The 55,420-nt window shown below is 70.9% G+C and carries 61 protein-coding genes and 1 pseudogene (2 of these 62 running past the window's edge); 27 read left to right on the top strand and 35 right to left on the bottom strand.

Features of this window, described 5'->3' with window-relative positions; genetic code table 11:
• The 6 genes in view from DDW44_RS31115 to DDW44_RS31090 are tightly spaced (at most 37 nt apart) and all read right to left on the bottom strand, a layout consistent with a single transcriptional unit that may run on beyond the window.
• Nucleotides 1–671: the 5' portion of an acyl-CoA dehydrogenase family protein gene (locus DDW44_RS31115; protein WP_108908626.1), read on the bottom strand. 430 nt of this gene lie to the left of the window's left edge; 671 of the gene's 1,101 nt are visible here — the first part of the coding sequence; the start codon lies at nt 669–671; its stop codon lies beyond the left edge, outside the window.
• Nucleotides 668–1,729 (bottom strand): PrpF domain-containing protein, encoded by a 1,062-nt coding sequence (locus DDW44_RS31110; RefSeq protein WP_027735045.1) that lies wholly within the window; start codon nt 1,727–1,729, stop codon nt 668–670. Before DDW44_RS31110 ends, DDW44_RS31115 begins: the two co-directional genes overlap by 4 nt.
• Nucleotides 1,726–3,588, bottom strand: a complete 1,863-nt coding sequence (gene asnB, locus DDW44_RS31105) for an asparagine synthase (glutamine-hydrolyzing) (RefSeq protein ID WP_108908625.1) — start codon at nt 3,586–3,588, stop codon at nt 1,726–1,728. The genes DDW44_RS31110 and asnB overlap by 4 nt, the downstream gene beginning before the upstream one ends.
• Nucleotides 3,589–3,619: 31 nt before the next feature.
• Complete coding sequence (locus tag DDW44_RS31100; RefSeq protein WP_108908624.1) at nt 3,620–4,564, bottom strand: PLP-dependent cysteine synthase family protein; 945 nt, start codon at nt 4,562–4,564, stop codon at nt 3,620–3,622.
• A gap of 37 nt (nt 4,565–4,601) precedes the next feature.
• Complete coding sequence (locus tag DDW44_RS31095) at nt 4,602–5,402, bottom strand: HpcH/HpaI aldolase family protein (RefSeq protein WP_108908623.1); 801 nt, start codon at nt 5,400–5,402, stop codon at nt 4,602–4,604.
• Entirely contained in the window at nt 5,399–6,259 is an 861-nt protein-coding gene (locus DDW44_RS31090; protein WP_108908622.1) for a TauD/TfdA dioxygenase family protein, read from the bottom strand. Before DDW44_RS31090 ends, DDW44_RS31095 begins: the two co-directional genes overlap by 4 nt.
• Before the next feature lie 433 nt (nt 6,260–6,692).
• On the opposite strand from DDW44_RS31090, the gene DDW44_RS31085 reads away from it, so the two are divergent.
• The 4 genes from DDW44_RS31085 to DDW44_RS31070 all read left to right on the top strand — a co-directional run bounded on the left by DDW44_RS31085 (nt 6,693) and on the right by DDW44_RS31070 (nt 9,875).
• Nucleotides 6,693–6,899, top strand: coding sequence for a tautomerase family protein (locus DDW44_RS31085; RefSeq protein WP_017949515.1), 207 nt, complete (start codon nt 6,693–6,695; stop codon nt 6,897–6,899).
• A complete protein-coding gene (locus DDW44_RS31080; protein ID WP_027735039.1) occupies nt 6,896–8,158 on the top strand; it encodes an MFS transporter in 1,263 nt (420 codons plus the stop codon). The genes DDW44_RS31085 and DDW44_RS31080 overlap by 4 nt, the downstream gene beginning before the upstream one ends.
• A gap of 90 nt (nt 8,159–8,248) precedes the next feature.
• A complete protein-coding gene (gene metK, locus DDW44_RS31075; RefSeq protein WP_108908621.1) occupies nt 8,249–9,460 on the top strand; it encodes a methionine adenosyltransferase in 1,212 nt (403 codons plus the stop codon).
• 28 nt (nt 9,461–9,488) lie between these two features.
• Nucleotides 9,489–9,875: a hypothetical protein gene (locus tag DDW44_RS31070; protein WP_108908620.1), complete on the top strand. Its 387-nt coding sequence runs from the start codon at nt 9,489–9,491 to the stop codon at nt 9,873–9,875.
• Nucleotides 9,876–10,031: 156 nt separating this feature from the next.
• On the opposite strand, the gene DDW44_RS31065 is transcribed toward DDW44_RS31070, so the two are convergent.
• Genes DDW44_RS31065 through DDW44_RS31055 form a run of 3 tightly spaced genes read right to left on the bottom strand, consistent with a single transcriptional unit; the run spans nt 10,032 to nt 11,783 of the window.
• A complete protein-coding gene (locus tag DDW44_RS31065; RefSeq protein ID WP_244224168.1) occupies nt 10,032–10,232 on the bottom strand; it encodes a hypothetical protein in 201 nt (66 codons plus the stop codon).
• A gap of 5 nt (nt 10,233–10,237) precedes the next feature.
• Nucleotides 10,238–11,203 (bottom strand): oxidoreductase, encoded by a 966-nt coding sequence (locus DDW44_RS31060; protein WP_108908618.1) that lies wholly within the window; start codon nt 11,201–11,203, stop codon nt 10,238–10,240.
• A 40-nt stretch (nt 11,204–11,243) separates the two neighbouring features.
• The gene (locus tag DDW44_RS31055) at nt 11,244–11,783 is read right to left on the bottom strand and encodes a carboxymuconolactone decarboxylase family protein (protein WP_027734983.1); all 540 of its coding nucleotides are present in this window, start codon (nt 11,781–11,783) and stop codon (nt 11,244–11,246) included.
• 379 nt (nt 11,784–12,162) lie between these two features.
• On the opposite strand from DDW44_RS31055, the gene DDW44_RS31050 reads away from it, so the two are divergent.
• A complete protein-coding gene (locus tag DDW44_RS31050; RefSeq protein WP_108908617.1) occupies nt 12,163–13,488 on the top strand; it encodes an MFS transporter in 1,326 nt (441 codons plus the stop codon).
• A 91-nt stretch (nt 13,489–13,579) separates the two neighbouring features.
• Here the strand turns inward: DDW44_RS31050 and DDW44_RS31045 are convergent, their stop codons facing one another.
• The 3 genes from DDW44_RS31045 to DDW44_RS31035 all read right to left on the bottom strand — a co-directional run bounded on the left by DDW44_RS31045 (nt 13,580) and on the right by DDW44_RS31035 (nt 15,708).
• Entirely contained in the window at nt 13,580–13,867 is a 288-nt protein-coding gene (locus DDW44_RS31045) for a DUF4287 domain-containing protein (RefSeq protein WP_017950193.1), read from the bottom strand.
• Between the two features lie 231 nt (nt 13,868–14,098).
• Entirely contained in the window at nt 14,099–15,349 is a 1,251-nt protein-coding gene (locus DDW44_RS31040) for an RNA polymerase sigma factor (protein WP_108908616.1), read from the bottom strand.
• Nucleotides 15,346–15,708, bottom strand: a complete 363-nt coding sequence (locus DDW44_RS31035; protein ID WP_108908615.1) for a YciI family protein — start codon at nt 15,706–15,708, stop codon at nt 15,346–15,348. Before DDW44_RS31035 ends, DDW44_RS31040 begins: the two co-directional genes overlap by 4 nt.
• A 324-nt stretch (nt 15,709–16,032) precedes the next feature.
• Between DDW44_RS31035 and tap the strand changes: the two genes are divergently transcribed.
• Entirely contained in the window at nt 16,033–18,318 is a 2,286-nt protein-coding gene (gene tap, locus DDW44_RS31030; protein ID WP_108908614.1) for a telomere-associated protein Tap, read from the top strand.
• A 6-nt stretch (nt 18,319–18,324) separates the two neighbouring features.
• Nucleotides 18,325–18,879 carry a telomere-protecting terminal protein Tpg gene (gene tpg, locus DDW44_RS31025; protein ID WP_108908613.1) on the top strand — a complete coding sequence of 185 codons (555 nt, stop codon included), beginning with the start codon at nt 18,325–18,327 and terminating at the stop codon, nt 18,877–18,879.
• A 78-nt stretch (nt 18,880–18,957) separates the two neighbouring features.
• On the opposite strand, the gene DDW44_RS31020 is transcribed toward tpg, so the two are convergent.
• A complete protein-coding gene (locus DDW44_RS31020; protein ID WP_108908612.1) occupies nt 18,958–19,674 on the bottom strand; it encodes an NAD(P)-dependent oxidoreductase in 717 nt (238 codons plus the stop codon).
• 172 nt (nt 19,675–19,846) lie between these two features.
• Between DDW44_RS31020 and DDW44_RS31015 the strand changes: the two are divergent.
• Both DDW44_RS31015 and DDW44_RS31010 read left to right on the top strand, forming a co-directional pair.
• A pseudogene (locus tag DDW44_RS31015) lies at nt 19,847–20,437 on the top strand (TetR/AcrR family transcriptional regulator C-terminal domain-containing protein); the annotation flags it as partial.
• Between the two features lie 177 nt (nt 20,438–20,614).
• Nucleotides 20,615–23,152: a DEAD/DEAH box helicase gene (locus tag DDW44_RS31010; protein WP_108908610.1), complete on the top strand. Its 2,538-nt coding sequence runs from the start codon at nt 20,615–20,617 to the stop codon at nt 23,150–23,152.
• Between the two features lie 93 nt (nt 23,153–23,245).
• On the opposite strand, the gene DDW44_RS31005 is transcribed toward DDW44_RS31010, so the two are convergent.
• The 4 genes from DDW44_RS31005 to DDW44_RS30990 form a co-directional block, all read right to left on the bottom strand.
• Nucleotides 23,246–23,647: a DUF6009 family protein gene (locus DDW44_RS31005; RefSeq protein ID WP_017950222.1), complete on the bottom strand. Its 402-nt coding sequence runs from the start codon at nt 23,645–23,647 to the stop codon at nt 23,246–23,248.
• Complete coding sequence (locus tag DDW44_RS31000) at nt 23,644–25,167, bottom strand: DNA primase family protein (RefSeq protein WP_051437302.1); 1,524 nt, start codon at nt 25,165–25,167, stop codon at nt 23,644–23,646. Before DDW44_RS31000 ends, DDW44_RS31005 begins: the two co-directional genes overlap by 4 nt.
• Nucleotides 25,164–26,162 (bottom strand): bifunctional DNA primase/polymerase, encoded by a 999-nt coding sequence (locus DDW44_RS30995; protein WP_037757517.1) that lies wholly within the window; start codon nt 26,160–26,162, stop codon nt 25,164–25,166. Before DDW44_RS30995 ends, DDW44_RS31000 begins: the two co-directional genes overlap by 4 nt.
• Before the next feature lie 762 nt (nt 26,163–26,924).
• Nucleotides 26,925–28,331, bottom strand: a complete 1,407-nt coding sequence (locus DDW44_RS30990; RefSeq protein ID WP_108908609.1) for a cytochrome P450 — start codon at nt 28,329–28,331, stop codon at nt 26,925–26,927.
• A 792-nt stretch (nt 28,332–29,123) separates the two neighbouring features.
• Here DDW44_RS30990 and DDW44_RS30985 point away from each other — a divergent pair.
• The gene (locus DDW44_RS30985) at nt 29,124–30,458 is read left to right on the top strand and encodes a cytochrome P450 (RefSeq protein ID WP_279634824.1); all 1,335 of its coding nucleotides are present in this window, start codon (nt 29,124–29,126) and stop codon (nt 30,456–30,458) included.
• 545 nt (nt 30,459–31,003) lie between these two features.
• Nucleotides 31,004–31,297: an Rv1352/Rv1906c domain-containing protein gene (locus tag DDW44_RS30980; RefSeq protein ID WP_108908608.1), complete on the top strand. Its 294-nt coding sequence runs from the start codon at nt 31,004–31,006 to the stop codon at nt 31,295–31,297.
• A 6-nt stretch (nt 31,298–31,303) separates the two neighbouring features.
• On the opposite strand, the gene DDW44_RS30975 is transcribed toward DDW44_RS30980, so the two are convergent.
• Together DDW44_RS30975 and DDW44_RS30970 are read right to left on the bottom strand one after the other, a co-directional pair.
• Complete coding sequence (locus DDW44_RS30975; protein WP_108908607.1) at nt 31,304–31,747, bottom strand: hypothetical protein; 444 nt, start codon at nt 31,745–31,747, stop codon at nt 31,304–31,306.
• A gap of 26 nt (nt 31,748–31,773) precedes the next feature.
• The gene (locus DDW44_RS30970; protein WP_108908606.1) at nt 31,774–32,238 is read right to left on the bottom strand and encodes a hypothetical protein; all 465 of its coding nucleotides are present in this window, start codon (nt 32,236–32,238) and stop codon (nt 31,774–31,776) included.
• Nucleotides 32,239–32,484: 246 nt separating this feature from the next.
• Here DDW44_RS30970 and DDW44_RS30965 point away from each other — a divergent pair, with 246 nt between their 5' ends.
• On the top strand, nt 32,485–32,808 hold the full coding sequence (locus DDW44_RS30965) for a hypothetical protein (protein ID WP_108908605.1): 324 nt from the start codon (nt 32,485–32,487) through the stop codon (nt 32,806–32,808).
• 58 nt (nt 32,809–32,866) lie between these two features.
• Nucleotides 32,867–33,076, top strand: a complete 210-nt coding sequence (locus tag DDW44_RS30960; RefSeq protein ID WP_108908604.1) for a LexA family protein — start codon at nt 32,867–32,869, stop codon at nt 33,074–33,076.
• Here DDW44_RS30960 and ku read toward each other — a convergent pair.
• The 15 genes from ku to DDW44_RS30885 form a co-directional block, all read right to left on the bottom strand.
• Nucleotides 33,059–33,856, bottom strand: coding sequence for a non-homologous end joining protein Ku (ku, locus tag DDW44_RS30955; RefSeq protein ID WP_108908603.1), 798 nt, complete (start codon nt 33,854–33,856; stop codon nt 33,059–33,061). The two genes, DDW44_RS30960 and ku, sit on opposite strands and share 18 nt — an antisense overlap.
• 32 nt (nt 33,857–33,888) lie before the next feature.
• Nucleotides 33,889–34,176, bottom strand: coding sequence for a hypothetical protein (locus DDW44_RS30950; protein ID WP_108908602.1), 288 nt, complete (start codon nt 34,174–34,176; stop codon nt 33,889–33,891).
• Nucleotides 34,176–34,472, bottom strand: a complete 297-nt coding sequence (locus DDW44_RS30945) for a hypothetical protein (RefSeq protein ID WP_146207079.1) — start codon at nt 34,470–34,472, stop codon at nt 34,176–34,178. The genes DDW44_RS30950 and DDW44_RS30945 overlap by 1 nt, the downstream gene beginning before the upstream one ends.
• Before the next feature lie 139 nt (nt 34,473–34,611).
• The gene (locus DDW44_RS30940; protein ID WP_108908600.1) at nt 34,612–35,214 is read right to left on the bottom strand and encodes a hypothetical protein; all 603 of its coding nucleotides are present in this window, start codon (nt 35,212–35,214) and stop codon (nt 34,612–34,614) included.
• A 105-nt stretch (nt 35,215–35,319) separates the two neighbouring features.
• A complete protein-coding gene (locus DDW44_RS30935; protein WP_108908599.1) occupies nt 35,320–35,523 on the bottom strand; it encodes a hypothetical protein in 204 nt (67 codons plus the stop codon).
• Nucleotides 35,524–35,539: 16 nt separating this feature from the next.
• A complete protein-coding gene (locus DDW44_RS30930) occupies nt 35,540–36,124 on the bottom strand; it encodes a hypothetical protein (RefSeq protein ID WP_146207078.1) in 585 nt (194 codons plus the stop codon).
• A gap of 34 nt (nt 36,125–36,158) precedes the next feature.
• Nucleotides 36,159–38,117, bottom strand: coding sequence for an FtsK/SpoIIIE domain-containing protein (locus DDW44_RS30925; RefSeq protein ID WP_146207077.1), 1,959 nt, complete (start codon nt 38,115–38,117; stop codon nt 36,159–36,161).
• 200 nt (nt 38,118–38,317) lie between these two features.
• Complete coding sequence (locus tag DDW44_RS30920) at nt 38,318–38,911, bottom strand: hypothetical protein (RefSeq protein WP_108908596.1); 594 nt, start codon at nt 38,909–38,911, stop codon at nt 38,318–38,320.
• Nucleotides 38,908–39,168, bottom strand: a complete 261-nt coding sequence (locus tag DDW44_RS30915; RefSeq protein WP_146207076.1) for a hypothetical protein — start codon at nt 39,166–39,168, stop codon at nt 38,908–38,910. Before DDW44_RS30915 ends, DDW44_RS30920 begins: the two co-directional genes overlap by 4 nt.
• A gap of 170 nt (nt 39,169–39,338) precedes the next feature.
• Nucleotides 39,339–39,563, bottom strand: coding sequence for a hypothetical protein (locus DDW44_RS30910; RefSeq protein WP_108908594.1), 225 nt, complete (start codon nt 39,561–39,563; stop codon nt 39,339–39,341).
• Nucleotides 39,560–40,114 (bottom strand): RusA family crossover junction endodeoxyribonuclease, encoded by a 555-nt coding sequence (locus tag DDW44_RS30905; RefSeq protein WP_108908593.1) that lies wholly within the window; start codon nt 40,112–40,114, stop codon nt 39,560–39,562. The genes DDW44_RS30910 and DDW44_RS30905 overlap by 4 nt, the downstream gene beginning before the upstream one ends.
• A 1-nt stretch (nt 40,115) precedes the next feature.
• The gene (locus tag DDW44_RS30900; protein ID WP_108908592.1) at nt 40,116–40,388 is read right to left on the bottom strand and encodes a hypothetical protein; all 273 of its coding nucleotides are present in this window, start codon (nt 40,386–40,388) and stop codon (nt 40,116–40,118) included.
• 73 nt (nt 40,389–40,461) lie between these two features.
• A complete protein-coding gene (locus DDW44_RS30895; protein WP_108908591.1) occupies nt 40,462–40,656 on the bottom strand; it encodes a hypothetical protein in 195 nt (64 codons plus the stop codon).
• Nucleotide 40,657: 1 nt separating this feature from the next.
• Entirely contained in the window at nt 40,658–41,263 is a 606-nt protein-coding gene (locus tag DDW44_RS30890; protein WP_108908590.1) for a DUF262 domain-containing protein, read from the bottom strand.
• The gene (locus DDW44_RS30885; protein WP_108908589.1) at nt 41,260–41,712 is read right to left on the bottom strand and encodes a hypothetical protein; all 453 of its coding nucleotides are present in this window, start codon (nt 41,710–41,712) and stop codon (nt 41,260–41,262) included. Before DDW44_RS30885 ends, DDW44_RS30890 begins: the two co-directional genes overlap by 4 nt.
• A 214-nt stretch (nt 41,713–41,926) precedes the next feature.
• Between DDW44_RS30885 and DDW44_RS30880 the strand changes: the two genes are divergently transcribed.
• The 5 genes from DDW44_RS30880 (at nt 41,927) to DDW44_RS30860 (ending at nt 45,603) form a co-directional block, all read left to right on the top strand.
• On the top strand, nt 41,927–42,460 hold the full coding sequence (locus tag DDW44_RS30880; RefSeq protein ID WP_108908588.1) for an RNA polymerase sigma factor: 534 nt from the start codon (nt 41,927–41,929) through the stop codon (nt 42,458–42,460).
• Nucleotides 42,457–43,407: a hypothetical protein gene (locus DDW44_RS30875; protein ID WP_108908587.1), complete on the top strand. Its 951-nt coding sequence runs from the start codon at nt 42,457–42,459 to the stop codon at nt 43,405–43,407. Before DDW44_RS30880 ends, DDW44_RS30875 begins: the two co-directional genes overlap by 4 nt.
• 281 nt (nt 43,408–43,688) lie before the next feature.
• Complete coding sequence (locus DDW44_RS30870; RefSeq protein WP_146207074.1) at nt 43,689–43,982, top strand: hypothetical protein; 294 nt, start codon at nt 43,689–43,691, stop codon at nt 43,980–43,982.
• The gene (locus tag DDW44_RS30865) at nt 43,979–44,398 is read left to right on the top strand and encodes a hypothetical protein (RefSeq protein ID WP_108908585.1); all 420 of its coding nucleotides are present in this window, start codon (nt 43,979–43,981) and stop codon (nt 44,396–44,398) included. Before DDW44_RS30870 ends, DDW44_RS30865 begins: the two co-directional genes overlap by 4 nt.
• A gap of 35 nt (nt 44,399–44,433) precedes the next feature.
• Nucleotides 44,434–45,603, top strand: a complete 1,170-nt coding sequence (locus tag DDW44_RS30860) for a tyrosine-type recombinase/integrase (RefSeq protein WP_167455558.1) — start codon at nt 44,434–44,436, stop codon at nt 45,601–45,603.
• Nucleotides 45,604–45,724: 121 nt separating this feature from the next.
• On the opposite strand, the gene DDW44_RS30855 is transcribed toward DDW44_RS30860, so the two are convergent.
• Entirely contained in the window at nt 45,725–47,071 is a 1,347-nt protein-coding gene (locus DDW44_RS30855; RefSeq protein WP_108908583.1) for an NsdA family TPR-like regulatory protein, read from the bottom strand.
• A 143-nt stretch (nt 47,072–47,214) separates the two neighbouring features.
• Here DDW44_RS30855 and DDW44_RS30850 point away from each other — a divergent pair, with 143 nt between their 5' ends.
• The 9 genes from DDW44_RS30850 to DDW44_RS30815 all read left to right on the top strand — a co-directional run.
• Entirely contained in the window at nt 47,215–47,658 is a 444-nt protein-coding gene (locus tag DDW44_RS30850; protein ID WP_208648030.1) for a DUF6415 family natural product biosynthesis protein, read from the top strand.
• A 10-nt stretch (nt 47,659–47,668) separates the two neighbouring features.
• On the top strand, nt 47,669–48,898 hold the full coding sequence (gene fxlM / locus DDW44_RS30845; RefSeq protein ID WP_244224167.1) for a methyltransferase, FxLD system: 1,230 nt from the start codon (nt 47,669–47,671) through the stop codon (nt 48,896–48,898).
• A gap of 65 nt (nt 48,899–48,963) precedes the next feature.
• Nucleotides 48,964–49,158, top strand: a complete 195-nt coding sequence (locus DDW44_RS30840) for an FxLD family lanthipeptide (RefSeq protein WP_108908581.1) — start codon at nt 48,964–48,966, stop codon at nt 49,156–49,158.
• A 70-nt stretch (nt 49,159–49,228) separates the two neighbouring features.
• Nucleotides 49,229–52,249 (top strand): lantibiotic dehydratase, encoded by a 3,021-nt coding sequence (locus DDW44_RS30835; RefSeq protein ID WP_244224166.1) that lies wholly within the window; start codon nt 49,229–49,231, stop codon nt 52,247–52,249.
• The gene (locus tag DDW44_RS30830; protein ID WP_108908579.1) at nt 52,246–53,394 is read left to right on the top strand and encodes a lanthionine synthetase C family protein; all 1,149 of its coding nucleotides are present in this window, start codon (nt 52,246–52,248) and stop codon (nt 53,392–53,394) included. The genes DDW44_RS30835 and DDW44_RS30830 overlap by 4 nt, the downstream gene beginning before the upstream one ends.
• A gap of 13 nt (nt 53,395–53,407) precedes the next feature.
• Nucleotides 53,408–54,364, top strand: coding sequence for a thiopeptide-type bacteriocin biosynthesis protein (locus DDW44_RS30825; protein WP_108908578.1), 957 nt, complete (start codon nt 53,408–53,410; stop codon nt 54,362–54,364).
• A gap of 115 nt (nt 54,365–54,479) precedes the next feature.
• Nucleotides 54,480–54,926, top strand: a complete 447-nt coding sequence (locus DDW44_RS30820; protein WP_244224165.1) for a hypothetical protein — start codon at nt 54,480–54,482, stop codon at nt 54,924–54,926.
• Between the two features lie 9 nt (nt 54,927–54,935).
• A complete protein-coding gene (locus DDW44_RS32295; RefSeq protein WP_167455557.1) occupies nt 54,936–55,091 on the top strand; it encodes a hypothetical protein in 156 nt (51 codons plus the stop codon).
• Nucleotides 55,092–55,131: 40 nt separating this feature from the next.
• Nucleotides 55,132–55,420: the 5' portion of a hypothetical protein gene (locus DDW44_RS30815; protein ID WP_108908576.1), read on the top strand. Its footprint extends 71 nt past the window's final position; 289 of the gene's 360 nt are visible here — the first part of the coding sequence; it begins with the start codon at nt 55,132–55,134; its stop codon lies off the right edge, out of view.

Raw genomic sequence — 55,420 nt, 5'->3', positions numbered from 1 at the left:
CCTTCGGGCCCGAGGCGGTCCCGGTCCGGTACGAGGCAGCCGTCGAGGGCGACCAGGCCGGTCGCCGAACCCCGCATGCCAGCGAGGTCCGGGCCGAGGTCCGGGACGAGTCCGGGGTTGCCGGACTCGACGAGGAAGAAGGTCTGGCCGTCCGCCCCGTACCCCTCGCCGGTCGCGGCGGGCCGTGCCGTCTGCACCAGCACCAGGTACAGGTCGGCGACCCCGGCGCCGGTCGCGAAGGTCTTCGCCCCGTCCAGGCGCCAGCGGCCGTCCGCGAGGCGCCCGCCGGTGCTGGCCAGGTTCCGCTTCGCCGCCCCCGCCCCCTGCTCGCTCCACGCGGAGGCGGCCAGCCAGGTGCCGTCGGCCAGCCGCGGCAGCAGCCGTCCCCGCTGCTCCTCGCTGCCCCACTCGGCGATCCGGGCGCTCACGGCGAAGTGCTGGAAGGCGATGATCGCCATCGACGGGTCGAGGGTGGCGAGCTCCTCGACGACGCGGTTGACCGCCACCGCGTCCCCGCCCGCGCCGCCGTGGCGGGCCGGAACGGCCGTACCCAGCAGGCCGCTCGCACGCAGCGCCGCCAGCGCCGCGGGGTCGGGCTCGCCGGCCGCGTCGGACTTCTCGACGGAATCGGACAGCCGGGCACGCAGCTCGGCCGTCAGCAGCGGTCTCATGCCGCCCCCGACAGCGCCAGGCACTTGGCGACCTCCTCGAATTGCAGATGACTCAGGGGTGCCAGGACGAACGAGCCCTGGAAGGTGACGCGTTTGCGGGCGACGGTCGCCCACAGCAGGGCGCCCTCGCCGCCGGCCGTCCCGGGGGCAGCGGTGACCGCGGTGACCGCGGTCCGTCCGCCGGGGGTGAAGACGTCGACCGGTCCGTCGCCGGCGCCGTGCTCGCGGGCGACCCGCCACGGCACCGTGCCGGGGATCCGTGCCGCCGAGCCCAGGCAGACGACGCCGGTCAGCGCGATCGACGGGTGCCATCCGGACACGGTCACGGCGCGTACCGCGATCCCGCCGCGTTCGGCCGGCAGCACCGCCGCGATCTTGGGAAAGGCCCCGGCACGCGGCCAGCCGAGCCGGTCGGCGGCGGCCCCGCGGATCCCTTCCAGCCGGTCGAGCAGCTGCTGCCCGGCGGCGAACAGCGCGGCCTGGTCGGGCACGCCGAGCGTCCTCGCGTCCACGAAGGCATAGGCGTTGGCGCTGGCGACGAGCGAGACCTCGGCCCGTTCCCCGCCGCTGCCGAGCACGGTGCGCGGCCGCCCGGCGGGCAGCAGGTCCGGGAAGGGGACGGGGGCCGGATGGACGAAGGTGACGGTGAAACCGGCCTCGTCGCGCTCGATCCGGTCGGCCTCGCACACCACGCTGTCCCCGTTGTTGCGGACGTGGACGCGGATCCGTGCGCCCGGCACCAGGCGCGGCAGCATGCCCGAGCGGGACGCGGCCACCACCGCCGCCAGGATCGAGTGCCCGCACGAGCCGCGGGTGTCGAACCGGTCCGGCGCGCCGGGCAGTGCCTGCACGAAGCGGTAGTCCAGGTCGAACATCGGGTGCGCGGACGGCTCGACCAGCGCGAACTTCAGCACGTGGGCGCCCCCGGCGGAGACCAGGTAGCGGCGGGCCTCCGCGAGATGGGCCAGCAGTGCCTCCTCGTCGCGCGGCAGCCGTCCGGCGTCCAGCACGAAAGTGGGGCAGGGGCTGCCCGCCGCGTACGCCAGGTGGCCGATCACGCCGCCACCGCCAGCGGTCTGGCCCCGCCCGCAGGCGTCTCGGCCGAGCCGGGGCGCCCCGCGGTGTGCCGGAACTGCCCTTCCCACACCTCGTGCACGAGCAGCGCCCACAGCGCCATCGCGGCGGTGTCGTCGGGCCGTTCGGCCTGCGAGGCGAAGAGGGCGTCCACGGCCTGCCCGTCCAGCCGCCCCGCGGCGGCGATCCGGCCGGGCGCCAGGAGGTCGCGCGCGTACTCCCACAGGGTGCTGCCGGGCCGCAGCATCGCCGTCACCGGCAGGGTGAACGGCTGCTTGGGGCGGGACAGCACCCGGTCGGGCAGCAGTCCGGCGGCGGCGGCGTAGAGGGTCCGCTTGACCCGGCCGTCCCGGATGCGCTGGTGGTCGCGGAGCGATCGGCCGAGTGCGACGACCGACCGCTGGCAGAACGGCAGCCGCGCCTCCACCGAGGAGGCCATGCTCAAGTGGTCGACACGGCGCAGGTGGTAGGCGGGCAGCCGGTTCTCCAGCTCGAAGCGGGTGATGCGGTCCAGCACGGTGCCGGGGCCGTGCAGCAGGTCCTCCCGCACCGCCTCGGGCAGCGCCGGGTCCTCGCGGACATGGGCCCGGTAGGCGTCGGTGTACAGGCTCGTCCGCAGGGCGGCAGGGGCGGCGGACAGCGCGTCCAGGTAGGCCGCCGACCAGTCGGCTCCGGCCGCCGCGCGCTCGGCCGCGCGCCGCATCCGCTCGTACCCGCCGAACACCTCGTCGGCGGCGTCGCCGGTGAGCGCCACCGTGAAGCCGGCGTCCCGGACCGCCCGGAACAGGGCGTACGTACTCAGGGCGATGGGGTCGGCGTTCGGCTGGCCCAGGTGCCAGACGGTCTCTTCCAGCAGGGCCGGGAAGGCGGCCGGGTCGATCTCCACCTGGTGGTGGACCGCCCGGGCGCGCTCGGCGACCTCGCGGGCGAAGTGCCGCTCGTCGAACGGCCAGGTGCCCCGGTAGGCGATGTTGAAGGTGTGCACCGGGCCGTGCTCGGCCGCGAGCGCCGTGACCAGGCCGGAGTCCAGACCGCCGGAGGTGATCAGGGCGACGGGCACGTCCGCCACCAGCAGCCGGCCGACCTCGGAGCGCAGTGCGCGCCGTACCCGCCGCGCCGCGGTGCCCTCGTCGCCGGCCTCCGCGGTGCCCCCGTCGCCGGCCGGCGCGGGGGCGTCGGCCGGCCGCCGCCGCACGCGCGGGGCGCCACCCAGCTCGCACACCCAGGTGGTGCCCGGCTGGAGCACCTCCACGTCCTCGTACACCGTCCGCGTACCGAACGGGGTGCGGGTGGCCAGATACGCGTCCAGGCCCGACTCCCGCACCCGGCCGCCGACTCCGCCGAATCCCAGCAGCGCGGGCAGCTCCGAGGAGAAGCGCAGGGAGCGGCACGCCGCGTCCCACCGGAGGTACAGCGGCTTCATCCCCAGGTGGTCGGTGGCCAGCAGGAGCCGGGGCACCTCGCCGCGCGCGTCCAGCAGCGCCAGCGCGTACATGCCGTCGAGGTGCTCGGTGAACTCCTCGCCGTACTCCAGGTAGAGCGCGGGCAGCACCGACCCGTCGCAGCGGTCCGGGACCGAGTGCCCGAGCGACTCGAGGCGCCGGCGCAGCTCCTCGTGGTTGTAGATCTCGCCGTTGAACACCACCTGCACCGGCCCGCCGCGCCCGTACGGCTGGTCACCGCCGTCCAGGTCGACGACGGCGAGGCGGTTGTTGCCCAGGCCCCACCCGGGAGCCCGGGACACGCCCGTCGCATCCGGACCGCCGTGCCGCTGGAGGGCCGCGACGGTCCGCATCTCGTGCGGTGTCGCCACCGCGTTGAAGTAGCCGAAGATCCGGCACATCTCTGCCTGCTTTCGGTGAGGCGACGACGGATCAGCGGGCCGTCGACAGATAGCGCTCCCCGCTGTCCGGGAAGACGGTGACGACCGTCGCGCCCGCCCAGCGCGGGTGCGCGGTGACGGCGCGGCTCGCCCAGGCGGCGGCGCCCGAGGAGGCTCCGACGGTCAGACCGGTGGCGCGCACGATCTCCCGGGTGGTGGCGGCGGCCGCCTCGTCCGGTACGGCGACGACCTCGTCCACCAGGGAGAGGTCGGTGATGTCCGAGACATAGCCGGCCCCGATGCCCGGGATGCCGTGCGGGCCGGCCTCGCCCCCGGACAGCACGGCCGATCGGGCCGGTTCGACCGCCACGACGTGCAGCGCGGTGCGCTCCTTCAGGTAGCGGGCCGTACCGGTCAGCGTGCCGCCGGTTCCCACTCCGCACACCAGCACGTCGACCCGGCCGGCCGTGGCCTCCCAGATCTCCGGTCCCGTGGTCTCGTAGTGCGCCGTGACGTTGGCGGGGTTGCGGTCCTGGTGCGGCACCCACGAGCCGGGCAGGGCGCGCTGGAGCTCCTCGGCGTACGCCCAGGCGGCCATCAGCCCGTCCTGGTGGGGTACGAGGTGGACCTCGGCCCCCAGCTCAGCCAGGAGCAGGCGCCGTTCCTCGCTGGCGTTGTCGGGCATCACGATGACGCACCGGTGGCCGCGGCGGGCGCACAGCGCGGCCAGCGAGATGCCGGTGCTGCCGGAGGAGCACTCGACGACCGTGCCCCCGGTGGCGGGGAGCTCTCCCGACGCCTCGGCGGCCCGCACCATGAACAGCGCGGCCCGGTCCTTCACGCTGGAGAGCGGATTGGCCATCTCCAGTTTGGCCAGCAGCCGCACCGATCCGGCGAGGCCCGGCAGGGGGACCTCCATCAGCGGCGTGCGCCCGACCAGGTCCTCCAGGGACCCGGCGGGCGGTGCCACGGCGGCCCGTACCGGCCGCGGGCTCATGTGTGTCGTCATGCCTCTCCTCCTCGTCCGGGGCCCGTCAGGCCGCGTCGAGGCACCTCGCCGCGGCCAGGTGCGCGGCGGCGGCCTGCTGAAGGTGCGTGATGTCGCTGGAGACGGTGGCGAAGGTGAAGCCCTGGGCGAGCCGCTTCGCGGCGCTCTCGCCGTCCATCACGTGGATGCCGCAGGCGATGCCGTGACGGCGGGCGGCGTCGGTGATCCGCTCCAGAGCGGCCGCCAGCGCGTCGGCGGCCGCCGGATCGCCGAACCAGCGCGCGCCGAGCGCGGCGGACAGGTCGGCGGGACCGACGTACACCGCGTCGATGCCCTCGGTCGCGCATATGGCCTCCAGGTCGTCCAGCGCGGCGGCCGTCTCGATCATCACGATGCAGGCGACCCGGTCGTCGATCTCGGCCGGTACGGAGCCCAGCCGCAGCTCGGCCCGGACGGGCCCGCCGAGGCTGCGGGTCCCCGCCGGGTGGTGCCGGCAGGCCCGTACCGCCGTCCGCGCCTGCTCGGCGCTCTCCACCATCGGGACGATGACGCCGCGTGCTCCGGTGTCGAGCGCGATCCCGATGGCGACCGGGTCCGGTGACGGCACCCGGATGACGCCCGCGGAGCGGCCGCGGGCGTCCACCGCCAGCATCGCCGCCTGCCACCCGGGCTGGTGCAGCACCCCGTGCTGGCCGTCCACCCCGATGTAGTCGTAGCCGAGTCCGGCGATCCGTTCGGTGGCGGCCGGGTTGTCCAGGGCGATCCAGTAGCCGACGAGGGGGTCCCGGCCGCGCAGCCGGGCGGCGAACGACACGGGGTCGCGGCGGGGGGAGGGGGCCGTGCTCACTCGCCCTCCTTGAGTGCGTAGCTGGTGCGCCCGTCGAGTCCGACGGGCACGTCGCCGGTGACGGACACCCGGTGCAGCACCCTCCGCCGGCGTCCGTAGTCGTTGACCGCGTAGTGCTGCGTGCTGCGGTTGTCGAAGATCAGGACGTCGCCGGGGCGCCAGCTCCAGCGGGCGGTGTTCTCGGGCCGACGCACATACCCCTGCAGCACGTCGATGATCGGCCGGGACTCGCGCGGCTCCAGGCCCACCAGCCACTGCGCGAAGCCGCCCAGGAAGAGGCTCGGCTCACCCGACTCCGGATGGACCCGCACCACCGGATGGGCGGCTTCGAACCGCCGGGCCAGGAACGCCGCCCTGACCTCCTCCCCGCGCTCGGTGCCCAGCCGCGGCTGCTCCGCGTGGTTGCTGTGCACGGCCCACAGCCGGTCGGCGATCCCGCGCAGCTCGGCGGGCAGATCCCGGTAGCCCGCGGCCGCGTTGGCGACCATCGTGTCCCCGCCGTACGGGGGCAGCACCACGCTGCGCAGGGTGGTCCCCAGCGACGGGGTGGTGGTGAAGCTGATGTCGGTGTGCCAGTGGTCGGCCCGCTGGTCCTCTCCGTCGACCGGGATGACCTGCGGGGTGCCGTCGACCGTCCGCATCATCGGGTGTGTCTGGGTGAGCGGCCCGAACCGGCCGGCGAAGGCGAGCTGGTGCTCGTCGGTGATCTCCTGGTCCCGGAAGAACAGGACCTTGTACTCCAGAAATGCCTCATGGATCTGGCGGAACACGGAATCCGGCAGCGCGGTGGAGAGGTCGACCCCCGTCACCTCCGCGCCTATCCTTCCGCCGATCCTGCGTATGTCGAAGAGCGACATCAGCATTCCTTCCGAACGTGTCGGGAACCCTGTGCTCCCGTGACGGGCGGGCCGCGCGGGCATCGGGGCGCGGTACGCCCTTCCCGCCACGGGAGAAGACCCCGGCATCGTCCGGACGGAGCCGGCCGGGCAGGACGGCGCCGATCACACCACGGGCCGGAAATCGGCGGCAACATGTCCCGTAATCGCAGGCCGACTTCACCAACTCGGCTCCGGTGGGTGACGGCGACGGCCGGAAAGAGCCGCCGGCTTGTCCAGGTCGATTCCACCGACACGGCTCCGCTGGGTGACGGCGACGCCCGGAAAAGCGCCGCCGACTTGTTCAAGTCGTTCCTCCTTCCCCGCACCCGCTTGCGGCCGCGCCGACGCCCCGGGGATTCTCGAGCCGCCGCGCCCGCGTCGTGAATCGGCTCTCGAGAGAAGGACCGCTGACATGCCGGTGATCACCGTCAACTGGTGGCAGGGCAATGACCGAGCCGCGCGAAGGGAGCTGGTGTCGGGCATCACCGACGTCGTCAGCCGGGTGTCCGGCTGCCCGGGCGAGGCCGTGACGGTCATCGTCCGGGACGTGGACCCCGGCCACTGGGGCAAGGGCGGCCATCTCGCCGACGAGACCCGCCTCCCCCGGAGCCGGCGATGAACGTGAGCTCCCTGCACCCGAACATCCGGCTGCGGATCGCCGTGGGCTTCGTCCAGCGGCTGCTGTCCATCATGCTCATGCCGCTGCTGGTCATCCATCTCGCGGTCCTGTACGGGCCCGCCGTCGCCGGTGTCCTGACGGTGGCGGTGGCGGCGGCGGGTATCGCCGCCAACTTCCTCGGCGGGCACCTCGCCGACGTCCACGGCCGCCGCCCGGTCATGGTGGCCGGCGAACTCGGCGCCACCGTCACCTTCGCCCTGCTCGCCCTCGCCAACTCGCCGTGGTGGACGTCCGGTGTCGCGACGTTCGTGCTGTTCCTGCTCAACACCTGCTTCTCGCAGATGGCCGCGCCCGCCGCCGACGCGATGATGGTCGACGTCTCCACCCCCGACAACCGGCCGCTCGTCTACACGATCAACTACTGGTCCATCAACCTGGCCTTCACCGTCGGGGCCCTGGTCGGCGGGTTCCTCTACGACGGCCACTTCCTCCACCTGCTGACCGGTGCGGCCGTACTGTGCCTGCTCACCACGGCCGTGGTGTGGCGCTGGATCAGCGAGACCGCTCCGCGCACCGGCGAGAGGCCGGCGGCCGGCCCCGGTGCGATGGTCCGCGGCTACCTGGCCGTCGCCCACGACCGGGTCTTCCTGCGCCTGATGGCCGCCGCCGCCCTCATCTCGGCCGTCGAGATGCAGATCGGCTACTACATCGCCGTGCGGCTCGCCGACGAGTTCTCCCCCCAGACGCTCGCCGCGGTCGGCTCCTGGAACCTCGAGGTCGACGGCGTGGCCATCCTCGGCGTCCTGCGTGCCGTCAACGCGGCGCTGGTCGTGGCCCTGGTGCTGGTCGCCAAGGCCCTGCTGGCCCGGGTCCCCGAGCGGGCCAGGCTGTACGGCGGCATCGCCGTCTTCACCGTCGGCTACATGACCTGGGCGGTCAGCAACACCGGCTGGGTCCTGATCGCCGCGGCCGTCGTGCTGACCGTCGGCGAGATCGCCAGCGTCCCGGTGCGCCAGGCGCTGCTGGCCGACCTGATCGACTCCGAGGCCCGCACGAAGTACATGGCGGCCTACGCGCTCAACGCCCGGGTCGGCCTGCTCGTCGCCGCGCTGTGCGTCACCCTCGGCGCGTTCGTGCCCGCTGTCGGAATGAGCCTGCTGTACGGGACGGCCGGCCTCGCCGCGATCCTGCTGTACCGGTCGCTGCTCGGCGTGCGTGCCGCCCGCGAGGCCGGGAAGCTTCCGGCTCCGGTGGCCTGAGGTGCCCAAGCGTCGCCGCATCCGCCGTCTTCCCGCCACTCGGTCAAGTCCGGTTGCGGACCGGCGGCGGCCGCGGATCTGATGCCTTCCATGACCAGACGCCTGTTCACCTCGGAGTCCGTGACCGAGGGCCATCCCGACAAGATCGCTGACCAGATCAGCGACACCATCCTCGATGCGTTGCTGCGGGAGGATCCGTCCTCCCGGGTCGCGGTCGAGACGCTGATCACCACCGGCCTGGTGCACGTCGCAGGCGAGGTGACGACCAAGGCGTGGGCGGACATTCCCACGCTGGTGCGCAACAGGATCCTCGAGATCGGCTACGACTCCTCGAAGAAGGGCTTCGACGGGGCTTCGTGCGGTGTCTCGGTGTCCATCGGTTCGCAGTCGCCGGACATCGCGCAGGGTGTGGACACGGCGTACGAGAACCGTGTCGAGGGCGATGACGACGAGCTGGACCGGCAGGGCGCGGGTGACCAGGGGCTGATGTTCGGGTACGCGTGCGACGAGACGCCCGAGTTGATGCCGCTGCCGATCCACTTGGCGCACCGGCTGTCCCGGCGGTTGTCGGAGGTGCGCAAGAACGGGACCATCCCGTATCTGCGTCCGGACGGCAAGACCCAGGTCACCATCGAGTACGACGGTGACAAGGCCGTCCGTCTGGACACGGTGGTGGTGTCCTCGCAGCATGCGTCGGACATCGATCTGGACTCGCTGCTGGCGCCGGATGTTCGCGAGTTCGTGGTGGAGCATGTGCTCGGGCAGCTCGTGGAGGACGGTATCAAGCTGGACACCGAGGGCTATCGGCTGCTGGTGAATCCGACCGGCCGGTTCGAGATCGGGGGTCCGATGGGTGATGCGGGCCTGACCGGCCGGAAGATCATCATCGATACCTATGGCGGGATGGCGCGCCATGGCGGTGGGGCGTTCTCGGGGAAGGATCCGTCGAAGGTGGACCGTTCGGCGGCGTATGCGATGCGCTGGGTCGCCAAGAACGTGGTGGCCGCGGGGCTGGCCTCGCGGTGCGAGGTCCAGGTCGCGTACGCGATCGGCAAGGCCGAGCCGGTGGGCCTGTTCGTCGAGACCTTCGGCACCGAGGAGACCCCTCTCGACCTCATCGAACGGGCCATCGGCGAGGTCTTCGACCTCCGCCCGGCGGCGATCATCCGCGATCTCGACCTGCTCCGCCCGATCTACGCCCGGACCGCCGCCTACGGCCACTTCGGCCGCGAGCTCCCCGACTTCACCTGGGAGCGCACCGACCGCGTCGACGCCCTGCGCGCCGCGGCCGGGCTGGACTGACCGTCACCCCACCCAGAGAGGAACCACCGTGTCAGCGACCACCGTCCGGCCCGAGACCGGATTCTTCCCCGAGCCCGCCGCCACCGACCGTGCCCGCCGCCGCGTCGAGGAGCTCATGGCGGACTTCCGCACCGGCGCGTGGCGTCCGACCCGGCTCGAAGGCCGTGTCGCCGGCCTGCTCCTCACCTCCACCGCCGGGGACGGCATGCTCACCCCCCGCCGCATACGGGCGGCGCTGTGGGAGGGGAGCCTGGCGATGACCCGGGACAACGACGGCCGCTTCGCCCGGGTCCTCGCCGACCTCCTGCCCGTCCTGGAGGACCCCCGGCTCGTCTCGCTCGACGTCGTCGACGCAGCCGGTGAACTCGTCGGCGCGGTCGCCTCCACCGCGGTCGCCTCCACCGCGGCCGCCTGACGCCCCGACGCGTACGTCCCGGCCGGGACGGCTCCCCAAACGGGACGTACGCACGCCGCCGGCCCTAGGGCGGCGGGACACGGAACCGCGTCCGCGGGGGAGTACCCGTGCCCGAGGCGGCCGCTCCTCCGGGCCGGACGGGGAGTCAGGCCGCGCTCACGCCCGCGTGCCCTCTGCAGGGCTGGCGCCCGTTTCCCGGGCCTCCGCCGCGGGATCCGCCTGCCACCCGGCCCCCGCCACATCCGGCAGCGCCATGTCGAAGCTGCGCCAGATCCACGCCCAGGCCGCGACCGGCCGGAACCGCTCCTGCATGTCGAGGCCGGCGCCCACACCGGCCGCGATGCCCTCGTCCGCCACGGCGCTCACCCCCGCGCGCCCGTCACCGGGCACACCGCCGCGGCGGGCGGGTCCTCCGCGCGCTCCGGCGTGAAGGCGTACCGGACCCCGGTCAGTTCCTCCGAGAGGTCCCACAGCCTGGCCTGCGCCGCCGCGTCCCCGGAGGCCCGGCTCGACCGCGCCGGCCCCGGCGCGCCCCGGCTCTCGAAGCGGTTCCGCGGGCCGAGGTACGCCCCGCCCGCTGCCCGCGGGTCGGTGGCCGCCCGCAGCGACGGCAGCGCCGCCCGGTCGGCGGGCTGGGCCAGCAGGCGCAGCCCCGCACCGGCCACCGGGCGCAGCAGCGCGGGCGGGTCGCCGTGCCACAGGCCGGTCGCCGACAGTCCCGGATGGGCGGCCAGCGAGAGGGTGGCCGCGCCCGCCGCGGCGAACCGGCGCTGCAGTTCCCGCGCGAACATGAGGTTCGCCAGTTTGGACCGGCCGTACGCCGCCACCGACCGCCGCCCGGTCGCGGAGCGGGCCCGCTCCGCGCCGAAGCCGCCGAAGCCCGCACGGTGCGCGAGGCTCGCGACCGTCACCACCCTGGATCCCGGCACCCGCGTCATCAGGTCGAGCAGCAGACCCGTCAGCGCGAAGTGACCGAGATGGTTGACGCCGAAGTGCGTCTCGAAGCCGTCCTCGGTGCGCGCGTCGGGCGGAAACATCACACCGGCGTTGTTGATCAGCAGGTCCAGGCGGTCGTGCCGGCCGCGCACCTCCGCCGCCGCGTCCCGCACGGAATCCAGGGACGCCAGGTCGAGTGGCACGGCCTCGGTGCTGCCGCCGATACGGGCGGCCGCGGCCCGGGCCCGCTCGACGCTGCGGCAGGCGAGGACCACATGTGCCCCACGGGCCGCGAGTACCCGCGCCGTCTCCAGCCCGATGCCGCCGGAGGCGCCGGTGACCAGGGCGGTCCTGCCGCTCTGGTCGGGAACGTGTGCGGTGGACCAGGCCATGTCGTCCTCCTGAGGCACAGGGCGTGAACGGCACGGGGCGTCAGCGGGCCGCCTCGTAACCGTGGTTGACGATGAGTTCGGCCGCCGCGTCGTAGAAGGACGGGTCGGCCGGCACGTCCGTCGCGAGACCGTTGACGTACCGGTTGAACATCGCGAAGGCGGCCGCGATCAGGACCGTGTCGTGGATGTGGGTGTCCGTGGCGCCCTCGGCGCGAGCCGCGGCGATCGCCTCGTCCGAGACGGGCGCCGCCTTCGCCTGCACCTCGGCGGCCACCTTCAGCAGCGCCCGGACGAGAGGGGTGACGGGGGCGGTGTCGACGTCCGCGAGCACCGAGGCGACGAGCCCGGCCCCGCCGTCGAGCTGGGCGGCGGCGAACGCGCTGTGGGAGTCCGAGCAGAAGGCGGTGCAGTTCAGGTTCGACACATGGGCGGCGATCAGCTCGCGTTCACCGCGGCCGAGGGGCGATGCGCCGCGCAGCAGGGTCTCGGCGAGCCGGGACAGCACGGCGGCGGTGTCCGGCCGCTGGGCGAACAGCCCGCTGATGCCGGGCAGGCCATGGGTGATCTCGATGTGCGGCACCGCCGTCTCCTTGTCTGCCGGATTGCGGAAGGGTTCCTCATCGTCGGCATCCGCGCGTGGGCGGGCCAACTCCCAGAGTGCGCAAGCTCCCCGCCGGCCGGCCGGGCTCACGCCGCTCGCCGGGGGCCGCCCGGCTCCGGCGAGCCGCCCGGAGCGTACGGCGGCGCAGCTCCGCACGGAGGAAGTTGGCCGCGTCGTCCCGCGCCACCCACGATGAGGCACCCGACTCCGCCACCAGCAAAGGACGCACCGGTGCCGCACATCGAGACCGCCGGCGACCTCCCGGGCACCAGGGGGCCGATCACCGGCCGCCCCGACACGGCAGCCCCGCCCACCGTCCGCGGCCACGCCTGCGCCGTCTGAAGGAGGGATGGCCCCTATGTCCCAGCACCAGCACTCCCCGGCAAAGGCGCACCGCCGCGCCGTCACCGCCACGGTCGTCGGCAACTTCATCGAATCCTTCGACTGGCTCGCCTACGGCCTGTTCGCGCCCCTGTTCGCCGCCCGGTTCTTCCCCTCCGACAACTCCCTCACCTCCATACTCGGCGTCTTCGCCGTCCTCGGCGTCGGCGTCCTCATGCGCCCCCTCGGCGGCATCCTGCTGGGCCGGTACGCCGACCGGCGCGGCCGTCGGCCCGCCCTCATGCTGGCGATCTCCCTCATGGCGGGCGGTTCGCTCCTCATCGGCGTCACCCCCACCTATGCGCACATCGGTCTGCTCGCCCCCTGCCTGCTGCTCGTCGCCCGCATGGCCCAGGGCGTCTCGCACGGAGGCGAATGGCCCGCCGCGGCCGCCTACCTGATGGAGGTCGCGCCCGAACGGCGCAAGAGCACCTACGGCAGCCTGTTCTCCCTCACGACCTGCGCCGGCGCCTTCACCGCGTCCCTGCTAGGCGGCGGCCTGACCGTCGCCCTGGGGCCCGCGGCCATGGCCGCCTGGGGCTGGCGCGTGCCGTTCCTGGTGGGTGGCGTCCTCGGCCTCGTCCTGCTGGTCCTGCGCACCCGGCTGACCGAGACCGAGGTGTTCCGCCGCGAAGTCCGCGTCCGGCGCGACCGCGGATCGCTGCGGCAGGTCCTCGGCACCCACCGGCGCCGCGTCCTGCTGGCCGTGCTGTTCGTCGCCGGGACCGGTGCCGTCGGCGGCACCTGGAACGCCGTCGTGCCCGCTCTCGGCGGCAGCCTCGCCCCGCCCGGAACCATGTTCTGGGTCGTCGTGTGCGCCACCGCCGTGCTGCTGGTGCTCAACGTGCCCATCGGACTGCTCGCCGACAAGGTGGGCGCCGCCCGTTTCCTCGCCGTGGCCAGTGTCGTGTTCGCCGTGGCGGGCTCCGTCTCGTACCTCACCATGACCGGGACGTTCGCCAGCCTGCTGTTCACCTACGGCTCCGGCGTCGTCTACCTGGTCTGCGCGACCACCGTGCTGCCCAAGCTCCTCACGGAGATCTTCCCCGCGCAGGTCCGGGCCCTCGGCATCGGCCTCCCGAACGCCGTGACCAGTGCCGTCCTCGGCGGCCTCGCCCCCGCTTCCGCGGCCTTCGCGGCCGAGCACGACGCCTCCGGCTGGTTCATCGCCGGAGTGATGGGTGCCGTCCTGCTGGCGATCCCGGCATCCGTCCTGTCGCGGACCGCGTTGCCCGCCCCGGCACCGGCCGCCCCGGGCGAGGTGCGGGAAGACGAGCGGAACCTGGTGCCGTCGGGCGGGTGACCTCCCGGCGAGGCGGGTGCCTCCCGACGGCGAACGCCGGCCCTCCGTCCGGAGGGCCGGCGTTCGCCGCGGTCGAGGCGTGAGGGACCCGTCAGGGCCGGTTGTTCTTCCCCTCGAGCCACAGCGTGTCGGAATCGTCATGGTGGGTTCCACCCGATCCGACGTGCTTGTCGGAGATCTTCGCGCCGTTCTTGATGACATGGACCAGCGCCATCCCGTGGCCGCGGCCCAGCCCGTAGTCCTGCTTGAGCCACTCCAGCACCGGGCCGGCCTTGGTGTCCGGGCCTTCAAAACCGCGCTCCTTCGCCAGCTCCATGAACTGACGCGGCGTCAGCCCCGTCTTGTCCTCGATGTTGTCCAGGTAGGCCTGAAAGGACATCTGATTCCTCGCTTCCGTTGTCTCCACACCGGCCACGGCCGACTACACCAAGCCTGCACTCAGGCGAAGCCCGAACCGGTCTCCTGCGGCGGCGTCGGCGCAACCTCGCCATGTCCGTGCCCCGCCCGGCCGCCCGCCGACGGCATCCGCCGCCCGCCGGGTGGGCCCGCCCGGCCGCGGCGGAGACGAGACGGACGCCGTCGCGCACCTCGACGACCCCGGTGCAGCTCATCACGCACGCTCCAGGAGGCGGGCGCGCCGGGTGAGATGGCGCTGCTCGGGCGCGCTGGTGGCGAGGCGGGCCGCCTCACGGTAGGCGCGCGCGGCGGCCCCGTGCCGGCCTGCCATCTCCAGCAGATGGGCGCGGGCTGCGACAAGCCGGTGGTGGCGTGCCATGCGCTTGTCGCGCTCCAACTCGGCAAGCAGGTCGAGACCTGCGCCCGGACCCTGGACCATGGCGACCGCGACGGCGCGGTTGAGACTGATCACCGGGTTCGGGCCGCACCGTTCCAGGAGGTCGTACAGGGCGAGGATCTGCGGCCAGTCGGTACTGTCGGGGTGCGCGGCCTCGCAGTGCACGGCGGCGATGGCGGCTTGGAGCTGATAGGGGCCGACCCGCCCGCAGGGCAGGGTCCGGCTGATCAGATCGACGCCCTCGGCGATGAGCCGGCGGTCCCACCGGCCGCGGTCCTGCTCCCCCAACGGCACGAGCTCCCCGTGGGGACCGGTGCGCGCGGTCCGGCGTGCGTCGGTCATCAGCATCAGGGCGAGCAGCCCCGCGGTCTCGGCGTCCCCGGGCGCGAGCCGATGGAGCAGCCGGGTGAGCCGGATCGCCTCGGTGGACAGCTCCGGTGCCGTCAACTCGGTGCCGCAGGTGGTCGTGTAGCCCTCGTTGAAGATCAGGTAGAGCACGTGCCGGACCGCGGCCAGCCGCTCCGCGCACATCGCTCCCTCCGGCAGCGTCAGGTCGGCACCGGCCGTCCTGACGGTCTGTTTGGCGCGGCTGATGCGCTGGGCCATCGTCGCCTCGGGTACCAGGAAGGCCGCCGCGATCTGTGCGGTGGTCAGGCCGCCGACCGCACGCAGGGTCAGCGCGATCCGGCTCGGCGCGGACAGCGAGGGATGGCAGCACAGGAACAGCAGGGCCAGGGAGTCGTCCCGCTCCGAGGCGGGCACCGCGTCGGCAGCAGGCGCCAGCAGCGCGGACTGTGGAGTGGCCAGCGCGAGGGTCTCCTCGCGTCGGCGGCGTGCCGCGTCGCTGCGGACCTGGTCGACCAGCTTGCGCGAGGCGACGGTCACCAGCCATCCCCGCGGGTTGTCCGGCACCCCCGCCTCACGCCACCCCAGGGCGGCGGCCAGCAGTGCTTCCTGCACGGCGTCCTCACACGTGTCGAAGGCGCCGTGGCGGCGGACGAGCACGGCGAGGACCTGCGGCGCCAGCTCGCGCAGCAGGTCCTCGACCCCGTGGTGCGCGCCGCTCACGAGTCCGCTGAGGACTCGTGCAGCACCGGCCACAGCTCCACCGGATCCACATCGGCGAACGGCATGTCCGCCGCGATCTCCTGGGCCCGCTGAAGGCTCTCGCACTCCAGCAGGTAGAAACTCGCGAGGTACTCCTTCGTCTCCAGGTACGGCCCGTCGGTGACGGCCGGGGCCCCGTCCGTGCGGCGTACCAGCTGGGCGGCGGCGGCGTCCGCGAGGCCGTACGCGCCCAGCAGTTCGCCGCTGTCCCGGTACCTGGCGTTGAACGCCTCCTGCCTGGCGATCGCCTCCGGCCATGCCTCGGCCGGGAAGGAGTCCCACTTCGCCTGGTTGCCGTAGATCATCGCGACGTACTTCATCTCGGGTGTCCTCCGTGTCCGGCGCGCCCGTCCGGCACGCTGTCACCCTTCAGTCGGAGCGGGGAAGGGTTCCTCGACATCCGGCGGCCATCTCCTTCGACCTTTTCCGTCGGCCTCTTCCGTCCTCCTGCCGCCGACCGGAGGCGGACGGGCCGCGGGAGTGGCCAACCTACGTCCTCGCCCCCGTTCGGGCCATGCTCCGGGAGCCGTGGGCGCGACGCCGGAGGCCGCTCCCGTCCGGCCGCGATCTCCCCGCAGACGCCTGCGCGATCCGTGCGCGATACGCCATGTGATTGATGTAGCGTTCGAGGCGGAGGTGGTGGTGTGCCGAGCGAGGAGGACGCGCTGTTCGGCGCGGTCGACGCCCTGCTGGAGGAGGTGGCTTCACGGGAGCCGCTGCCGGCCCCGGCGGAGCGGAAGCGGCTGCGTGAAGCCGCCGGCCTGAGCCAGGAGCAGGTGGCCGGTGTCCTGCAGGTCCGCCGGGAGGCGGTCAGCGGCTGGGAGGCCGGGCGCACGGAGCCCAGGGCGCCCAAGCGCGCAGCCTACGCGCGGCTGCTGGAAGGGCTCGCGGCCCGTTACCCGGCGCCGGCCCCGGAGACACGGGAGACACCGGAGACACCGCAGACACCAGGAACACCGGAGGCGGTGCCGGGTGACGGCCCGGCGGCACCGGACGCCGCCGCCCCCCGGCCGGGCGACGGGCAGCCGGCGAGGCAGCAGGCTGCCGCGCCGCCGCCGGACTCCGCCCGCCCGGCGGCGGTTCCCCCGCCGTCCCGCCCCGCGGGCGGCACCGCGGCTGTCCGGTCACCGTCGCCCCGTCGCCCGGCCGAGCCGGAGACGACCACGGGGCGCGCCCCCGTGCCGGACGCCTCCGCGGCCGACGCGCGGTTCGCGCACGGCCCCCTGGGCGTGCTCGACGGGGACGGGTCCGTGTACTGCCTGGGTGGGCTGGTGCTGGACTGCCCGGCCCGGACCCTCGTCGAGGTCGTGGAATGGGTCCTCAGCGAGTCGAGGCTCGGGGCGGCGCGGCTGCATCGCGCGGGCAGGGACGCCGACCCGCTCGTCGTGCTCACCGCCGCCGCCGCCGAACGACTCGGGCTGCCCCCGGTGCTGGAGGACCGGCGGGGCCTGCGGCTGCCGGAGAGCCACGCGGTGGTGAAGCAGATCGCCAAGGCGGGCTGGAAGCTCACCAGGCGGGGGTTCGGCCCGTGGACGCGGGTCTACCGGCCCGCCGAGGGCGACCGGCGCCGGTGCGTACAGTTCGCCGTCCTGCCGTGGGACGCGCTCGACACGCGCTCCTGGGGCGGCACCGGCCTACTGCCCGCCCCGGAGGTCGCCGCCGTCCTCGGCACCTACGCCTCCCGCGTGATCACTCCGCGCGGGTCGACGGCCGTTTGCGGGCTGGAGTTGATGACCGCGCTGCGACCGCCGACCCGTGCCGTACGGGACGAGACGTCGGGGGCGTGGATGCCCGGCCCGGTGCCCGGCTCCCTGTCCGAGGCGGTGGATCCCGCACCGCCCGAGGCGCCGGCCGAGCACCCGATCGTCGCCGGCCTGTACCCGCGTCACCACCAGCGCACTCCGGACCAGGTGCTCGACGAGGAGGCGTTCGACTGGATCCGCGAGCCGGAGCTGCTCACCGGTGCCGAGTGCGCGCGCCGGTTCGCGGTGGGCATCGACGTGAACACCGCCTTCCTCGCGGCCGCCAACCGCCTCGTCGTGGGCCTGTCGGCCCCGGTCCATGTGAAGCGGCCCGCCTTCGACAAGAGGGTCCCCGGCTCCTGGCTGGTCGATCTGTCCGGTATCGAGCTCGACCCCCGGCTTCCCAGCCCCTTCACCCCGCACGGGGAACGGCCCGACGGCCCGGCCTGGTACGCCACACCCACCGTCGCGTACGCCGCCGAGCTCGTCGCCACGTTCGGATTGCCGGTGTCGATCGAACCCGTCGAGGCGTGGCTGCGCCGGGAGTCCGGCCCGTACCTCGACCCCTGGTACAAGCGCCTGAGCGAGGCGTACAAGGCGACGATGGCCGACCTCGGCGTGGTGGCCGGGATGGACGACGCGGAGTTCCTGACCGCGATGGCGAGGCACCGGCAGGCCGACCCCGGCACGGCGGCGGTGCTGTCCGCCATCAAGGCGACGGTCAAGGGCGGCATCGGCAAGCTGCGGGAACGGCCGCAGGGCGCCGGCTACCGGCCCGGGGAGCGCTGGCCCGCTCTGGAACGCCCCACCTGGCGCCCCGACATCCGGGCCGCCGTCATCTCCGCCGCCCGCGTCAACATGCACCGCAAGATCCTCAAGACGGCGCTCGCCACACAGCAGGCACCCGCCCCCACCGGGCATCTCGCCCTCGGGGACGACGCACTGGTCCCGATCGCCCTGCTGTCGGACTGCGCCGTTTACCTGTCCGACGGTCCTTCGCCGCCGGACGTCCTGCCGTACACGCCGGACGGCAGGCCCGCCCCCGGCACCTTCCGGCTCGGGGTCAGCCCCGGCATGGTCAAGCACGAGGGCACCCAGGACCTGCTGTGGGCCGTCCGGATGCTTGAAGAAGGACACAACCCCGCCCAGCACATCAAGGGCACCGACGCCGCCCGCGAGGGGGAGTAGAACGCGATGGGCATGTTCGACGACAGCCTCGACAAAGCCGTGGCGAACAAGACCACCAGACCGGCACCGAAGAGCGCGCCGGCCCAGATGCGGTACCTGGTCAAGCAGCTCAAGGGCACCCGGCCGGTGGCCGAACTGCTCGGCGTCTCCCAGCGCACCGTCGAGCGCTATGTGAAGGACCAGATCAAGCGGCCCCGCCCGGAACTCGCCGCCCGCCTCGCCGAGGAGGTACGGCGGCGCTGGCAGCCCCGGGTGCGGGAGCGGGCCAGGAAGCAGGCCGCCACGTCGACGGGCATCGTGATCGAGACCCGCGCCAGGTTCGGGTTCACCGCCGCTCCGGGCAGCACCGACGACGCCCGCATCCGGCTCGTCACCCACCATCTGCCGCCCGCGTACGCCGCGCGCCTCTTCGACGCCCAGACCCATGGGGCCACCGACCAGGAGCTGAGGGCCATCGCGGCGGAGGGCCTCCAGGAGGAGTACTTCAAGGACCGCGGCCGCCGCGCCGCCGGCCTGTCCGTGGAGTTCACCGACATCGACTACGTCGAGTTCGACATCTGACGCCCGCACGGGCGTCGATGTGAGCCGATGCCGCCGCCGCTCGGGCGCCGCCTCACCGCCGGCCCCGCACAGGGCTCGTCAGGCGTGCCCACCGGGACCGCCGCTGTGGGCGAGGGCGCTGGGAGTCCGGCGCCCGACGATCGCCGGGGCCTCGTGGACGAGCGAGTCGTCGGTGAGCGCCTCCACCATGAACAGCGCGAAGTCCACACGGCGCGTCAGGTTGCTGGCCAGCACCGGGTCTCCCACATGGCGGCTCCACACGGGCAGGCCCTGGCTCTCCCCCTCCTCCAGGCTGCTGCCGCGTACCACGGTCCACCGGGTGCCGCTGGCGAACACGCGGCGGCACGCCTCGACCTGGTCGTCGATCTCGACGGCACGGACCAGCCTGCCCAGCAGTGCCGCGACCCGGACGGCCGCCAGGAACATCCGTGAGTACGTGTCCTTGCCGTCGCGTGTGATGTGCCAGCCGCACGAGAAGACCAGACGTGCGCCCGGCCGTGCGTGGTCGAGCACCGCCTGCGCCGTGCCCGACGCGTACTGCCGGACGCCCCAGGGCACCAGCACCGTCAGCACCCCATCGCACCCGGCGACCGCCCGCCGGATCACCTCCGGGTCGTTCGTGGGCCCGGGGACGACGGTCATCCGGCCTTCGAACGCGGCCAGCTTCGGCACGCTGCGCTCCCGGCACACGCCGACCACCTCGTAACCGCGGTCCAGCGCGTGCCGGACCATGTACTGCCCGAGCTTCCCCGAAGCCCCGACGATGCAGACCTTCCTCACCCGATCCGTGCCCATTGGCCGAGCCCTTTCGCCGGAACATCCACCTTATGTTGTAAGGCAAGCTAGCCTTATGCTGTAAGGCAGTCAAGGGGAGCGAAAAGGAGGGCCTGTGCGCGAGCGAGGCAACGGCCGGCGAGGGGCAACGGCGCGCACCCCGCTCAGCCGCGAGCGAGTGATCCGTACGGCGATGGCGGTGGCGGACGAGAAGGGCGCTGCCGCGCTCACCATGCGGGCCATTGCCGAACCGCTGGGCGTCGAGGCCATGTCGCTCTATCACCACGTCGCCGGCCGGGAGGAGATCCTCGACGGCATGGTCGACGCGGTCTTCGGCGAGATCGACCTGCCGCCGCGCGACACGGACTGGAAGAGCGCCATGCGCCGGCGGGCGTTCTCCGCCCGCACCGTCCTCCAGCGCCATCCCTGGGCCATCGGCCTGATGGATTCCCGCTCCCAGCCCGGCCCGGCGACCCTGCGCCACCACGACGCCCTCATCGGCGCGTTGCGCGCCGCAGGATTCTCCGTCCCGATGGCCGCGCACGCCTTCTCGCTCATCGACAGCTACCTGTACGGCTTCGTCATCCAGGAGCTGAGCCTGCCGTTCAGCAGCTCGGCGCAATTGGAGGAGGTCGCCGGCGCCATCCTGCGCGACGCGCCCGCCGGCGCCTACCCCCACCTCACCGAGCTCGCCACCGAACACGCCCTCAAGCCCGGCTACGACTACGCCGACGAGTTCGCCTTCGGCCTCACCCTCATCCTCGACGCCCTCCACCCGGACGAGACCGCGGGCCCCGACCGGGCGACCCCGACGCCACGGCCCGGTCGCCGCTCCGCCGGGCCGGGCACCGGCCCCGCACCGTCAAGCCCGCAGCACCACCGGGCCGGGCGATCAGCCGCCGGATGAGACGCCCGGTCACCCCGACCGCCGCGTCGCGCCACGACACCGAAAGCTGTGCACATGACGAAGCCCATGGACCCGCACCAACGCGAGGCGGTGGACGCGGTCCTCCGCGCCCTGGAGGTACGCCCCGGCACGGCGGTGCCCGAGCGCGGGCTGCGCACCCAGGTCATCATGGCCACGGGCTCGGGAAAGACCCTGGTCGCCACCCGCAGCGCCGAGGAACTCCGCGCCGGCCGGGTCCTGGTGCTCGTGCCGTCCCTCGACCTGCTCGCCCAGACGGCCGCCGCATGGCGTGCGGGCGGCCGCCGAGGGCCGCGGATCGGGGTGTCCTCCCTGCGCGCCGCGGAGGCGGCCTTCCCCAACACGACGGACCCGGACGAACTGGCCGAGTGGACCCGGCACCTGGACAAGGCGACGGTGTTCGCGACCTACGCCTCACTCGGGCTCGGCACACTGGAGCGCGCGCACGCCGCCGGCATGCCCGCCTGGGACCTGATCGTGGTCGACGAGGCACACCGTACCTCCGGCCTGATCGGCAAGCCCTGGGCCGTCGTCCACGACAACCGCAGGATCCCCGCCGCGCGCCGCCTCTACATGACGGCCACCCCGCGGCTCTGGCAGCTCGAAGAGGGACAGGGCGCCCCGGTCGAGCTCGTCGCCGGCATGGAGGACGACCCCGACGGCCCGTTCGGCAGCCGCTGCTTCACCCTGACGCTCTCGGAGGCGATCGAGCGGGGAGTCTGCGCCCCGTACCGGGTCGTCTGCGTGGACGTGTCCGACCCCGGCTTCCAGGCCGCGGTACTCCTCGGCGCCGACGGCCGCTCGGCCCCGGTACGCGGCGCCCGGCTGATGGCCCTGCAGACCGCTCTGATGAAGACCGCGGCCGAGCAGCGCCTGCGCCGCACCCTGGTCTTCCATCACCAGGTGAAGGAGGCGGAGGCGTTCGCCGCGGGCCTGCCGGACGTCGCGCGACGGCTCCGTCGCGCCGGCCCCGGCCGCTACCCGGCCACCATCCGTGCCGACTGGCTGTGCGGCGACCACCCACCGCTCCACCGCCGCCGCCTGCTGGCGGAGTTCGCCGACGGCACCACCGCCGACGGCACCCCCGTCGACGCGTCCTTCCTCAGCTCGGTGAAGGTCCTCGGGGAAGGCGTCGACACCCGCACCTGCGACAGCGTGTACTTCTGCGACGTCCGCGGCTCCATGCCCGACCTGGTCCAGGCCGTCGGCCGCGCGCTGCGCATGCGGCCCGGCGAGGGCAAGGTCGCCACGCTCGTCGTCCCGGTGCTCCTCGGCCCGGGGGAGACGCCCGAGAACATGCTCACCTCGAAGGCCTACGGCGGGCTGGCCAAGCTCCTGGAAGCGCTCAGGGCGCACGACGCCCGTGTGGTCGAGCAACTCGCCCAGCCCCAGGCCCCGAGCCCCTACAGGCCGGCCCCGCAGGGCCCCGCAGGCCCGTCGGCCGGTACCGGGGAGGCGGCCGGGGTCTCCGGCCCGGCACGGGAACTGCTCAGATTCTCCACCCCGCGCGACCCCGCCCTGCTGGCGGCCTTCATCCGACTCCGTGTCATCGACCCAGAGGACGCCCACTGGAAGCGCGGCATCGAGGCCGCCGTCCGCTACCTCCGCGACCACCAGGACCTTCGGGTGCCGTTCACCTACCGCGTCCCCGAGAGCCACGGCACGGCACCCACGCCCGAGGGCGGGACCCGGGAGCGGGTGGTGTCGCCCGGTTCACCGGCCGGGTTCCCGCTGGGGCAGTGGATCGCCGACATCCGCCGCGCGTACGCCGCCGGCCGGCTCGACGACGACCGCGTGGACCAGCTGGACCGGCTCGGCATGGTCTGGTCGCACGTCGACGTCGCCTGGGAGGAAGGCCTCGCCGCAGCCCGGGGATGGGCCGCCGAGCACGGCCACCACCTGCTGGCCCCGGCCGACGCCACCCACCAGGGCTACAGGGTGGGCATCTTCCTCAAGAACGCCCGGGCCGCCGCCCGCAGGGCCGACCGGATCGAGCAGCGCCGTGCCGAGGGCCTGCCCGTCGCGCACGAACACGGCGCGCTCTCCCGGGAACGCCGGGACATGCTGGAGGAGATCGACCCCTCGTGGTGCCCGGCCTGGTCCGTCGACTGGCAGCGCGCGTTTCACCTCGCCCGCCGGCACCTCCAGGAGGGCGGCACCCTCCCCACCGAGCCGGGTACCCTCACCCGCCACGGCGAGGACCTCGGACGGTGGGTACGCGCACAGCGCCAACGCTGGGACGGGCTCGGCAGCGGCCGGCAGTGGATGCTGCGGACGGTCCTCGGCATCGAGCCCGCGGACGACGCCGTCGAGCAGCCGGCGCCGCGCACCACGCACACGGACCGGTGGAACCTCAACCTCGCCGCCGCCACCCAGTACTACGAGCGCGAGGGACACCTCCAGGTCCCCCGCAAGCACGTCGAGACCGTCATCCTCCCCGCGGGCGACGACGGCTCCCGGGAGGAGCGCCCGGTCAGACTCGGGACCTGGATCAGCAACCAGCGCTCGCGCGCCGACGCGCTGTCCCCGCAGCGAGTGGAGCAGCTGACCGCCCTCGGCATGCGCTGGTCGTAGCCCGCCACCCGCCGGAACGCACCGCAGCGCCCACCGCGTCCTTACCCCGGTGGCGAGGCCGCCCGGCCGGCACGTCCACGTGCCACCGCACCGTCACTGGGGCAGCGTTATCCCCAGCTCCCGCATCGCCGTCGACGGCGGCCCGCCTTCGGAGCGCTCGGTCTTGTAGCCCTTGGTGCGGGCGGCGATGGTCCGGGGGTCGACTGCCTCCGCGGGGGCCCCCATGGCGTAGAGCCCCTCGGGAGCGGCGTCCCGGTCGTGCGGGAGAAGCCAGAACACCCGCCGCCGGAAGGTCCCGGAGGAGCGTGAGGCCTTGGCTCTCGGGCCGAGAAGTGCGTATCCCACCATGCGGCCGTCGCGGTGGTACGGGGGCTTGCCGGTGCGGGTGGGGAGCCGATCGAGGCTTTGTCGGACGTAGTCGAGCCGGGTGACGTCCTCGAGCCAAATGATCTCGGATTCGTCCCGAATCTCGTCCTCGGTGATCAGGGAGCTCATGCGCTGGCTTGCCTCTCCTCGTCAGTGAGCACTCCGATGCCGGGGTAGTACTTGCGCTGGTTCGACAGGATCATTTCCTTGGGGGAGGCGAGCCCGACCAGTTCCCGTGCGCGAGCGGCGAACGCCCGTGAGGACATGATGGGTGCTCCTTCGTTCTGGCACCATGTCCTGTACGCGGCGTACAGGCCGGTCTGTTCTGCTCGCAGCTCGCTGCCGATGACACAGCACTCTTCGAAGAAGCGGCCCGTGTGGTCCTCGGTCTCCGCATAGGCGGTCGTCGCGATACGCACCCGCTCGGGGCCCGTCAGGTCCTTCTCCCCGCCGACGTAGCGGCGGGCCCCGTCGATGAGCCAGCCCAGGATGCCGGGCCCTTCCTCCGTGACGAGGATGTCCGCCAGGTTGTCGATCTTGCGGTCGTCGGAGACGACTCGCTCGAACGGGATCAACCGCATGCGGCGCCAGAAGGCGAAGCCCCCGGTGCCCACCTCGGGCCGGTGGTTGCCGAGCAGCCACAGCTTGTGGGTGGGCTGGAAACTGAAGAAGTCCTGCCTCATACGGCGGGCCTTGATGCGGTCGCCGCCGGTGAGGAGCTTGACCCGCGCCTCGTCGAACTTGTCGCCGTGCTTGACCTCCGAGCAGACGATCACCCGTCGGCCGTGGAGTTCGGCCAGGTCCGTCGGATGGCCCTCGTAGGGGCGGGCCATGAGGAAACCGGGCGGGGCCGCGTCCGCGTAGTCTCCGAGCAGCTTCATCAGCACGTCGAGCAGCACGCTCTTGCCGTTCTTGCCCGCGCCGAACAGGAAGGGCAGGACCTGACCGCCGACGTCTCCGGTGACCGAGTAGCCCAGGAGCAGCTGCAGGAAGCCGATCATCTCCCTGCCCTCGGTGTCGTCCCCGAAGGTGTCGGTGAGGAATCGGTCCCAGCGGGGCGTGGGCCCTTGCTGAGGGCCCACGGTGGTGGAGCGCGAGTGGAAGTCCTTGTTCGGGTCAGGGGCCTTCACCAGGCCCGTGCGGAGGTCGACGATGCCTTCCGGGGTGCACAGGGCGTACGGATCGGCGTCCAGCAGGGCGGCGTTGAGCACCATGCCGGGGGCAGCCTTGGCCTGGGTGAGCATCGCGTTCACACCGGCGGTGGACAGGGCCCGCCGGCGGTGCTGCTGCAGGGCCTGCGTGGTGAACAACCCTCGCGGGTCGCTGCCTGCGATGTTCTCCGCGAGGTCGCCGGCCGCCCATACGACGGTGTCGTCCTCGTCCATCTGCCATCGAGTGGTGTCCCACCGGTACCACCCGATGCCGGGGACATGGCGGTAGTCGTTGGCGTACAGCTTGACGAACAGCTTCGCGTTCCCGCGGTCCGTCAGGGTGTCGGGCAGCAGACCGTACTGGGTGGCCCCTCCGCCGGCCACGGACGTCGCACCACCCTGAGCCGGGACGGGAAGTGTTCCCTGAGTACGGATCTGGGCAGCAACGGCGGCGGGATCGAAGTCGAACAGGACATCGTCGTTGCCGGGAGAGGTCATCGGCAGCTCCCTGGATGCAAGGGGCGCTTGAGGCCGGCGGCCATACCACTGCGGATGATCTGCTCGGCACGGCGCTCCTGACCCGGACGCGCCGCGTGCGCGGTCTCGACCAGGGCGCGTTCGGCATCCTCCTGCACCAGACGGCCCGCTGCGACGAGCCCGCCGAGCGTATAGGCGGCCCGGTTGAGGGCGTCCGTGAAACCCGCTCCCTCGGCGACCTGGCCACACGCCTGAACGGGGGCCAGGACGGCGGCGAGCACCTGGGTGCCCGTACCCCGGCCGCCGCCTGCCGCCAGGACGGCTTGCTGGGCCCGGGGCGGCACCGAGCGCGGGGCGGGAATGTGGGGCCCGGGGATGTGCCCCGTGCGCTCGAGCTCCTGCGCAAGCCAGGTGGGAAGCACTGCCGGCTGGCGGACTTCGCCGACGGGCAGGTACGTTCCCGCGCTGGTCGTCGTGCCCGGTGCCACGATGTAGCCCCCGTGAGCCCGGACGTCGACCTGCCAGGCGAGGGCGCGGCCCCGGCTGGATCCGCTGGAACACTGCCAGCGCCGGTTGTCGCCGGCTCTGTACCAGACATGAAGCCCACCGGAGGGGGTCCTGACACGCAGTGTGCCCTCGTCGTCCGCCGGGCTGGGAACTCCCCTCAGGGCCGCCAGGACGGCGATGGTGTGGAACCCGGTGGAGAGACCCGTGAGGTCCACGCTCTCGGAGATGGGAATACCGGGGAGAATGCGGTCCCGGCCTGGTGGCTCGGCAGGATGAGCGTCGATGTCGATGACGACCAGCCCCGCGGGGCCGCAGGCGACGCCGACTCCGAACAGCGGGTTCGCCGCCCACCACCGGCTGATACGTCGCTGGTCGAGGGTGGCCGCGTGGAAGCCGTGGCACCAGCGGCCGGCGGCCAGGCACGGACAGCCCGCGGCGGAGTGGCCGGGTCGTCGGCAGTCGTCACAGTTCGCGGCAGGGGTCTTGCGGCCGGGAGCGAGGGGATGCACCGGCCAGCCACGACGAGCGCACCACTGCGCCGCGGTCAGCGTCGAACCAGCGCCCGGAGCAGCTGAGGCGGGCTGCCGTGAGTCGCTGAGCGAAAACCCCAGCTCAGCAGGCATTTGCTCCCCCTATCAGCGACCGAAGCGACTCAACGACGGACACACCTTAGCGAACAGGTGCTCCGGGGGCGCGCAGCACGGGGGGAGAACCCTCGATCGTGTCGATGGCCCGACGGCCGAACCCGTCCCAGCGACTCAGAACTTCGGGCAGCGACTCAGTCAGTACAGTCGCTGCGCCCCATCTCAGACGTAACCTGCAGGTCACGCAACCGCAGAGCAGCAAACAGCGACTGAAGCGACTCAAGCCTCCTATATATGACGCACACGCGCGCACAGGAACGGCTCATATATCCCCCCCTTTAGTCGCTTCAGTCGCTCCCCATCCAACTGACTCCACCTGACCTGCACTTTCCCATCAACTCACCCCAGCGACTCAAGCGCGACTGAGTAGCTGATCCTCAGTCGCTGCCCCACCCCCCGGGCAGCGACTCAAGCGATCCAAGCGATCCAAGCGACTCTGACTCGGAAACGGCGACCGCACCCACCACCCGAGGACCGCCTCCTCCGGGCTCCCTGACTTCGCTGCCCGGTGCACGCTGCCCGCGAGCGCCCTCAGGGCTTCCCGTCAGGCTTGCGGGCCGGTGTCCGAGCCCGGAAAGGCCATCGAGCCCGTCCCCGGCTCCCTCCCGGCCGACCGGGCCGCCGGTGTCACCGGGACAGCAGCGACCGCCACCACGACCGCCGCCGGGCAGCCACCGCCCCAGGAGGCCGAGCGGGCAGCGGTCCCTGCGCGGCAGCGGCCGGCAGCGGCTGGGCCGCAGGAGGGGCACCGTTCACCGGGTGCAGGTCTCCCAGCGAGCGCGGCGGGGTGAACCGGACCGGCAGGGCATCCGGCCGGGTGGTGAGCCAGTTGGAGGTGATGCCGATCTCGGTCTCCGGGACGGCCAGGGCCATGTCCGGCAGGATCGACGTGAGCTCGTCGATACCCGTGTCGGCGATGGCGCGGCCGATGTCGCCGCCGGGGCACTCATGGGGACCTGCGCTCAGAGCGAGATGCGAGCGGTTTCCGTGCATCGGCACGCCCAGGTCGGGGCGCTGCTCGGGATCCACGTTGGCCGCCGCGATGCACAGCATCAGCAGATCGCCCTTCCTGACGTGCTGACCACCGATGGTCGTGTCGGACGTCGCCCACCGGCCGGGAATGGTGGCGATGCTGGGGTTGTCCCACATGACCTGCTCAAGTGCGTCGGGCAGTGTCATGTGCCCGCCGGACAGGTTCCCCCGGAATCGGCGGTCGGTCAGGATCAGGCGCAGCGTGTGGGCGATCAGGTTGACAGTGCCCTGGTGTGCCGCCACCAGGGTCAGGCGGAGATGCTCGATGACCTCGGTATCGGTCAGCCGCGATGAATGGAGGATGAGCCGCGATGCCAGGTCGTCGCCGGGTGCCGTCCTCTTGTAGGCGACCAGCTCCTGGAGCACCTGGGTGACGACGGCGTTGCTGGCCGCCGCCGTCTCGCTTCCGCGCACGAGGTCCAGCGTCGGCTCGACCAGAAGGGGGCCCTTGTCCGGAGTCATGCCGAGAAGGCGGCTCACGACCAACATGGGGAGCGGCTCGGCGTAGTTGCGCACAAGGTCCGCCGTGCCGTCCGCCGCGAAGCCGGCGACGAGCTGCCGGGTGTAGTGAGTGACGTACTTGCGCATGCCGCGACGGTTGAACTGGGAGAGGCCGTCCACGATCGCGCCGCGCAGTCGGGCATGCTCCGCACCGTCGGCGAAGACGCACAGCGGCTGCCAGCCCACCATCGGCATCAGGGGGGATTCCGCGGGCACCCGGTTCTCGATGAAGGCGTTCCAGCGCCGTGAGTCCCGGCTGAACAGCTTGGGCGTGCGCATGACCTCGAGGTTCTCCCGGTAGCCGAGAACCATCCATGCCGGGATGTCCCCGTGCAACAGAACCGGGGCGACCGGACCGTACTGCCGGCGAAGCCCCTCGTACGTCCTGGCCGGATCCGTGATCTCCGGGAGCCGCACAAGCCCGCTCTGGGCCATGCCGTGGGCGGGGCACCCCGGCGGCGGCACGAGCCCGTCGACGGGTATCGGGTGTGGGGTGTTCACGGGGCCTCCGGTGATGTGAGAGCACCCCTGTCACGAAGGCCGACCGGGGGCGCTCATGAACGTCGCTGCGGACCGCGGGTAGCAGTCCCGTACCGCCGGTCCATCGAGCAAGATCGGCAGCGCAGGGGCAGCATATCTTCCACGCCGAAACGCCCGACTGGCCGTCAGAGTCTCTTCAAGGTACGACAGTTGTGCAGTCAACCACTCGATGCATCGTGTCGAACACCGGCAGAGCCACGGGTGGATCCCTGCCGTCCGGCACCAGCCTTGCGAGCTTCAAGGCTCCGGCATCCCCTGGCGCCCCTCAGCAGTGACCACGACCTGGACTCGGCAGGCGGGCGACAGAACCGTTCAGCGTCTGGCAGACGGTCTCTCAAGCAGCGATCCGCCCGATGAGAGGGAAGCACCAGTAGACGAGCCCCGGCGCGCCGCCCAACCGCCCGAGGAGCGGCTCTGAGGCCCCCGCTGCGCCCCAGGGCGGTGTCGGCCGCCGTGGAGCCCGTTGGCAGCCGAGACCGCCCCTCTCTGCCGCACACAGTCGCTTCCGGCACCCCCTCGGCCATCGCCCCCAGGAACCTCTCCGCCCACCGCGCTGGGTCGAACCCGGGGAGATACCAGACCTGGAACGGAACTTGAGATTGCCCGGTGCCCCTGTTGGAAAACGATCAAGCACGCATAGTATGCGCCGGACGGGATCACTCCGGCTGGCCCGGCTGACGGCGTGTGCACGCCACCTGACATGCCGTCGCTGCTGGGGACCGGCGTGAAGGTGTCTTGCGAGAGGACTTCACCGTGTCACTGGACTCCATACCGCGCGCGAAGGGCCGTGTTCCCGGACTCGGGCATGTCCCGCGCCTGCTGCTCAACCCACTGGGAGTCCTCAGAGCCCTCCACGGCGAAGGGCCCGTGCTCCGCCTCGACATCGGCACCATGCCGGTGGTCGTGGTCACCACCCCCGACGCGATCACCGAGATCCTGGTCAAGAAGGGCAAGTCCTTCAGGAAAGGTCGGCTCTTCGACCGCCTGAGGCCACTGGTCGGCAACGGAATCGGGAACAGCGAAGGCGCGACACATATCCGCAACCGGCGCCTCATCCAGCCGATGTTCTACAAAGAGCGCCTTGAGGGCTACGCAAGCGTCATGGCCGACCGCTCGCGGATGCTCGCGGATTCCTGGCACGACGGCCAGTCGATTGATGCCGCCCAAGCCGCGGGAAGCTTCACCATCGAGACCCTTGCCGCGACCATTTTCAGCGCCGACATCGGTCGGCCTGCGGTCGAGTCGGTCCGGGAAGACCTCCCGATCATCCTCCGCACCATGCTCCACCGGGCCCTCGCCCCCAAAGCTCTGGACGGCTTGCCGATCTGGCGGTCGTTCGACCGCTCCGTAACCCGTATGCGCGCCGTGATCGAGGAGGTCATCGCCACCACCCGCACCTCCAACCCCGAAAGCCGTTCCGACTTGCTGTCCCTGTTGCTGTCAGCACGGGACGACACGGGAGTCGGCATGACCGACGAAGAAGTTCGAGACGAGCTCGCCACCATGCTCTTCGCCGGCAGTGAGACCACCGCCTCCACACTCGCTTGGGCCATGTACCACATCGGCCAACGTCCCGATGTCGAAGAAGAAATCCTCACGGAGATCAGCAAGACTGTCGGTTCCCGACCTGTCACCTTCGCTGATGTACGGAGCCTGCCCGCCATCACACGCGTCCTGGACGAAGTGATCCGGCTTCACGGTGTGACGACGCTCATGCGACGCTCAGTGGAGCCCGTCGTCATCGGTGGCTACGGAATTCCTGTGGGAACTGAGGTTCTTTTCAGTCCCTATGCGATGCATCGGGACCCGGAGCTGTACCCGGATCCCGACCGCTTCGACCCTGATCGCTGGCTACCGGAGCACATGGCGGTGCGTCCTCGGCATCACGTCGTTCCCTTTGGCGCGGGTAGCCGGAAGTGCATCGGCGACAAGTTCGCCTGGCTCGAAGCGACCATCTTTCTGGCTACCATCCTGCCGCGTTGGAAGTTTCGCTCTGTCCCGGGCAGTAAGCCGCCGGCGGAGGCAGTCGCTTCCATGGCGTACCCCATTCGTGTGCCGATGGTGGTGCACCGTCGAGAGACCGGCTGATTGCCTGCAGTTGGTGTGTTTGGTGGTGTGGAGCACTCGAGTCGAAGGTAGATGGGGCAGGGTGGTCCAGTTCTTATCTGCTTTTTGTTTTGATGCATCCTTCTTCTACGGCGTGTGGGTGCGGACTTTCGACATGAGGCTTTTGATGGCCTGTCATTGCTGTTCTGGTAGCGGCGCATGGGAGTGGGGGTGGCCGGCCTGATGGTCTGGTGTTCTGTCATGGCCTGTATGGAGTAAGGCTTTGACGGTTTGTCACAGCGGAGCGTTGTGTACGCCCGCGCGGAGCGCGGGCGTGGTGGTTTGGGTGGTGTGGAGTGCTGGGCTTCGCTTGCGTGGTGTGGAGTGCTGCGGGTGGTTGGTGAGCGGAGCGAGCCATCCTCGGGTTCGGGGAGCGGAGCGAGCCGTGTCCGCTTCCGCGGAGCGGAAGCGGGCGGCCCCGCGGAGCGGGGCCGCCCGCTTGTGTATCGCGCAGCGATACAGTATCGGCCTCCAACTCGTCCATGAAGTGCCGAACTCATCGTCGTGGGGCTGGCTGCCACGCGGCCATGGGCGAAACCCTCGGCATCCAGCCCGGCACCTACGAGGTCACCGAGAACACGCCGGACTACGAGGACATGACCGAGGCCCTCGATGACGAATACCTCGCCCCCGGCACCTACAAGACCAAAGGCCCCGACAGCGCCGGCGGCTGCTACTGGGCGCGCATGAGCGACGCCAGCGGCAGCAACAGCAGCATCCTCGCCAACGACTACACGACCGGCAGCGCCATCGTGGAGCTCAAGGAGGGCGACTTCTTCAAGACCTCGGGCTGCAAGCCCTGGCTCGCCCAGGTCGACTGAGCCCCGTCATTCGTCGAGGCCGTACTGCTCGCGCTGCCTCGCCGTCATGACCTCGACGGTGAGGACGTGATCCAGCCCGTTCACGCACGTCCATGGCGCGGCAACGCGGCGCCATGGCACATCCGCGCGCACATCGGCATGCACCTGTTCCCAGTCCCGGACCGCGTTGGTGGCCTTGACGGGGTCCATGTTCACCGTCAGCAACAGGTCATTGCGCGACTCCTGCGACTCCAGGGTCACCGCGAGGCCCGAGGTCTGGCACGTCATCGTCACGTTCACCGTGGTGAAGCTGACCGACGCCATGTGATCGTGCTGAGGGACCCGCAAAGTGAAGCGCTCGGTGCGAGGCACCGTCGGCAGATCGGTGGGCGTAGGCCTTTCGTCGCCGGCCTGGGCGGCACACCCTGCGGCCGCCAGCAGCACAGCGGCCAGCCCGAGCGCCCCAGCCACACCGCTGCGTCTGGGCGTCGTCCCGCTCAGCTCTCGTCACCCGGGGGACGCCGCAGGCTCTCGGGATTGACCGCGCCGATCCCCACCAGCGCATCATCCCGCCAGGTGCGCCGCTGCCCGTCCCTGGTGCGCTGCACAACGAGCTGAGCGGTGAGGCTGAACCACTCCTCGGCGCTGAGTGTCGCTTCGCCTTCGCTGCACAGCACGCACACAGGAGCGTCCGGGGCACCGAGGTGGCGGGAGATACTGCCCCACCAGCCCAGCGCAACAGCCCGTGCGCACTCACTGCACGCCACGAGGCCGCCGGCCGGCTTCTCCCCGGCGAGTCGACCCGCCTCGGCCACGGTCTCCCCAGTGCCCATGTCCACGACGGGACCGCGCTGACTCATCCGGCGCCGCGCGTCCTTCAGCTCGGACGGCATCTCCTCCGGCTTCAACGGCGGCAGGTCGTCCGTGCTTTCAACGGGGGGCGGTGTCGGCTGGTCGCTCATGGCGGCACCCTACTGCCGGCGCTCGGGCCAGCAGGCTGGTTCGAGTCAGATCCGTCCACGGGCGCCCGGCCTTGCCTGGCCGTACAGTCGCAGGTGCGCCCGCTCGGACAGGACTGCGGGCCGGCGGCCCCGTGGCCAATCGCACGTACGCGGGGCCGCCACACATCACCGCTGGCGGACCGTACTAAGCACCGGTCAGTTGAGCGAGCGGTACGCTGCGCCCCACCCCGAACCGAGGAACACGAGATGACGAAGCGCGGTCTCCCGCACCCCGAGCACCTGCGCATCGGCCAGGTCCTCTCCGGAGTACAGACCCAGTTGATGCACGAGCAGACCGCGTTGATGAACGCGTACCCGCGGAGAGGACCGAGGGCGTTTCCGGCGGAGCAGTTGCAGGTGGCGATCGACGCGCTCTATGCGGCGCGCAGGGCTCTGGAGAACGCCGTGTACGACGAGCACCCGGCACTGGCCACGACGGAGGACTACTTCCCGTACGAGGAGCATCGGGCGGAGGTAGTGGTGCCGGAGAAGCCGGGCAGCAGCCCGGGCCGGGCGCGCTTTGGACGGTAGGCGGCATCACCGGTGCGGGAACTTGCCCCGCAAATCGAACATGTGAGCCCATGAGGAGATGCAAGACATCACCGACCGGCAGCGCCACATCCTCCGCGCCATCCGGGAACACATCGCCGACACCGGCGAAGCCCCCACGATGCGCGAGATCGCCGACGCGGTGGGATTGAGAAGCAGCAGCTCCGCCTGGTACCAGGTCCGGCGCCTGGAGCACGTCGGGGTGCTGGCCCGGGACCCCCACCGTCACCGGTCACTCCGGCTCACCTGACACTTCGCCGCGCCGCTCCCTGGCCTCTCGCACGGACGCCTGCAGCGCTGCCATCAAGTCCACTGCCCGCTCCGGGAGGCGCTCGGGCGGGGCCAGCCGGCCGCCTTCGGCCTTGGCGTCGATGAGTGACTCCAGAGCATCGCGGTAGCGGTCGCGGTAGCCCGAGAGGTCGTCGGTGGTGAGCGCGTCGATGAGCTCGATGGCCGCGGCCATCTCGTCCTCGAGGATCGCAACCTGCGCCCGCGGCGCAACAGCAGCGGGATCGCGAACCTCGTCGGGCCACAGCAGCCGCTGAAGCACCAACACGTCATCGCGGACGCGGAGCATCCCGAGACGCTCACGGTCGCGCAGCACGTACCGCGCGATGGCTACCTTCCGGTTCCTCTCCAGCGCCCGCCTGATCAACGTGTACGGCTTGGCTGAGATGGCCTCGCGAGCCACGAGGAAGTACGCCGATCCGACTCTCACCGGGTCGATCGAGGCCGCGGGGACGAACGCGACGATCTCGATGGCGTGGACGCTCGACAGCGGGATGGAGTCCAAGTCCTCGTCGGTGATCGGCAGCACCGAGCCGTCCGGCATCTCCCAGCCGCGGCCGATCTCGTCCAGCCGCAGCACCTGCCCGCAGACCTCGCACCTCTTCTGGATTCGGACCTGCCCACCATCGCTGCGGTGAATCTGCCGGAACCGAACTGAGTGATCTTCAGTGGCAGCCACGATCTGCACCGGGATGCTCACAAGCCCGAAGGTCACAGCGGTGCTGGCCAGTGGGGCAGGCATACGTACCTCCAGACCCACCCCCGGCTACCTGGTCACGATCTCAGCGTACGGCCGCCGCGCGGCAGCGCCCGCCGGGAAGACCGCGGCCGCGCGTCGTCCCGCTCCACAGTCACCTCCTGGTCCTCGCCGCGGGCCGCCGAGCCGCGAGCCTCCAGCAGCAGAACCTCCATGTACCAGCGCGCACCCGGTCCGCGCTTGTTCGGCACCATCGCCACGTTCCCGACAACCACTTCAGGCGAGGCCTCCAGCGCCCGCTGCACGGCGGCCGCGGTGCGCTCGGCCTTCCCCGGGTCGGAGTCCATGAGCCGGATCTGCGTCATCAGCCCTCCTCGCGACGGGCCTGCGGGACCAGACGGCCCGCCGCCAGGGCCGCCCGCTGCCGGTCCGTCAACGGGCGAATCGGCCGTGCCTGCGCCCGCTCGTACAGCGGGCACATGCCGTGCAGCGGGCTGTAGTGCAGCCACGCCGCAGGCTTCAGCCCCGCCTCGCTCAGCCCGGCCGCACGCAGCTGATTGCGCGTAACCAGGCGCTCCGGCGCCCGCCCCGCGCGGTACACCGCCGGCGTCCCGTCCGGCCCGTAGTGCAGCACCGGGCCTCTATCGCGAACAGCACTCATGCGCCCTCCTCGTCGGGGAATCAATGCGCCATTTCTAGCGCACATAAACACCCTCCGCAATTCCCGGCAGGGTGAAATGAAATTGCGCCGCATACTCCGCTTTCGGAGGTCGCGCTAAATGATTCTTCTAACAAGGTTGTTAGAAATCCTCGGCTGGGGGAGCGGACGGCGGTCGCTCCTCGCGGGGCCACGGCCCGTACCGCTCTAGGGCCTGGCGCGCGATCCGCGGCACCGAGTACACCTTCTCGATCAGCTCCTCCCGCTGGTCCTTCTCCTCGGGGCTGAGGTCGAGCCGGTTATACGTCAGCCCCAGAGCATCCAGCTTGTCCAGCGGTCCCTCACTGACGCGGATCGACGCCGTACGCAGTCGTTTCACCAGGTCAGAGGGAAGCTCGTAGGCCCGGTACTTGAGGAACCCCGGGTAGTTCTTGCCCGGCCCGCGGCCCATGAGCGTCGCACCCTCCTCCTCGGCGGGGGTCAGCGGCCGCCACGGGCCGGCCAAGTCGTCCTCCTCCAAACGCTGCTCGATCGCGCGCGCCACGATGGTGTCGAGCGTCGGCCACCGCTCTGGCCGGAGCCGCCGCGCCTCCAGTTGCGCATCAGGCCGGGGCATCCCCCGTGCAACCAAATCGGCCGTGTATTCCGCCATGCCCCGACGATGCTTTTTCTTGATTGCCGTCAGCCGCGCCACGTGCTTTACGTCGATGGCGAATGTCAGCTTCATTAGCTCGCCGCTCACCATGTCTCCCTTCAAACAAGGTTGTTAGGAGAACCCGGCTCGCGCCGGGCTCCAGACTTGTCAACGCTCGCCCGGCCCCGCGGCTACGCAAGCCTCCGGGCGGCCCGGTCAGTGCATTGCCTCCAGAGCCCGCTTGAACCGGCGGATCTGGAGGAAGCTGCCCTCGACCGCCCAGGTGAAGGAGTCACGCGCGAGCGAGGGCGTGTTGCCCCACAGATGGACCCCGACCTCGAACTCCTCGGCAAGGTCGTACACGGCAGTGATCTGCTCATCCGTGAGCGACTTGTTCAGCGCAAAGACGATGCGAGCCATGGCGGAGATCCTGCCATCAACGACGCCCAGAGGTTCCCCGCTCTACATAGATGACCTGCAGATCCCAGGATTCGACGCACTCGTACGCTCTTGCATGCCCGCAGGCAGAGCACCAGAAAGCCACGTACCGGCCCAGCGGCTCCCGGCCCCGCCCGGTCGCCATCTTCCCCGGGCCCGGGTCCCCACAGTGCTCACACTCGGAGGAGTAGTGCGACAGCCGCAGTTGCGGCTCCCAGTCGCACCAGACCAGCGGCCGGCCGCGATGCTCGCGCGGCAGCGATGGCACCCGCCGCTCGGCAGGCTCGACGGGCTCGGCGCCGGGCAGCTCCAGGGCCTCGGCCTCCACCGGTGCCGGGTCACCGCGCCACACCCTCACGCAGGCCCGGCACGCCTTCGGCCCGTTCCACTCACCGCCGTACCGGCGGACCGCCGGCGCCCCCGCCGGGTCGGGGCTGCACAGCAGCGGCACGGTGAACACCGGGAGCCGCGGCGCGGCATCCCCCGGCGGCAGCAGATGCAGCACCCCGGCAGGCGTACGCACCACGGCGGCCGCGGGGATGGCGCCTCCCGCGGCCGCCGGTGCAGCCGTCTCTACGCTCACGGCACGGATAGTGTCATGGGCCACTGACGGCCCCTCATCCACTGACCGTGGCCGACTCGGAGTCCTCCACGGCCTCCGGCGCCTCCTCGACCGCGTGCCGCGGCACCGTCCGGTAGGCCATCGCCCGGCCCTTCTTCCCCGCTTCCTCGACCCAGCCCTTGCGACGCCACTGCCCCAGCGGCCCGTTCACCGAGGAACGAGCGGCGAACTGGGGGAGGTCGAGCGCCACCAGGTCGTCCACGGTGATGCCCTGCGGGCCCGCCTTCTCGACGGCCTGCCACAGCGCGAGATGACGCTCGTCGGCGATCTCCGTTCCGTCGGGGAACACCGGCACCGCGCGCAGCACGGGACGGCCGCCCCCGGGACCGCCGGACGGCGGCGGGGGAGGCATCGGCGGAGGCGAGTCGTCGTCGGGGTCCGGCGACGGCTCCGGATGCTCCCTGGCCTCGCTCTCGCCCTCCTCCCGGGCGTAGCGATGGCTCGTCGCCGCGACGTCCTCGTCAGTCATCCAGAACCCCCGGGCCTCGACCGGGACCTGGTGCTCGCGGTCCCAGCGCAGGAACTTGCCCGGCGCGTCCAGCTCGTCCAGGCACCAGCCATCCCCGTACGCCCCCGGCCCGAAGATCAGGTTCGACGTCGTGGACTCCTTCGCGCCCAGCCCGATACGCACCTGGTACTGCTGGCGCCCGTCGGTTGACCCGCCGAACACCCGGTTCGACGGCGACTGAGTGGCGCACACCAGAGTGATGCCCACGAACCGCGCCACCTGGAGCAGCGACTCGATCAGCTTCGCGGCCTGCGGCACCCGGCGTACGAGCTCGGCCAGCTCGTCAATGAACACGAACCAGGCCGGACCGTGCTTGCCCGGCACCCACTTCTTCTCGCCGAGCTCGGCCAAGAGCGCACCGCGGCGCTCGACCTCCGCCCACACCAGCTTCAGCAGCTGCATCGCGCGACTCGGCGAATCGGCCAGCGCGAGGGCGCAGTCCCGCCACGGGCCGAACTCCACCGCCCCCGGCTTCATGTCGATGAGCAGCACCTCGGCGTCGTCGCAGGCGACCGCGTACGCGATGAGGACGCTCTGCACACCGCTCTTGCCGTTGTCCGTCGAGCCACCGATCAGCACGTGGTTGTACAGCAGCGGGATCAGGACCGGGTTGCCGAAGGCGTCCATGCCCAGCACGGCCGGCTCCGTGCACGTCCGCGTGGACGGGCCCGGCCACGGGATCGACGTTGCCAGCGGGTCCGACTCGTACAGGGAGACGACCAGCTCGTTGTCCTTCTCTCCCCGGGCCAGACGCAGCTTGCCGGGCAGCCCGAGGTTCGCGGCGAGCTGGTCCTTGCGTGCGATGACCTTCTGCGGGGCGGTGTTGCGGCCAGGCGGCAGCACGATGACCGCCCGCCACCCGAAGGGCGTGTAGTCCAGCGATGTCACGTCCACCGCGGGCACAGACAGCATCGCGACCAGGGCGCGCAGCAGCGCGGTCTCCTCCGCGGTCGCGCCGGTCAGCCCGGGGGCGAGCGTGTTGGTACCCAGGCCCTCGGCGGTGACGCCGGACTTCGCCGCCTTCACCTGGAGGGAGAGCTGCTGCTGACGCGACTTCACCAGCCACGGCACGTACATGGCGTACGCGCCGCCGGTGGCCAGCGCACTCGCGATCAGGGACGGCACGGACGGGCCGAGGCCGGCACCGATCCACGCGTCGGCCAGCACCACCATGCCGCTCGCCCCGGCCGCCGCCACGCCCCTGTGCTTGTGCTTGAGCCCCCCCGCGGCGAGGCCCGCGGCCGCGGCCGTCGCCACCCCGTACACGATGTGCTCACCGAGGCTGACGCCGTCCAGGTGGTGAAGCCACGACAGGCCCGTCAGACCGGTCGACGCGGCGCCGGGAGCCAGTTCGTAGCGGCGGCGCGCACACCAGCGGCACAGCGAACCCAGCGCGCCCGCGGTCCCCAGCGCGGCGCGCGCCAATATCGAGTCATGCGAAGGCACAGCAGTCTCCCCGGGAAGTGACGTGACGTGGAATGCGGCGAAAACCCCAGGTCGGGGGTTCGTCACGTCACATCAGGACGGGGTGCCGAAGCCGGAAAAGATCACGGTGGCGCAAGGCATGGATGCCCTCCTGGTCGTAATCGGAGCGTTGAACCGGGGCGCTTGCTCGTGCGCCACAGTCGGACCGGGCCGATACCCGGCTATGCAGTTATGGGAGAAGCGTACCGGCGATGATCGGCAGACGCCCCAGTCCAGTTGGCGGGGTAGGGGATCTCACGCTCGCCGTCCATGATGAACGTGCGGATGCCGGCCGTGTCCTCGCCCAGAGCGCTCCGCTTCAGGCGCTCCACCACGTCCCGCATGATCGCGTGCCTCTGCTCGGGAGTGGAACCGGTCCACTCGGCCGCGCCCACCTCCACGGTGGAGAACAGGGTGCGGTTGCCCAGAGTCCGGGCGAACAGCCGCAGCCGGCTCACCGACGGGTACACCGTCAGCAGGTCGTCCGTGAGCGGGTACTCGCACGTGCCCGTCCAGATGGTCAGGCGGACCGGGCTACAGCGTCTCCGGGCGTCCGCGCACGGTCCCGGGACATCGCCATACGCCCCGGCACAGGACTCGCACAGCGCGCCATCGTTGAAGAGCCTGACCTTCGCCCGCCGGACAGCGTGCCGCAGGCTGACCGGCCGCATCCTCCCCCAGGAGACACCCAGCACCGGGATCATCGAGACGGCTTCGAGCTCACCGGCACGCACACGTGCCCACACGAACAGGGGCTCAGGCGCGTCGAACGTCACGGCCGCAGCTCCAGGACCAGAGTGGTGGCCTTGTCCCAGCACAACCCGCAGGGATGCCCCGCCGAGCCACAGATGATGTCCGCGATACGCGGGACCAGGACCGTGTTCAGGTCCGATCCCTTGACCAGACGTACGACAGCGTCGGCCTTCCGCAGGCACGAGGTGCACGACGTCGTCTTGCCCTCACGCCGGCCGCATATCGTCAAGGACGCCTCGCGCAGCAACTCGGCGCGCTCGACGGTAGTGGCAGTGCTCACGGTGTCCCTCCCGAGCACGGCCCCCTGCTTGCCATGCCGACGTGCGCCGATCTCAGGGGGCTCGTGCACCGGATAGACGGAGTGACCCGCGGATTCGTTACACCGCGGCGTACGGGGCCGGCAGAGGTACCGCCGGCTCCCAATCGCTCACCACGTCGGCGGCCATGCGGTCACTCTTCACCCCACGCGGCCTCGATGACGGCAGGGTCCGGCTGGAGCCGCGCGGCGGCCTCCTCGAAACCCTCCGCGCGGAGCTGCGCCGCGAACTCCATTGCGTACAGCGCGGTGAACGCCTTCGCGTACGTCGGGATCAGGCTGTCGCGTACGCCTGACTCCTCCAGCAGGTCACTCACTCGCTTCTCAGCGGTCACCGCGGCGGCCGTCGATTCCCTCACTGCTCTTCCCCTCTCCCCTGGTCGATGATGACCAGCGACATCCTGATCTGCGCGCCGTGCTGGCGCTGACCGGCCCGGGGGTCAACGCCCGTCACCACGGAGGCGTTGTCGTCCTCGAACACTCCCGCGTCCTGGAGGCCGTCCACAGCGGCCTTTGCTGACAGGGCCCAGTTTGACGGGTCGAAGACCCTCGTGCGGGCCTTGGGGTGCACCACGTACACCACCCGGGCCAGCGTCAGCCGAGGCACTTTCAGCGAGCGGGCGAGCACCGCGGTGGCCTCCCGTATCGACGCGGCGACGCGGCGCTCCTTCCCCCAGTGCCAGCGGCGCACCTCGTTGGCGTTGATCAGCTCCATGTCGGGCAGGTCGAGCATCCAGTGCCGAGCGTCGCCGATCTCCTCAGCGGGCTCCCACTCGACGTACGCCGAGGAGCCCCCCGCGGCCGCCGTGCGGGCCTTCGCCGGCTGCTTCTGCGGGGTCCGCTGAGCATCGAGCCGGGCACGGAGGCCGGGGTAGCGCGCGGCCTCCTTCGCGCTGAGCCGGAACACCACGTCACGCCTCCTCGTCGGGGCGGTCACCCTGGCTCGCCTCGGAGGCTTCTGTCTCGTGGACCTTCCGCTGTACCTCCCCCATGTGCTGGTCAAAGCCCTCCATGTGGGCGTGGAGGTCGTACGGGCGGGGGTCCATCCAGTCCCCCGCCGCGCAGCCGGCGGCGAACAGGGCCGCCGTGATGAGCACGCCGGTCGTCGTGCCGACGGGCTCCAGCAACAGTTGGTGCTCGCGGCGCGGCCCGTCCATCAAGGGGTCTTCGGTGTAGTGCTGCATGTGGGGTTGTCCTTTTTCGGAGCGTTGAAGTCCGGGCGCTCGCTCGTGCGCCCGGGGCGTCATGGAAGTGCTGCTACTCAGGTCCCTCAAGGGACTGCTGTGCCAGGTTTGGCCTGGAGGTCTGCGGCGGGTATTTGCCCTGCTCGTCCGAGAGCTCGGGGTGGAGCAGGGTGTCCGGCCGGCACGTCGCCCCCCGCTGATCGCTCGTGTGCGCGTGCCAGTCGACCTCGCAGCGCCACGGGGTCCTGCTCTCCTTCAGGTCCGCCATCTCAGCCTCCTGCGGCGACACGCCGGGCGTTGTCGAGGTCGGCACTGGTCTGCGCGGTGCCCGAGGTGTTGATCAGCAGATAGGTCCGGGCTTCGTCCGCCATGCCGGTGCACGTCCTGTCCTCAGACACCTGGAAGGACGCCAGGTGCAAGTCGAACTTGAGCTGACCTGGCTTGGTCAGGCCGGTGAAGCGGACGTACGGGCCGTCCGCGGTCTCCTCCGTCGTCTCGAGAAACTCGCCATCGAACCAGGAGGCAGGGACTGCGAACTCGCCATCGAACCAGGCCATGGCCGTGGTGATGCGCTGCTGCCCATCCGCGCAGCCCCACATGGCCACGTCCACGTCGTCGTACAGGGGACGCTGGCCGTCCTCGGTCTTCCACTTGCCGTTGGCCCGGTCGACCAGGACGATCGGCCCGGTTGGTACGCCGTACAGCCACGACTCGATGAGGTTCATCCGCTGCTCGTCGTTCCATACGCTGCCGCGCTGGTACGGCGGGTGCAGATCCAAGTTGCCTCGCCTCACGTCGTCCACGATGGCGGAGGCCCGCCGGAACATCGGGTTGAAGTTCGTGTGCTCGATCGGCGCCTGCGTCTGGCGGGTCATTCGCCGCGGCTCCTCTCCTTGTACCGCTTCATGGCTTCGCGGAAGACGGGTAGGAGTCCGTCGCCGAGGTAGTAGCCGCCGGTCTTCGACCAACCCGACTTGTCCGGCGTGGTGGGGGTAAACGGCGGGGTGATGTCGGCGGACCAATGGCCCCGCTCAGCACCGCGCTTGATGGCCTTCGTGATGGTCTGCGAGGGCCCACGGAGGGCGTTGTCCCCCCACTTCTCCCGGAAGGCGGGTCCGTCGACCCATCCTTCTCCCTCGATCGCTGCGTCGAACAGGAGCAAGGTGCGGGGGTTGGTGTCGCGGAGCAGCTTCTCGGCCCGCTCGACGGTCCACCCGTCGTCGGTCGAGACAGAGGCCTGCGGGCCGATGCGGGCCATCAGATCCGTCACGGCGGCCACGAGTTCCGGCGGTGCCGGGTCCTCGCACTCAATGGTGATCTTCATGTCGTGTCCTGTCTCTGATTAATAACCCTGGATTGAGCCTGGATTCACAGGGTGGCACAGGGCGGTCGTGCACGTCCAGCCCGACGCCGGTGTAACAACTCGCCCCCGACGTACGTCTCTTCAGGTGAGCAGGTTCCGCAGGGGCCGCTCCTGCACGTCCCCGAAGGTCGGCGTGCAGCCGGGACCGAGCAACAGATGACGGAGTCGGGGAGCCGTGAGCCATGAAGCGCCGCGCGCACAGGACGAGTGGGCCTCCTTCGAGGAGTTCTTCGGTGCGACGTACAGCAGATTCTTGCGCCGGGCGATGCGCAGATTCCGGCTGTCACAGCAAGATGCAGAAGATGTCCTACAGCAGGCCTACACAGAGACCTCAATGAAGGAATGGGCTGACATAGAGAGCCCCGAAGGCTATTTCTGGGACAAAGCTTTGAAACGGTTCCTCGATTTCAACAGGAAGAGAGCGAGTCGGCGGGAATCTCTGTGCGATCCGGCCGAGAGGTTCGGTGAGTGGCCCGCGTCAGCGACCTCCAGTCCGGACAACTGTGTCGCCCTAGCGCACCTCCGGGACCAGATCCGCAGCCTCCCGGAGAACGACCAACGGCTCTTGATGATGAAGGCGGCAGGCTACGAGAAGCGGCAACAGGCCGAGGAGTTCGGTATCACCGAGGGCAACCGGCGAGTTCGGCTCGCCCGGGCAAGGGCCAAGCTCAGCAAGCTGAGGGACAGCGACGTAGAGGGGCAGAAGTGAGGTTCATCGTCGAGGAGTGGGGTGGCCCCACCATGCAGCGAGGCGTCAGTAGTCTCGAACCCGGTCGAGTCGAGACCGCCGCCGGTTCCGGCAAGGCCAACTCGTACCTGTCCATCCTGTGGGATCTGATGCAACACTCTCCGGATGACGACACAGTGGATATGCCTGTGTTCTCGCGAGAGGAACTTGACGATCGGCTGAAGAAGGTTCTCGACACGCCGGTCGAACCGCTTCCCGAGGATATCGAGAACCTCAGCGACAGCGGTCGATTCCTCCACGACCCCGAACGGGAAACGCCGCCTGCCGAGACGGACCCAGCGTCGGTGTCTTCCGCCTACAGTTACACACTGCTTGAGGTGAAAGGCGCGAGAAGGGTTCTCGATGACTTCTTCCTGGACGTGCGCGATGACGCGTACCACTCGTACCTGCCGGTCAAGCCGAACGAACTGATTCTCGAAGCGCTCTCCGCATTCAAGCAGCGATGGAGTGACGCGGGAGGCGAATACGCGGCGTGGAAATGGAACCATGACCTGCTTCCTTGGCTCGCCAATCACCCGCGCACGGTGCAGAGCGAACTGGAGAAGAAGGTCGCGGGCAAGCTCAGGCGGGAGGGACCGCGTGAAAAGCAGTACCTTCTCGCCCTGCTCGTGCTGCCTGACCTCGGCACGGCAGCGCCGGCCACCGTACCCACGGCCTGGCTCGACTGCTCCGAGGCGACAGTGCACAGGGCGCCAGAGCGAGACGTGGCCCTAGGCCAGTGGTCGGTTGTAGTGCATGTCGCCACGGACGCCTGTTTCCGCGACAGCCAAGCCGACGGTCTACGAGCTGCCGTTATGCAGCTACCCGACAACCTGTCCCCCACGCAAGAGCACAGAGAGGACATCAAGCATCTCTGGGAAACTAAATGGAGATCAGGGGTCCTCAAAATACTAGGCGAAGAGGAATAAGTATCGACTCTCCAGCCAGGTAAAAGAAGCGAACCGTGTCAGGGTGGCGCGGCTCTTCGGCATGTCTGCGAGGCAGTGCGGTGGGCTCCGCGGCGCCGAAGAGGCGCGGAGCTCTCAGGGCTTCTCGCAGAACTGACCCGGGTTCAACCCGGGTTCTACACGCTGGCGTGGCGCGCTCCTCTCCCCCGCTCGGATCAATTAGGGTGCCCTTACCGGCTATTCTCCCTGGAATAGCCGCCACCTGGCAGGGTGTGACCGGCGAGCATCGAGCAAGGAGAGGTATGAGCGAAACCGAAGAGAACATGCGTTTGATCCGCTTTGTCAGTGATCGCCTCCAGGCGATGGGCCCGGAGTACGGCAAAGCGGAGAACCTCGCGACGGGGGTGATGGATCTCCTCGGCGCCTACGACGAGATCCTGCCGAACCTGAAAGCCGCCGGACCCGACTACGCCTCGGGTGTCGCCGACGGCCTCGGGCAGGCCCTGCGCTACATCGCCGCCGCCTGGCACCACCACCCCGACTACAAAGCCGCGTTCGCGGTGCAGACGCCGGCCAAGACGGAGTCCTGGACGTGACCAAGGGATACCGCCCGCAGGAGTCCCGGCCCACGCCACCGGTCAGCACGGCCGCGGACACCGACGTCTTCACCGAGCTGCGAGACCAGATCACCGCCCTGCACTCCTTCGTGAAGGACCGGGCCAGTGAGCAGGTCACCACGCCGCTCTTCTGGCAGTCCATCGGCTACGCACTCGGTCACGGCGAGGCGTGTATCGAGCACCGCGACGTCGTCGGCGCCGTGCGCAGGCTGGAGTGGTTCCGCACCGAGGCCGAGCGTTGGGAGGACCACCCCAACTACCCCGCCCGAAAAGCACTCAACGCCCTCGGCAAGTGCCCCACCTGTGGCCCCATCCCCCTTGAGCAGCACCCCCAGCGCCCCGTCCTGCGCTGCTCCAACTGCAAGGAGTTCGCCACCCTCCAGGTCGGGTCATGACGGCGGACGGGGCTCGCGTAGCGGCCGATCTGGAAGTGTACGAAGCCGAGGTGGTGGACGACGGCGCCGGCCCGGCAGTCGAGCCTGTGCGCTACCTGGTCAACCAACACACCATGCTGGGGCCCGGGGAGATGCCGCCGCGCGCCGACGCCCGGCCGGCCTGGACCGATGACGACTTCCGGATCTCCGCCGAGGACAAGGCCGAGTTGGACGAGCCGGACCTGGCCGAGAACACCATCATCAACCGGGACTCGACCGTTCGGGCCTTCGAGGAGTGGTGCGCCGAGCAGAAACCGCCGCGACTGGCATGGCCGTGCACCACGGCGACGTACACCTCCTACGGCCTGCACCTGATCCGGCGGGGCAAGTCCGGCGAGTTCGTGCCCGACACCGTCGGCCAGTACATGAGCCGGATCTGGAACTGGCAGCCCGAGGATTGGCGGCCCGACCCCTCCCGAGTGCGCGGGAAGCTGCGATTGTGGCGCAAGGACTGGAAGGCCGCCGGCGGGGAGGTTCAGCGCTCTGCCGCGCTGACCATCCCCTACCTGATGCGCTGCCTTCAGCAGTGCGACGAGACCACGAGCATCGGCATCCGTGACGCCTTCATGCTGGCCCTGGCGTACGGCAACCTCCACCGCCGCATCGAGCTGGCCGATCTGCTGGTGCAGAACGTGAGGATCACAGCAAGCGGGCTCATCGTCACCACCGCCACCTCCAAGACGGACAAGCAGTCCAAGGGCGCCACGGAGTTCATCCAGGACCGGGAAGACCTCCGGCTGGTCTCCCGCGCCCGGGCCTGGCTCTCGGTGCTGAGAGAGCTCGGGGCCGACGGCCCCACCCAGCCCCTCTTCCGAGCCCTCACCGTCAAGGGCAACCTGGCCAACCGAACCCTCGCGACCAAGCGCGGCGACCGCATGAAGGGCGGGGCACTCAACGAGCGCATCCAGCACCTCGCGGACCTCGCGGGCATCCCCTACATCGCCAACAAGAAGGTCACCGCGCACTCCCTGCGAGCCGGCGCCAATACCGACATGGTCGCGGCGGGCGTACCGCTGCGGGAACGCAACCGCCGAGGCCGCTGGTCGGCGGAGTCGCACACCGCGGACACTGTGTACGACAGGCCGGAGACCGAGGGCCAGGAGGACCCGCTCAACCAAGTGCCCCTGGGGGGCTTCCCCCGAAGCGAGGGCACGGCAGCGGAGTAGGCCGCCGGACGGACCCAAGGTGTGAATTCCGCACCGTTCGGGCGCCGCTCAGGGGCCACTGGCCGTATCGTGAAGGTGCCCCCGGGGTCTGCCGACAGCTTCCCCGGGGGCGCCCTTGTGTTCACGCCTTCAGCGCCGCCACTTCCCGCACGCGGCCGGCCAGCTCGCGAACCGGTCGGGCCTTGGCGTGCCGCGACAGTTCCTTGCGCATCGTCGTGAAATGGCCGTCCCCTCGCACGGATGACACGTGCTCGTACTCGTCCAGGAAGCGGCTCCACGAGTCACACGACGCATCGAGATGCCCGTGCCGCAGTTGCCGCTGGGCCAGCACCGCGTACGCGTGCACCCGGCCCTGCCGCTCCTGAGCTGGCTGGAACCGGATGGACTGCTGCATGGCCTTGATGCTGCCGGGCAGGTCGCCCTCCTCCATGAGCACGTGGCTGACGTGGAAGAGGTAGGCGGTCCTGTCGTATCCGCCGATCGCGTCGCGCCGGTTGTCGGCCCGCGACAGAGCCTCCTCGGCCTCGCGCAGACGCGCGTGGGCCTGCTGGCGGTCGCCGACCATTGAGGCCGCGTGAGCCTGCTGCCCGCGCAGGAACGCCACCAGCCGTGGGCCGGCCGACGGTGCGGCTTCGGCCGCGGAGTCGGCGAGCTCCAGCGACATCCGTCCGTGCCCAAGGTTCGACGCCTGCAGCGACATGCCGCGCAGCGTGCGGCAGTACGTGACGTGGTCGCTCGCCTCGTCGGCGAGCTTGAGGGCCTTGACGTAGTACGTCTGCCCCAGGCCGTGGGCCTTCTCGTACATGGCCATCCAGCCCGTCAGGTACGTGAGGTCCGACGCGGCGGCGAGCATGTCGCGCTTCACCTGCGCGGAGGCCTGGGCCCGCAGCCACGGGCCGACGGTGTTGACGAGGAACGCGGCAGCCATGGGGCGCGCGTGGCCCGCGCCGAACTCGTCAAGGATGTCCGCGATCCGCTCCGTCATGGAGCGCACCGAGGCGACTTGGGAGGCGCCGATCCGCGTGGTTGCCTTCCCCGGTGTGACGGGTTCGTCCGCACGGGCGACCCCCTCGAACAGGGGAACGCTGAGCGCTGCCGAGAACAGGGTGGCGGCCAACAGGCCGCGACGAGATGGGTCCATGTCCGCCCTTCCGAGGTCTATCAACTCCTCGACAGTGTCGGGCCGGGCAGACCCGTCCCCGGACACTGCGGGCTGTAAGCCGGCTTCGGCGTGGGTGACCGGGCGACCGAGGCGCGCTGACAGCGCTTCGACAATCAGCGGTCTGACCTCGGGCTTTGGCGGTGTTCCCGCAATCCAGTGGGCTACGGCCGTGCGGTCGTACGTCAGGTGCAAACCGGCCTGCGGTCCGAGCCGGTTCACTTGCTGAGCGAGCTGTGTGCGGGTCCATCGTGCCTGGTCAAGCAGCCCTGCTAGGGCGGGATTGGGCGTGCGTTTCCTCGTGGCCATGACCTCAACTCCCGACAGCTTCCATGGCGTTCACGGTGTTCACGGTTCCACCTCCTTCCCACGGTACCCGCGGAGAGTGATTGAGCGGTTACCTCTTCGCGAGACAACGAACGATCTCAGCCTTGGAGGAGAGGGTGGCCACCATGACCGGCACAGACGCTGAGAGGGGTTCCGCGGAGCTCGCGGCATCCACCCCTGAGATGTGGCCGGTGGACGTGGTGGAGATGCGCAACGCCACCGCCCAGGCGCTGGCCCCAGACGCCGAGGCGCCCGCCGGTGAGGGCTTGGAGACGCTCACCGGCCTGTTCGAGGGGAACATTCGGCTGCTGATACCCGAGGTGGAGAAGGCCGCGGGCCGCTTGCCCACGGCGGCGATCCCCAGGGCCTGCGCCCTCGCCTGCTGCGGAGAGGCCCAGTCGCGGCTCGGCCCGCGAGGTATCTCCTCCGACCCCGTCGCTCAGGTCCGGCGCCTTGCCCGGTCGGTCGACGCGCTGCTCGACCACCTCGAAGCCCTGCGCCTGCCACTGCACAACCAGCCCACTACCCCTCGGCGCGCGGGCGCCGAGAAGGAGACAGCACGTGGATAACGTCCCCGACATGACGACCGACAGCACTCAGAACTCCCCTTCCAGCGAGCAGCAGTTGCGCGAGGAGATGGTCCGGCAGCTCATCGAGACCGGAGCTGCCCGCAGCACGCGCGTCGTGGCTGCCTTCCGCAAGGTCCCCCGGCACCTGGCCGCGCCGGGTGTGGAGATGGCCAAGAGCTACGACGCCGAAGCTCCGCTGATCACCAAGACCGACCAGACCGGCGTGGACATCAGCTCGGTCTCCGCCCCGCGCATCCAGGCCATGCAGATCGAGCAGGCCGACATCCAGCCGGGGATGAACGTCCTGGAGATCGGTTCCGGCGGAGTGAACGCCGCCTACCTCGCCGAGCTGGTCGGTGACCACGGTCGCGTCGTCACGGTGGACATCGACCACGACGTCACCCAGCGTGCCAAGGACTTCCTCAAGACAACCGGATACCGGAACGTCACCGTACTCACCGCCGACGGCGGCAGCGGAGCGGTCGACTTCCAGCCCTTCGACCGCATCATCGTCACCGTACAGGCAGCCGACATCCCGTCGCCCTGGGTGCACCAGCTCAACACCGGAGGTCGACTCGTCGTCCCCCTGCGCATGCGCGGCATGACCCGCACCATCGCCTTCGTCCGCGATGACCACCGGCTGATCAGCGATGGCTTCGAGCTGTGCGGCTTCGTCCCCATGCAGGGCTCGGGCGAGAACCGCATGCACGTCGCCGTCATCCACGACGCCGAGGGGGAGGAGATCGGCCTGCGCCTTGACGGCCACCCCGAGCCAGACACCAAGGCGCTCGCCGAGGCGCTGACCATGCCCCGCCAGGAAGCGTGGTCCGGGGTGACGCTCGCCGGTGACGAGTCCAACGAGCACCTGGACCTGTGGCTGACGACCGCGCTGGACAACCTGCCCCTCATGGCGGCCAAGCCCGCAGCCCGGCAGCGTGGCCTGGTCGCCTCCGCCTCCCCGCTCGGAATCCCCACGCTGGTGGACGGAGACAGCTTCGCCTACCGCACCGTGCGGCGCACCGAGGACCCGGACCGGTTCGAGCTGGGGGCCCTCGGCCACGGGCCCTGCGGCCTGGACGTCGCCGGGCAGCTGGTCGCAGAGATGCAGACATGGGACAGCAAGCACCGCGGCGACCGCGCGCACATCGCGGTCTACCCGGCCGGCACGCCGGACGACCTGCTTCCCGCGGGCCGGATCATCGACCGGCCCCACTCGCGGGTCACGATCTCCTGGCCATGACGCCGCCAGCGTCGCGACCAGGTCGGCAGAGCACACACAACTCTCCCCTGTAGGAGGCGTACGAGATGGCACCGCAGAACGCAAGCACCACCCTCAAGGCCGCCACGGACTTCACGGTCGACGGCGGATCGGACTTCGACCTCACGATCGAGACCGTCCAGTCCACCCCGATCGTCGGCGCGCTGCTGAACGACACCGGCGACGGCTGCGGCTCGACCTGCCAGTCCGCCTGCTCCAACAGCACCTGCATCGGCGGCTGACGTGACAGGTGCGGGGCCGGGCCCGGATGACCCGGCCCCGCACCACCGTGACCACGAAGGAGGCACAGCCATGTACCAAGCAGTTGACGCGGGCATGATCAGGGCGTCTGTGTTCCCGCTGGCGGCACCGCTGCCTCCCTGGCCCACCCTGCTCGGCGACGACGCCGACACTGACCGCCTGCGGGAATGGATCACCCAGGTCTGGACCGACGGCAACAGGGCCGCCGCGATCGAGTTCGCCGCCCCCGCCCTCGCTGACTCCGTCCGCCATGCAGATACCAGCCGCCGTAGCCCCCGCGCCATCAGACGCACGGCCGCATCCCTGGCCCGCTACCTGCTCAGGATGCAGTACCGCGCCACCCCGTTCGGACTGTTCGCCGGACCCGCCCCCGTGCGCTTCGGTCCCACCCCGAGAGTCCAGTGGGGCTCCACGCATCGCGCCTTCGCCCGAGCCGACGCCGTGTGGCTGAACGATGTCGTCGCGATCCTCGAACGCGACCTGAACGTACTTCGAGACCTTCCCGTCGTAGCCGACGCCACCTGCACCGTGCGAGGCAGCCGGGTGACCGTTCAGCACCAGCCGGGCGCCGACGGCCCCACTGACACGACGCTGCGCCGTACGCCGGCGGTCGAAGCCGTGCTGAGCCTGGCCCGCACCCCCATCACCGTCGGGGACCTCGCGGCCAAGCTGTCCAGCGACTACGCCGACACCCCGCCCGCCGTGATCGAGGCGATGCTGCGCGACCTAGTCAGCCATCGGGTCCTCCTGAGCAGCCTCCACGCGCCCATGACGTGCGACGACCCGCTCAGGCACCTGATCGACCAGCTCGAGATGGTCGAAGCCGCCGCCGATATCACCTCGAAGCTGAGGCAGATCCGCACGCTCCTCGCCTCCCACGACTCCGCCCCCGTTAGCGACCAACGGCCACTGCGCGCGAAGGCCACCGCGAGGATGAACACCGTCACCGGCGTCACGGACCGCAGCCTGATGGTCAACGTCCGACCGGACTGCGACATCGTGCTGCCGGAGGCCGTCGTCCGCGAGGCTACGCACGCCCTGGAAGCGATGGCCCGCATCACGCCGTTCCCGAACGGCACCCCGGCCTGGCAGGACTACCGGGCGCGCTTCTTGGAGCGCTACAGCATGGGCGCCGTCGTCCCTCTGCGTGAGCTCACCGACCCGGAGACGGGCCTCGGCTTCCCCGTCAGCTACCGCGGCACCGTCCTCAAGCGGCCGGTGCTGGCCACGACCCAGCGAGACGAGCACCTGCTCGCCATCGCCCAGAGCGCCGCCATGAACCACCAGCACAGCGTCATCCTCACCGAAGAGGACATCGAGGCCCTGTCCGTCGGCGCGGCCATTCAGGTCCCCGCCCACGTCGAGCTGTGCTTCAGCGTGCTCGCCCACTCGGAGCGGGACCTGGAGAGTGGACGCTTCTCGCTCAGTGCCACAGCTCTCTCCCAGGCCGCTGGCACAACGGCCGGCCGCTTCCTGACCATGCTGGAGCGACCCGACCGGGACCGCATGGTCACCGCGTACGCCGACCTGCCGACACTCACCGCCGGCGCCGCCCGCGCCCAGGTCTCCAGCCCACCGCTACGTCTTCGGACGCGCAACGTCGGCCGGGCGCCGGCCGTCGTCCCGACCGTGCTGTCCGTGGCCGAGCACTACCCCGATGCCACACTCGACCTGGACTACCTCGGGGTCATCGCCGACCACCAACGGCTGTACTTAGCGTCGCTGACCACCAGTCAGCTCATCGAGCCGTCGGTCATGAACGCGGTGGAGCTGAGCAGCGCCACCCACCCCCTGGTCCGCTTCGTCTGCGAGCTGCACCGCGCACACACCGCCGTCCTGCTCCCCTTCGCCTGGGGAGCAGCAGAACGGCTTCCGTTCCTCCCTGAAGTCCGCTTCGGCCGTACCATCCTGTCCGCGGCCTGCTGGCGGCTCCGGGCGCGCGACCTGAGCCACGGCGACTGGGTCTTTCGCTTCACCGACTGGCGCGCCCGATACGGCGTGCCGCGCACCGTCTACGTGGGCAGCGACGACCAGCGCTTGCGCCTGGACCTCGACATCCCGGCGCATCAGCAGCTCCTTCGCGCCGAACTGAACCGCACCGGAACCGCGGTCCTGCACGAAGCGCCCGAGGAGACCGCGTTCGGCTGGCTGGGCCGCGCCCACGAACTCACGGTCCCCTTTGCCTCCGATCAGCCACCTGCCCCAGCGCCCGCCCGCAACCTGGTGGCGACGGTGGACCGGGCGATCGGCCGACTGCCGGGCGCATCCCCCTGGGCGTACGTGAAGCTGTACGCACACGCCAACCGCATCCCCGAAGTGCTGACCATCCACCTGCCCCGCTTGCTGATCGACTGGGGAACCCAAGGGCCCGACTCCTGGTTCGTCCGCTACGCCGACCCCGACAGCCACGTACGGCTGCGCCTTCGCCTTCCCGCCCCGGGCACTTTCGGGGACGCTGCCCAGCGCGTTGCCGCATGGGCAGACGAGCTGCGCGGCGAGGGCCTGATCCAACGGGTGCAGTGGGACACCGACACCCCGGAGATCGGACGCTACGGCACCGGCCAAGCCCTGGAGGCCGCGGAGCGGTTCTTCGCAGCCGACTCCGCTGCCGCCCTCGCCCAGCTGGTCCTGCCGCTCCGCGACAGCGACCGCCCCGCCGTCACCGCGGCCAGCATCGTGGACATAGCCACTATCCTCCTCGCCTCCCCGGCGGCAGGCTGGGCATGGCTGACGGAGAACCTTCAAAGGAACACGGGCGCCGCTGCACCGCGCGACGTACGGGCCCTGGCCGTAAGCCTCACCGATCCAGACCCCGCCCGGACAGCTCTCCGGGAACTCCCCCGGGGACGAGATGTCGCCACAGTGTGGAGCCTGCGGCGAGCAGCCCTCACCGAGTACCGCCAGGCACTGGAAGCGTCCGGCACCGATCCGGCCATCGTGCTCCCGTCCCTGCTGCACATGCACCACAACCGCGTAGCCGGCGTCGATGCCGACGCCGAAGCCACCTGCCTCCGCCTCGCCCGCACCGCCGCCCTGTCCTGGACCGTCCGCACCGAAGGAGCCAAGCGGTGACCACCGCCCCGCCCATCACCGACACCACCGTCGCCCTCCGGCAGTCTCTCGCCCGCGGCCCCCTCGGTACCGCCCTCCTCGACATCGAACGCGCTCACCGCGGTCTCGCCTCCTGGCAGGACGTGCACCGGCAACTCGCCAAAGTCCACCCACTGATCGACGGCGATGAGGCCAGCCTCTTCCTGGGCGCCCCCGCGATGACGTACGTCCTGCACCTAGCCGCAGGCGACAGCGGTCGGTACGCAGGAGCCCTGCACACTCTGGACGGCCTCATGGCCGCACACACCCGCCGGCGCCTGGCCGCCGCCCACGCCCGCATCGATCAGGGCCGCTATGCCGCCTTCTCCGAGTACGACCTGTTCCGGGGACTCACCGGCCTCGGCGCCCTCCTCCTACGCCGACAGCCCGAGAGTGACGAGACTCGGCTGGTGCTGGAGTACCTGGTCCGGCTCACCGAACCAGTCACCGGCCCCACCGGTGAGCAGCGGCCCGGCTGGTGGGTCAGCCACTCTCCCGTTTCCAACCCGGCCGCCACCCCGGGCGGTCACGCCAACGCCGGCATAGCGCACGGCATCACCGGCCCACTCGCCCTGCTCGCCCTGGCCAAGCGGCGCGGCGTCACCGTGAACGGCCACGACGCTGCCATGGTGCGGATCTGCCGCTGGCTCGACGGCCTACGACAGAGCGACCACCACGGCACGCGCTGGTCCCGCTGGATCAGCGAGGCGGGCCCGGCACCCGCGGTGCCGGACACGCCGTCCTGGTGCTACGGCACTCCCGGGCTGGCCCGCGCCCAACAACTGGCCGGCATCGCCCTCGGCGACGAGGATCGCAAGCGGATGGCCGAACGCGCACTACTCCACTGCCTGGCCAACGAGCAGCAGCTCGATCTGCTCGCCAACCGCGGCCTTTGCCACGGCGTCGGCGGACTGCTGCGCACCGTGCAGCGCGTCGCCGAGGACGCCGAGAACTCCAACAGGCTCACGAGCTGGCTGCTCCACGCGCCTCAGCGCTTCCTCCTGGCCGAGGCCCCGCAGGACCCCGGCTTCATCGAGGGCGCGGCCGGTGCCGCTCTCGCCTTCCAGGGCGTCGAACCGGACGCGGAGTCCGTCACCGACTGGGACGCCTGCCTTCTGCTGATCTGAGGGGACGGACCAGGTGCAGCCGTACAACACCACCCCCGCCGAGGACGCCGTCCTCTCTGTCCTCGGCGGGGTTCCGATTGCGGAGGCCGCCAAGCGGGCGGGCACCTCCCCCGGCCGGCTGGCGGCCGCTGTCGAGCTCTACCGCGCCGCAGGCCGGGCCGCCCTCGAAGCACGGCCCGGCGGCTGGCACCAGGTGTACATCCAGTTCGCTGACTACCCGCCTGCCGCCAGCGTCTTACAGGCCTACCTCCTGCCGGTCCTGCGCGACGCGTCTGTCGAGCGGTGGTGGTTCCTGCGCAAGCACCCCTGCTGGCGCCTGCGTATCCATCACCGGCCGGACGTCCCGGAAAAGAGAGCAGTCACCCATGTCGCGGAAGCGCTCGACAGCGCTGTCTCCCGAGGGGGCGTGAAGGAGTGGACGCCGTCGCTGTACGAGCCGGAGATCGTGGCGTTCGGTGGACCAGACGGCATGGCCATCTCCCACGCTCTCTTCCACACCGACAGCGTGGGGGTCCTCGACTATCTCCGCCAAGCCGCAGACAGGACCGAGGGCCTTCTCGACGGCAAGGCAACGTCGCTTCTTCTCGCTGCCCTGTTCCTGCGCGCCGCCGGGCTGGAATGGGGCGAGCAGGGAGATGTCTGGGGACAGGTGGAAGCTCGCCGGCCACTGCCGGATGACGTGCCCACCGACAGGGTCAGCGCTATGGCGGAGCAGCTTCAGCGGTTGCTCCTGCTCGATGCCGGCCCCGTCCTCGCCGCCGGCCCGCTCGCGCCGCTGAGGAGCTGGGCGACGGGAATGGAAGACGGCGGCCGCGCCCTCGCCGCCGCCGCGCGAGAGGGCCGCCTCGGGCTCGGCCTCCGCGGCATCCTGGCTCGGCACATCCTCTTTCACTGGAACCGGATGGGCTTCACCACGCGGCAGCAAGCAATCTGGTCGCGCGCCGCACGGGAAGCGGCACTGGGCCGCTGACCGGACACCGGGCACGGAGGGTGTAACGCATGCCGATGTCACTCCGTCCATAGAGGCGGCCAGGCATTGACGCTCGGCCACGATCCGCTGTATCGCCGCCGGGAGGACCCACACTGTGCCAACCCCTGTAGTCAGTGACCAACTCGCGTTCACCCCCTTCGCTGACCTCTTCGCCGAGCCACGGGAGAGCTCCCCGCCCACTCCCGTCAACGAGGAGCCGGAACAGTCACTCGCGCACGTGTGGATCGTGGCCGCAGAGATCAAGGTCGAAGACCGCGTCGCCAAGCTCGCCGACTTCCGGGGCTCCTTCACCACTGTGGGCGGCACCCGTGTGGACGCCCTGGAGGTGTACTGCCGCAACTGCCGCCGACCGTACGAGGACGTCGCTGACATCGACTGCGAGGCCCAGATCGACAACCGGCACCTGATCGGCGGCGACCAGACGCAGCGCGCGAAGAGGAAGATCCCCGAGATGCCGTCGAACGCCAAGCTGATCCCCGGCGGCAAGATCGAGCGGCGCGGCATCAACGCGTACGTCGCCGGCGTCTCCCGGCCGCGGTAGGGGCGCCCCATGCCCATCTTCCTCCTCGGCCTGCTGCTCGGCGGCCTCTCCGGCAGCGGCACCCACTACCTCACCGGAGACCCTCAGCTCAGCTCGATCGTCGCCATCGTGGCGACGGTAGCCACATGGCTCGGCCTCGCCACCCTGATCGTCTGCGACGACTGAGCCCGAGACGCAACCAACGCGGGTCCTTACGGTCCGCCGCGTGAAACCTCCAACGCAGACCCCGCCCCCCGGCCACCGAGCGCCCCGGCGTCGCATCGCCCGCGACCTGATCGGCCTTCTCCTGGTCAGTGCCGGTACGGTCGGCCTGCTCGGGGCCCTGTACGCCGCCGAACCACTCGTCACGCTGTTCCTGGTCGGCCTGGCCCTCACCGTCGGCGGCGGCACCGTCCTCTCCATCGCCCCGCCCCTTCCGCCCGCCCTCCGGATCATCGCCGGGTATTGCGCCCTGACATTCGGCCTATGGATCTTCGTCGGCCTCGCCCTGCACC

It is taken from the genome of Streptomyces tirandamycinicus (assembly GCF_003097515.1).
Classification (GTDB): Bacteria; Actinomycetota; Actinomycetes; order Streptomycetales; family Streptomycetaceae; genus Streptomyces; species Streptomyces tirandamycinicus.
The sequence above is the reverse complement of the archived record's forward strand: the minus strand, read 5'-3'. Positions and strand labels throughout refer to the sequence as shown.

Excerpts from the sequence above, each read along its gene's own strand:
- asnB (WP_108908625.1), bottom strand. The coding sequence starts at position 3,588 with ATGTGCCGGATCTTCGGCTACTTCAACGCGGTGGCGACACCGCACGAG.
- DDW44_RS31100 (WP_108908624.1), bottom strand. The coding sequence starts at position 4,564 with ATGAGCCCGCGGCCGGTACGGGCCGCCGTGGCACCGCCCGCCGGGTCC.
- DDW44_RS31090 (WP_108908622.1), bottom strand. The coding sequence starts at position 6,259 with ATGTCGCTCTTCGACATACGCAGGATCGGCGGAAGGATAGGCGCGGAG.
- DDW44_RS31085 (WP_017949515.1), top strand. The coding sequence starts at position 6,693 with ATGCCGGTGATCACCGTCAACTGGTGGCAGGGCAATGACCGAGCCGCG.
- DDW44_RS31080 (WP_027735039.1), top strand. The coding sequence starts at position 6,896 with ATGAACGTGAGCTCCCTGCACCCGAACATCCGGCTGCGGATCGCCGTG.
- metK (WP_108908621.1), top strand. The coding sequence starts at position 8,249 with ATGACCAGACGCCTGTTCACCTCGGAGTCCGTGACCGAGGGCCATCCC.
- DDW44_RS31060 (WP_108908618.1), bottom strand. The coding sequence starts at position 11,203 with ATGGCCTGGTCCACCGCACACGTTCCCGACCAGAGCGGCAGGACCGCC.
- DDW44_RS31050 (WP_108908617.1), top strand. The coding sequence starts at position 12,163 with ATGTCCCAGCACCAGCACTCCCCGGCAAAGGCGCACCGCCGCGCCGTC.
- DDW44_RS31045 (WP_017950193.1), bottom strand. The coding sequence starts at position 13,867 with ATGTCCTTTCAGGCCTACCTGGACAACATCGAGGACAAGACGGGGCTG.
- DDW44_RS31035 (WP_108908615.1), bottom strand. The coding sequence starts at position 15,708 with ATGAAGTACGTCGCGATGATCTACGGCAACCAGGCGAAGTGGGACTCC.
- tpg (WP_108908613.1), top strand. The coding sequence starts at position 18,325 with ATGGGCATGTTCGACGACAGCCTCGACAAAGCCGTGGCGAACAAGACC.
- DDW44_RS31020 (WP_108908612.1), bottom strand. The coding sequence starts at position 19,674 with ATGGGCACGGATCGGGTGAGGAAGGTCTGCATCGTCGGGGCTTCGGGG.
- DDW44_RS31010 (WP_108908610.1), top strand. The coding sequence starts at position 20,615 with ATGACGAAGCCCATGGACCCGCACCAACGCGAGGCGGTGGACGCGGTC.
- DDW44_RS31005 (WP_017950222.1), bottom strand. The coding sequence starts at position 23,647 with ATGAGCTCCCTGATCACCGAGGACGAGATTCGGGACGAATCCGAGATC.
- DDW44_RS31000 (WP_051437302.1), bottom strand. The coding sequence starts at position 25,167 with ATGACCTCTCCCGGCAACGACGATGTCCTGTTCGACTTCGATCCCGCC.
- DDW44_RS30980 (WP_108908608.1), top strand. The coding sequence starts at position 31,004 with ATGGGCGAAACCCTCGGCATCCAGCCCGGCACCTACGAGGTCACCGAG.
- DDW44_RS30970 (WP_108908606.1), bottom strand. The coding sequence starts at position 32,238 with ATGAGCGACCAGCCGACACCGCCCCCCGTTGAAAGCACGGACGACCTG.
- DDW44_RS30965 (WP_108908605.1), top strand. The coding sequence starts at position 32,485 with ATGACGAAGCGCGGTCTCCCGCACCCCGAGCACCTGCGCATCGGCCAG.
- DDW44_RS30960 (WP_108908604.1), top strand. The coding sequence starts at position 32,867 with ATGCAAGACATCACCGACCGGCAGCGCCACATCCTCCGCGCCATCCGG.
- ku (WP_108908603.1), bottom strand. The coding sequence starts at position 33,856 with ATGCCTGCCCCACTGGCCAGCACCGCTGTGACCTTCGGGCTTGTGAGC.
- DDW44_RS30950 (WP_108908602.1), bottom strand. The coding sequence starts at position 34,176 with ATGACGCAGATCCGGCTCATGGACTCCGACCCGGGGAAGGCCGAGCGC.
- DDW44_RS30945 (WP_146207079.1), bottom strand. The coding sequence starts at position 34,472 with ATGAGTGCTGTTCGCGATAGAGGCCCGGTGCTGCACTACGGGCCGGAC.
- DDW44_RS30940 (WP_108908600.1), bottom strand. The coding sequence starts at position 35,214 with ATGGTGAGCGGCGAGCTAATGAAGCTGACATTCGCCATCGACGTAAAG.
- DDW44_RS30935 (WP_108908599.1), bottom strand. The coding sequence starts at position 35,523 with ATGGCTCGCATCGTCTTTGCGCTGAACAAGTCGCTCACGGATGAGCAG.
- DDW44_RS30900 (WP_108908592.1), bottom strand. The coding sequence starts at position 40,388 with ATGCAGCACTACACCGAAGACCCCTTGATGGACGGGCCGCGCCGCGAG.
- DDW44_RS30895 (WP_108908591.1), bottom strand. The coding sequence starts at position 40,656 with ATGGCGGACCTGAAGGAGAGCAGGACCCCGTGGCGCTGCGAGGTCGAC.
- DDW44_RS30890 (WP_108908590.1), bottom strand. The coding sequence starts at position 41,263 with ATGACCCGCCAGACGCAGGCGCCGATCGAGCACACGAACTTCAACCCG.
- DDW44_RS30885 (WP_108908589.1), bottom strand. The coding sequence starts at position 41,712 with ATGAAGATCACCATTGAGTGCGAGGACCCGGCACCGCCGGAACTCGTG.
- DDW44_RS30870 (WP_146207074.1), top strand. The coding sequence starts at position 43,689 with ATGAGCGAAACCGAAGAGAACATGCGTTTGATCCGCTTTGTCAGTGAT.
- DDW44_RS30855 (WP_108908583.1), bottom strand. The coding sequence starts at position 47,071 with ATGGCCACGAGGAAACGCACGCCCAATCCCGCCCTAGCAGGGCTGCTT.
- DDW44_RS30850 (WP_208648030.1), top strand. The coding sequence starts at position 47,215 with ATGACCGGCACAGACGCTGAGAGGGGTTCCGCGGAGCTCGCGGCATCC.
- fxlM (WP_244224167.1), top strand. The coding sequence starts at position 47,669 with ATGACGACCGACAGCACTCAGAACTCCCCTTCCAGCGAGCAGCAGTTG.
- DDW44_RS30840 (WP_108908581.1), top strand. The coding sequence starts at position 48,964 with ATGGCACCGCAGAACGCAAGCACCACCCTCAAGGCCGCCACGGACTTC.
- DDW44_RS30835 (WP_244224166.1), top strand. The coding sequence starts at position 49,229 with ATGTACCAAGCAGTTGACGCGGGCATGATCAGGGCGTCTGTGTTCCCG.
- DDW44_RS32295 (WP_167455557.1), top strand. The coding sequence starts at position 54,936 with ATGCCCATCTTCCTCCTCGGCCTGCTGCTCGGCGGCCTCTCCGGCAGC.